Genomic DNA, 57,671 nt, shown 5'->3' with positions numbered 1-57,671 from the left:
CAAGTCTGATAAAATAACGCAGATAGCAGTAACCAATGTAACGCAGGCCATGCAGGGCCGCGTAGCGGGGGTAATGGTGCAAACAGATTCCTGGAAACCGGGTGCCGTAGCCCAGGTGCGGGTACGCGGTAACCGCTCCATTACCGCCTCGAACGAAGCCCTGTATGTAGTGGATGGGATTCCCCTCAGCGATGGAAGTATCAGTGATATAAATCCGAACGATATCGAAAGCATCAGTGTATTGAAGGATGCATCTGCTACGGCTATTTATGGAAACCGCGGCGCCAACGGGGTGATACTTATCACCACCAAAAGAGGCGAGAAAGGCAGAACGGTAGTAGAATACAGTGGTTATTATGGGGTGCAGGAAAACAAACCATTGCCCAGTCTGATGAATGCAGCGGAGTTTGTGGAGTACTCGAGAGAAGCGCAACGCAATTCACTGGGCGGTGCCTATGATCCCAAACCCAGCAAGGATCTGGATTTTAAAAACGACCAGTTGGTAGCTACCCCATATATGGCAAAGAACATGGAAGCAGCCTGGGAAGGTGGTTCGTATGACCCCTCCAAATTGAAGTCAACAGACTGGATCAGCTATGGTTTACGCAATGGAAACATCCAGGACCACCAGGTAAGTGTGCGCGGCGGCAATGACCTTACCAAAGTATTGTTCTCAGCCGATTACTTTAACAACGTGGGCGTGGTGCGCGACCAGGATTACAAACGGTATTCCATACGGGTAAATGTAGATCACTCCATTACAAAAAGAGTGAAAGTAGGAACGCAGATGTTGTATGCCAATTCACAACAGGATGCCGGCTGGGATGATGTATTTGACGGGTATGGACTGAAAAGTTTTAACCCGCTGGCTTCTCCTTATGAAGAAGATGGCGTAACCCTGGCCCTGTTCCCAACCAACAACACCCGTACGCCGAACCCCATCACCAACTTTGGTAAAACAAAACGGTTAAATAAACAGGACCGTTACCTGGGTAACTATTATGCCGAGGTAGCACTGCCAGCCAACTTCAGTTTCAAAACCAGCCTGGGTATCGATTATCGTGCCGCACAAGCCCTGAATTTCAATTCCGCCAATACGGCGGCGGCAGGCGGCATAGCGCCTTCGGCCACCTCCAACAGCGGATCGAAAAAATTCATGTATACCTGGGAGAACGTGTTGAACTATAATAAGTCCATCAACAACGAACACAATTTCGGTGTAACCCTGTTGCAGTCGATCCAGTCCCAAACAACAGAAAACTATGGCATCGTGGTATCTGACCTGCCATACGACCAACAGCTGTATTACAATGTGGGTACCGCCCTTACCATCAACAGCATTTCCAGCAGATACCAGAAATGGGGCCTGGCTTCTTTCATGGGTAGAATGAATTACAGTTATAAAGACAAATATCTTGCTACGGTTTCTGCGAGGTACGACGGCGCCTCAGTATTGGCTGAAGGCCATAAGTGGGCGTTGTTCCCCTCGCTGGCCCTGGCCTGGCGGCTCAAAAGCGAAGACTTCCTGAAAGCGGTCCCTTTTATTTCTGACCTGAAATTACGCGTGGGTTATGGCAGAACCGGTAACTCCACATTGGAACAGCCTTACAGAACCTGGGGAAGTTTAACAACTGTGCGTTATGATTTTGGTGGTACCAGCACGCTGGGTTTTACCCCCAAAGACATGATTAATCCTTCGCTTAGCTGGGAAACAACCGGCCAGTACAACGCCGGTATAGATTTCGGAATATTTAAAGGACGGGTTACCGGTAGCATAGAAGTATATAAACAAAATACGTACGACCTGTTATTGAACCAGAACCTGCCTACCGCTTCGGGCTTTAATCAAATACTGGTGAATATTGGTAAAACCAGCAACAAGGGCCTGGAAGTTACGCTGAATACAGCCATTGTGGCAAGTCGTACCTTCAAATGGAATGCCGACATCATGTTTGCTACCAATAAACAACAGATCCTGGAATTGTACAATGGTACGCAGGATGACCTGTCCTCTGGCTGGTTCATTGGTCGGCCAAAGGATGTATACTACGACGTTAGTCCCAATGGGATCTGGCAAAACACCGATGCCGATAAAGCAGAGATGGCCAAATTCGCCGTTAATGGCGCTACGTTTAAACCCGGTGATATTCGTCCGCTCGACTATAATAACGATTACCGGATCGACGCGGCCGACCGGCATATCCTGGGACAAAAAGATCCCAAATGGACCGCGAGCCTGGGCAATACGTTCCAGTACAACAATTTCGATGCGTCCATCTTTATGTATGCCAACGTAGGCCACATTGTTTACCACGACCTCGATATGCGTTTTGATGGCCGTTACAACCAACCCAAACTCGATTACTGGACACCTGAAAATCCCAGCAACAAATACCCCCGTCCTTTATTGGGTACAGCGGGTCTGAATTACCTGGGCATCCTGAATTATTACAGTGGTTCCTTCATGCGCGTAAAGAATATATCGCTGGGCTATAACATGCCGTTATCTATTCTGAAGCCGGCATCCATCGAGCGGTTCAGAATATATGCCAGCGTACAGAACCCCTTTATCGTTACCAATTTTCCGGGTACAGATCCTGAAGGCGCTACCGGTTTCAATGAACCCAGCGTAAGGACCTATATGATTGGTGTTAATGTAAGCTTTTAAGAACACAACTAATTCAGCAACATGAAAAGGATACATATTTGCCTGTCGGCGCTCGTTCTGCTTTTTTCCTTCAGCGCCTGTAAAAAATACCTGGCCGAAAAAGTAGTGTCAGATGTTGGGTACCCGTTTTATGAAACAGCCGATGGGGTAGAAGGTGCGCTGGTGTCAGCCTATAATACCCTGCGCCTGGGTGTAAATGGCGAACGGTCGCTGACCTTCAGTGATGCTGGTACCGATCTGTTTACTGTCGGTTCTGATGGTAATAAAACATTCAACCAATACCTGTCTACCCTCACTTCGCTGGAACCTAAGATCTCAGATTACTGGGATTATCATTATACCGGTATTTCAGAGTGTAATGTAACCATGCAGTATTTGCCCAAGGCGCCTGTAGCTGCGGATAGGAAAATCGTTATTGAAGGCGAAGCCAGGTTTTTACGCGCCCTGTATTATTTTGACCTGGTACAGCATTTCGGCAACATCCCACTAGTAATAGAAGCGATAGATAAAGTAAAGACCGATTTTAAGCGATCTCCCGTAAACGAGGTATACAATACCATTATTTCCGACCTGCGTACCGCGTTCGATCAGTTACCAATAACCGCCGCCCAGCAAGGCCGTGCCACTAAAGCCGCCTGTGCTCATTTGCTTGCGAAAGTGTACCTGGCCCGCGGCAGTGCGGTATCAGCCACCCAGCAACAGGTGCGTGGCACCAAAGCTACCGATATGGACAGCGTGATCTATTATGCCAGCAAACTCGTGAACAAAGAGCTGGGCACGTTTGCCCTGGTAGCCGATTTTGGACAATTGTTCGATATCAACAACCAGGTGAACAGCGAAGTGCTATTTTCTGTGCAGTTTTCTACCAACTTGATCAGCAATGGCGGTGGTAATAACCAGCATTTGTATCACGTACCACAATACGATGCCGTTAACACGAAAATATTGCAACGCTCAATAGAGTACGGCCGGCCTTATCGTCGCGTACGTCCTACCCCGTATGTATACAATGGTTTATTTGGCGCTACCCGCAAATACGATTCCCGCTTTACGAAATCTTTTGTGTGGGCGTACATCGCTAATTTAGCAGCCACTGGTATTGCCACCCAGGCCGGTAACAAGATCGATGTGAAGGTAGGCGACACCGCTATCTACTTTTCACCTGTATTGTATCCCACCCAGGCCGCCTGGGATGCCGCCAAAGTGGAGAACAACCGGATTGCCTATTTCTTACCACTCAACGTATACCTGCCCTTTGCCTACAACTTTATCTACCCGGGGTTAAAAAAATGGCTCGATGCCTCGCGCCTCACTACCAATGAGACCAATGGCTCAAAAGACTGGATGATCTTCCGTTATGGTGAAACCCTGCTGTTGCTGGCCGAAGCCTATGGCCGCAAAAGCGATTGGGTAAATGCAGCCAAATACATCAACCAGGTAAGAACACGGGCCGCTTATAAAGAAGGCGAAATGAAAACCACTCAGTACTGGACATTCGAAGGCGGTGATTATGCCGACCGTACCAAAAGCACGGTACCCGATATGCAGATCACCACTGCCGATATCAGCAACAACTTCGTTGATTTCATGCTCGATGAAAGAGGCCGTGAAATGCTGGGTGAATTGAATCGTTGGGAAGACCTTGACCGTTGTGAAAAGCTGGTAGAGCGCGTAAAGAAATATAACCCCGATGCACAGAATATCCGTGACTTCCATACCCTGCGCCCCATACCGCAAACGCATATCGATCGGTTGAATCCGAAAGGACCGATCGAGGAGGAGCAGAATGTGGGGTATTATTAGGAGTTGACAGGGTTGACAAGTTAACAAGTTAACAAGTTAACAAGTTGACAGGTTGACAAGTTAACAGGGAAGAAGGAAGTAAGAGGTAGGAAGTAAGAAGTAGGAAGTAAGAAATAAGAAGGTTGATAGTGTTGATGGCGGTCCGCGTCGTAGTTTTGCTTTGCTCTCAGCCAAAGCCTTCACGAAGGAGGCCTACTGCCTACTGCCTTTCTTCTCTGCCTTCTGCCCTCTGCCTTCTGCCGCCCAAGAGTAAACCCAAGCATTACTAAAAATAAAATATACATTAACAACAAATAATACACGCTATGAACAAACGTGCCTATGTTTGCGCATCATTCATTTTATTGAGCACGCTGATGAGCAATGCCCAGGAAACGGCCCGGTTTAAAGAGATCAACAAGGCTTTTTTAACACCTACTTCGAAAATAGTACTGATTGCCTCGCACCGGGGTACCCACAACGATTTTCCTGAGAACTCGATGAGTGCGTTTAAAAAAGGTATTGAACTGGGGATCGATGTAATTGAAGCCGATGTGCGGCATACCAAAGATGACTCATTGGTGATCATGCACGATGCCACTGTTGACAGGATGACCAATGGAAAGGGCCGGGTAGATGAATATACTTTTGAAGAGATCAGGAAACTGCGCCTCAAATTCAACGGCCAGTTAACCGATGAAAAAATACCCACACTCGAAGAAGTGCTGACACTGGCAAAAGGTAAGATCCTGGTTGACCTGGATATCAAAACCAACCGCGTACCGCATATCATGCAGGTGGTGCAAAAAACACAAACCGAGAATACCTGCTTTTTCTTTTTGGGTCAGGGCATTTATGCCAAAATGCTGAAAGAGAAAAATCCGGTGTTGAGAACACTGGTAAGAACACACAGCGAAGCCAATGTTGACTCTGTATTTAAGGTAACAAAAACCGAAGCGGTACACATCGACGAAAAGCACAACACTGTAGCCGTTACCACTAAAATAAGAAACAATGGTGCACGCGTATGGATCAACGCTTTAGGCGAAGTAGATAAAAAAGCAGCTGCCGGTGATCTGGAAGCCTATGGCGAATTGATGAAGAACGGCGCCAATATGATTCAGACTGATTACCCCGCTTTGCTTATGAAATACCTGAAGAGTAAGAATCTTTATTATAACTAAAGATATCGGGTGGTTTTTAATTCATGGCTGTCCGCCGCGGCGGACAGCCTTTTTTTATTAATAGCTATTTTCGTATGTATTAGGAGTTTAGATATATTTTTCTAATTTTGCGGGCGATTTAACCCAATGAAGATCGGTATCAAACCGAATCGTTTGGTTATCAATATATAATAAACCCGTACTATGAAACAAAAGCTTTTTGTGCTTATTGCCCTTTTTTCTTTGACTCTTGTCTTTTCCTGTAGTAAATCTGATGGTCCCAACTTTGAGGACCAATTGCCCGGCATTACTTCCATTAGCCCTGAAAAAATTTATACTGGTACGCAGGTTACCATTAACGGAAAAAATTTCAGTAATGACACGGCTGCTATTACGCTTTGGATAGATAACCAGATAATACCTGTTTCTGCTGCCACAACTTCAAGTGTTACTTTTACTATTCCGTTACACTTTTTAACAACAGGTCAAAAAGCTTGTTCAGTACAACTGGATGTAAAACAACAAAATGTTATTTATAGTGCTCATGATTCAATCACCATCAGTTACCAGGAACCTCATGGCTGGTTTTATACCACCACTTTACCCGTGCCAGGTGATTACCCGGTTTATAAGCAGCTCATTTTCCCTACAGATTCCATAGGTTATGTACGATCAGACATAACGCTTTATATGACAACCGATGGTGGTATAACCTGGAAAGGCGATATCAACAATGGTGGTTTTTCCCACGGCAGTGCTGTTGCTTCTTCAGATGGTAAAAATGTTTGGCTGGAATCTATTGCCGACGTACTTGTAGGTACCAATGGCATAAACACCTGGACCATACCAGCGGGCACCCATTACAACTCTCTTATTGCCGGTTTGTATACAACCGATCCTGCCAATGGTTTGGTAGCCTTAGCATGCGGAAAATTATATGACATCAATGGTAGTTTTTCCGGAGCTACAATAAAGTACCAAAGCCCCTTTTATGTTAATGACAATACGGGCGTATGGCAAAAGATGTCTGCAATAGATAAGGACAATTTGATATTAACCGGGCGTTACAACAAATTTGTTATAGAAAAAGCAGGTGTATTTAGCGAAGGCGATCTCTCATCTCTTTCCGGTACTAACGTTATAACAACAGGTCTGCAGATGGTTGATGCCAATACCATTTTTCTGGTGAACAGTAATGATGAGCTGATAAAATATTCAGGCAATACCTGGACCAAGTTAAGCCAGAAGGCCAATGCCGTATATTTTATAAATACTACCACAGGGTACATCGCTTATAATGACAAGATCCTTAAAACCACCGATGGGGGCGCCAGCTGGGCAGAATTGTTCACCCTGAAGGCATCGGAGAAAGCGGGTGTTATTTGTGCAAGGAATGGAAAAATTTGGGTGATTGGAAACGGTGACAAACAAAGTTTTGTATTGAAATATAACCCATAAGTATATAGTATAAACAATAATAAAAACAGGCTATCCCAATTTTATCGGGATAGCCTGTTTTTATTATATTATTGGCTATTGCCTGTTGCCGATTGCCTTTCCCCATTGCCCACTACCTACTGCCTTTGCAAAATGATCCCCTCCTTCGGTTCAGGCAGCAGGATACTATTCTCATCCAGCAGTTTTTTCAGGGTTTCATTGGGAACACTATCCAGCAGGCCATTGCGCAGGTAAAAGCTTTTTACTTTGGCAGTCCCTTTGTACCAGTTAATGACCTTGCAACGACAACTGGCATTTTCCAGTGTATTGATCACTTCTTCTACTTTACCGCCGCTGCCCTGTTTTTCATACACTTCCCTGATGCCGATGATCTGGTTACGCGGCCCGATGTCAAAATTCCACGACGCGGAAATAACGGGAAGAAAAGGGCCCGGTGTATTCAACCGCATCAACGAATGGCGGGGCGATTCAATACTATCCTTATTATTTTTTACTGAAGAACGGATGCTTACCAGCCAGGGCGCTTCAAACTGCATATACCCCACGTGGTCGAAGCTGGCACCATACCGGCTAAACGTAAAGTAGCCGTCCTTATATTTTACATCCAGCACATTCGATACCACCATATGGTACCGGTTGTTATCGGAAATGCGCGCCTGGGGCGAACCGGTATAACACAACCAGATCCCTTCCAGGCTGTCGATCTCGGCCTGGGTGGGTACATAGGGCAACAGCTGCATGTCTTTTTTAATGGTAATGAGTTGCTGGCTGGCCTGGTTCCATTGGTAGTACATAAACGCCATGGCCAGTAACAGCAGCAATAATACCGGCCAGAAGATTTTTGTTGGAATGACTTTGGCCGGCGCAGGCGAAACGAGGGTTACAACGGCTGGTCGGGTCTCTGGTTCGGAGGCTTCCTCTTTTACCAGCAGGTCGGCATCAACCGGGTTGGCCTCGAACCCTTTTCGGCCCACCCCATATAAATAAATATAACAGGCATCTACCAAAAAGGAGCGGGGGTTGGCCACTATACGATTGAAGTAAGCATCCTTGATCTGGTTACCGGTTATGTCATATTTGCGAAAGGGGTACTCCAGGTTCTTGGGATTGTAGTCGGGCGGGTACACTTCGTGCTGCAACGTGCCGGCCGTATGGGGCAGGTTGTTGCTGATCTCACTGAGCATTTTAGCTACTTCCTCATAATTCTTTCGGTTTGAATTACGCGAAATAGCGTGGCCGGTTTGCAATTCGTAATGCTCAAGCACCTTAGTCAACAGGCATACGATTTCCTCTTTTCCTGTTTTTAGTTGCATTTAAAGATTTGATATATAGTAAGTTGAAAAATTCCAGAAATCTAAAACCAATTCCAGAAACGGGGTTGTTATTCTTGGAAGTGGTTAAGTTGCCGCTTCCTGATTGAAACCCCTTACTGCTTGGCTATATTAGACTATGCGATGCCTCACCGGTCAAAAATCTGATTTTTTTCCGGATTTCAAAAAACGGTTGTAGGCAGAACATATTTACCAATTAACTAATCGATTGCTGCTATGCGAAACAAGATCCTCCTACAATGCTTCCTTATTTGTAGCATGTGCTGCTGGCTGGTATTGCCAGCCCTCGCACAAACAAAAACAATTACCGGTACCGTAGTAGATGATAAAAATGAACCCGTGCAGGGGGCTTCTGTGAGTGTGAAAGGTGGTTCCGTTTCTACCGTTACCGATGGCAAAGGTATTTTCTCCCTCACCATGCCCGTAGTAAGTACTACACTGGAAATAACTCATGTGGGTTTTGAAATGAAAGAAGTGTTCCTGGGTAACCAGGTTACATTAACGATTTCCATTACTCCGGCTGCGGCCAATATGCAGGCGGTAGTAATCACCGCCCTGGGTTTTGAAGCCAAAAAAGACCGGATAGGGTATGCTTCGTCCAGCATTTCGGCCAACCAGTTGGGCAATTCAGGTGAAGTGGGTTTGGTAGATGCATTGGGCGGAAAGGCTTCGGGGGTGCGGGTGTCCCGTACTTCCGGCGATCCCGGCGCGGCTTCGCAAATTCTTATTCGCGGACAAAGCACCATTACCCGAGGAACCGATCCTTTGATTGTAGTAGATGGCGTGCCGGTGAACGGCGGCGCGCGCAATGAAAGCAGCGGTGGTACTACCCAGCAAAGCCGCCTGAATGATATCAACCCCGATGATATTGCCAACATCCAGGTGTTGAAAGGTGCTTCTGCAGCCGCTCTGTGGGGAACCAAAGCCGCCAATGGCGTGATCATGATCACCACCAAAAAAGGAACAGGCCCAAACAGCATCTCCTTTAAATCTACTTATTCCATCGACCGGGTAAGTGCCTTCTACGATCTGCAGGATACCTACGGCCAGGGCAGCAACGGTGCCTGGGCTGCTAACAATACCCGCAGCTGGGGCGATCGCATCAGCGACCGGTCTGGTGCAGAAGATGCCGTAAACCTAAATGGTCCCAGCTTTAACGCCAACAACGGACAAACCTATTATAACATCACCGCCAAAAACGCCAAAAATACCTACCTGAAAAGTAATTACGATGGCGTGTTGGGCACCGGTCATTACCTGGATAATTCTTTAAGCCTGAGCGGTGGCGATAGCAAGTCGAGCTACTTTTTCAGTCTGAACGACCTGAACCAGAAAGGCATTTTTAAAAAGGGGAGTGGTTACCACAGAACCGGCGCGCGCATCAACGTGACCAGGGAAATTTATAAATGGTTGTCTGTTTCCAATAAAGCCAGTTATACCCTCATCAATTCAGACCGGCAGCAAACCGGGGTGAACAATGCCGGTTTTATGATCGGGTTGTTGCGTACGCCACCCGATTTTGATAACTCGGGTTATATTGGAAGTTATTCCGCAGCACCAGGCGGTGCCTTGATTGAAAATCGTCAGCGTAGTTACCGAAATTATACAGGGTCTAATGTAAACCCGGGTTTCAACAACCCGCTGTGGGATATATATCAACTGAAAAATACCAGTAATGTAAACCGGTTTATCAATTCGGCAGAGATCAATATCAAACCAATTGACTGGTTTACCCTCACCACCAGGGCCGGTGTTGATTATTTTACCGACCGGCAATTGAATTACTTCCCTTATTTCAGTACCAATGAAACCGTGGGTGTTTACAACCGGCAGGAGTATTCAGAAATGCAGTTCAACCTGGATGTGATTGCCCGGGCTGAGAAAAACTTTAGCGGGAATTTCACTGTGAACGGATTGGTTGGGTTCAATTATAATGCGTTGAACACCGCCACCCTGGGCGCCGGTTCGCGCAACTTTATTATTCCTAACGGACCTGAAGACCTGGGAAATGCCACGCCTACTAATATTTCAGTAGATGATTCGTATTTAAAAAGAAGAAGCAATGCCGGTTATGCCAGTGCCGGGGTGGGTTTGTTCGATCAGCTGTATATCAATGGAACGGGCAGAATAGAAGCTGCTTCCACCTTCGGTACCCAGTCGAATAACACCTTCTTCTATCCTTCAGCCGACATTGCCTGGCAGTTCTCGCAACTGGATGCCCTGCGCGAATTATCGTTTTTGTCGTTTGGTAAAATCAGGGCTTCTTATGGCGTAGTGGGTATTCAGCCCCAGGCTTACCAGACTGCCACCAATTTTGTTACCCGTACCTGGAATGATGGCTGGGGCGGTGCGCTGGATCCCAGTTTGTATGGTACCGGAACTTATATTCAAAGTGTGAACCGGGGTAATGCTTACCTGAAACCGGAACGTAAAGAAGAGTTTGAACTGGGAACTGACCTCCGTTTCTTCAACAACCGGCTTTCTACCAGTATCACTTATTATAAAAACAAAACGGTAGATGCCCTTATCAATATCTCACAGGCCGCCTCTACCGGTTATGATAACCTGTATGCCAATGCAGGCAGCATTCAAAACAAAGGAGTGGAAGTAGATCTGTCCTATGCACTCGTCCGTAAAAAAGACTGGGATGCGGGCATTAGTATAAACTTTACTAAGAATGAGAACCGGGTGTTGAACCTGAGCGATGCGGGTTCTATTAATTTGGGTGGAACCGCCGGTATTTCCAGCAGGGCGGTAGAAGGGTATGCGCTCGGGGAGTTGTATTCCATTCCCTGGATGCGCGATGCCAAAGGTGATCTGCAGCTGGATGCCAATGGATTCCCAACCCCCGATGTAACATCCGTAGCGATCGGCGATCCCAATCCCGATTGGCGCGGGGGTGTAAGCTTCAACCTGCGTTATAAAAATTTCACCCTGAATGCGCTGGTGGAACACTCACAAGGTGGGGTAGTTGCGAATGGAACAGAAGCCGTTTTGCTTGACTATGGCACCAGTGCTACCACTGCAAACGTATCAGTTGCACCCACTGATTTAAAAAGATACAATGGCACGGTGATTCCCGCCGGGAGCAGCTTCCGCGGAAACATAAAAGATTTTGGCGCCGGTAATGTAGCCCTTGACCAAACCTGGTATACCGGGGCAGGTGGTTTCTTTGGTAATGTGGGGGAGCAATTTTTGGAAGACGCTACCTGGACGCGCTTTCGCGAACTGAACCTGGGGTATACATTACAGTCGGGCCGGTTGCGCAAAAAAATGGGATTGAAATCATTGGGGATAGAATTAAGCGGAAGAAACCTGCTGTTGTTCAGCAAGGTGAACGGCTACGATCCTGATAGCAACGTAGCCGGTTCTACCTCCGCCCGCGGGGTGGTGTATTTCGTGAATCCGCCCACCCGGTCTTATTTAGCCACCCTGAAATTGAATTTCTAATCATCAACCGAATTTTCATGACCAAACATATCATCACTGCATTTATCATCATAGCAGCTATCTCCGCTTCTTCTTGTAAGAAATCGGTAGATGGGTTCAATACCGATCCCAATAACCCGCTTGATGCCGATGCCATTACCATGCTTACCGGTGTGGAAGTGGGAAACATGGGTAACCAGGAAGGGGAACTGGCCCGCCTCGCTGGTATGTGGTGCGGCTACTTCACCGGCGAACAACAACAATACCAGGCATTTTATCAGTACCTTATTATTGCCCGTAACTATGACGACTCCTGGCAGCGCGTATTTTCAGGCGTGTTAAAGAACGACCGCCTGATGAAACAAAAAGCGTATGCCGTAAATAATATGCGACTGGTAGGCGTGGCCCAGGTAATTGAAGCCAATGCTATGGGCACGGCTACCGCCCTGTGGGGTGATATCCCTTTTAAACAGGCCGCCAACGATGAGTATCCCAATCCGGAATATGATGCCCAGGCCGATGTATATGGGTATATTCAGTCGTTACTCGACAGTGCGATCCAGAACCTGGCCTCCACTTCCTTTATTGATTTTTCAGCACAGGACATTCATTTTGCCGGCAGCAATACCAAATGGGCTCAAACCGCCTGGACGTTGAAAGCAAGGTATTATCTGCAAACAAAACAGTACCCACAGGCGCTTGCAGCGGCGGCCAAGGGAATCAGCACCGCAGCCAACAACTGGATAGCGCCCCATACGGCCGCAGGCAAAGGTTCCAACAATTTATATTACCAGTTCTTTGCGCTCGACAGAACCACCTGGTTAACGGCCACCAATGCATTTGCAGTTTCCCTGCTGAATGCCACCAATACCAGTTACCGGGGTAATTCAAAAACGGTTGAAAAAAGCCGGTACAATTACCTGTATAGTTCAGCCACCAACCCCAATTACACCACCAATGGGTTTTACTGGCAAACCGCGTCGTTTCCGCTGGCTACCTACGCCGAAAACCTGTTGATTTTGGCTGAAGCCGATGCCCGCGTGAACGGGTTCACCGCCGGACTCACTCGTCTGAATGCATTCAGAACGTACATGAACACTGGTGGTTATATTGGCGCTTCCTACCTCACCGCCGGGAATTTTAAATACGACCAGTACGCAGCAGCCGATTTTGCAGCGGGTGGCATCGAGAACGGCGGCGCTTCACCGATTCTGCAAGACAGGGCATTATTACGGGAAATACTGGAAGAACGTTATATTACATTCATTGGGCAAATTGAAGGGTACAACGACGTGCGCAGAACATTCGCTGAAACCGATATCAGGGTGCCCGTACAACCCAATACCGGAGCACAAATTCCCAAGCGGTTTTTGTATCCACAAGTGGAAGTAGACCTGAACACTTCTACCCCAAATCCCATACCTTCACTGTTTACCGTAACACCGGTAAATCAGTAGCAAAAAACGATTGGATGAAAGCAGTATTCGCAGCCATAACATTCTTTATTGTAAGTTGTGCCCAGGCGCAACAAGTGATCCCCCTATACAGCGGAAAGATCCCCGGAAATGTATCAGACCTCGATAATGAAAAATCAGTAACACCGGAAAAAGGAAGGCCCTCGGTGATCAATGTGAGTCATCCTGCATTGATCGCTTACCTGCCTAAAACACCCAATGCTTTAAAACCGGCAGTTATTATTTGTCCGGGTGGCGGCTATGTTCGACTAACCATTGAAGATGGCGGGTACGATGTAGCTAAATCGCTGGCCGATTCGGGCGTGGCTGCTTTTGTACTGAAATACCGTACCTGGCAGGACAGCGCCTTTACCAATTATCGCAACCTGCCGTTCATCGATCTGCAAGAGGCATTGGCCCTGGTGTACAGCCGTGCCAGTGAATGGAACATCGATACCACAAAGATCGGCCTGCTGGGTTTTTCAGCCGGTGGTCACCTGGCCGCAATGGGCGCCACTTCCAAAACAGGAAAGAAAACGGCGTTTACCATTCTGGCTTACCCGGTGATCAGTTTTACCGATTCACTGGTGTCACCCACTTTGAAATCACGTTCTTCTTTATTGGGAAAGCAATTTACCGAAGCAGACAAGGTGTTGTACTCACCTGAATTACAGGTAAGCGTCACTACGCCCCCTGCATTTTTGGTACATGCGCAGGACGACAGTACCTCGTGGGTAGGCAACAGCATTGCCTATTATAAAGCCCTGACGGCAAAAAAGATCACAGGTGAGTTAACCATCTATCCCAAAGGCGGACATGGGTTTGCGATCTACAACAAAGCAATGGGCGAATCGTGGCTGCCACAGGCCCTGAAATGGTTACAGCTGAATGGTTTTTATAAACCGGTAACCCCTCAACCCAAAACAGCGCAACAGACGCCGCCGTTTTACAACGATATCCTGGCCTTTAAAAAACTGGATACAGAGCAACCTCCGGCGCCTAATGACATATTGTTAGTAGGCAGCTCATCCTTTACCCGATGGAAAGACGTGAACGACTATTTTCCCGGTTACCCTATTATCAATCGCGGTTTTGGCGGTTCTGTTTTAACAGATGTGATTAGGTACGCATACGATGTAATTCTGCCCTATAAACCCAAACAAGTGCTGGTATACTGTGGTGAGAACGATCTGGCTTCAGGTGACAGTATTACAGCAGCAGAAGTAGTGCAGCGCTTTAAAACTTTGTTTGGCATCATAAGACAGAACCTGCCAAATACCGTGATCAGTTTTGTTTCTATAAAACCGAGTCCGTCAAGGGCGCGGATACAGTCAAAAGTAATAGCAGCCAACAAGCAGATCCAGGGCTGGATAAAAACCCAGCCCCGGGCGCAGTTTATAAATATTTACGATGCCATGCTGGATGCCAACAGGCAAATGCGTGAGGAGTTGTATGTGCAGGACCGACTGCATATGAAACCCGAAGGTTATGCTATCTGGAAAAAAATAATTACCCCATACCTGATTAAATAGAGAAAATGGAATACCTGCGGCTTTTAAAGCTCTTAAAGCTCCTGAAGATCTCGAAGATATTGTATGTGCAAGTGATCCTGGGCATCATTGCCGGTATATTGGTTGGCTGGCGGTATCCTGGTTTTTGGCCAACAGCCAAACTGATCAGCGAAACCTTCATCAACATGATCAGGATGGTGATCACCCCCGTGATCTTTCTTACCATCGTATTGGGCATTTCCGGCGCCGGTGATATGAAGAAAGTAGGCCGCGTAGGATTGAAATCACTGATCTATTTTGAAATAGTGACCACACTTGCTTTAGTGATCGGTTTAATAACTGCAAACCTCGTAAAACCTGGTAAAGGCATAAAAGGAAGTCATACCGCTACCCAGCAGGTAACGGAGATCTCGGAGCAGGCCAAACACATGAACTGGGGCGAATTCTTCTCGCACATTGTTCCCTCCAACATCATAGACGCATTTGCCAAGGGCGATATCCTGCAGGTATTGTTTTTCAGTGTGCTGTTTGCCATTGGTTTGAAAATGCTGGGCAATTCCGGCAAAGGGTTGCTTACCACATTCGAGAACATCAACAAGGTACTGTTCAATGTGCTGAAGATGGTTATGCGGCTGAGCCCTATAGGCGCTTTTGGCGGTATGGCCTACACCATTGGCAAATTCGGTTTTACCACACTGGTGGTATTGGGAAAGCTGATGTTGACTTTCTACCTCACGGGGATCGTATTCATTTTTGTAGTGCTCAACCTCATTTGCCGGTATTTCGGCTTCAGTTTGTGGAAACTGCTGGGGTATATAAAAGAAGAAATTTTAATTGTGCTGGGCGCCAGCAGCAGCGAGGCGGTATTGCCTTCGGTGATGCAAAAGTTAACTGCCGCCGGTTGTGAAAAAGAAGTGGTAGGGTTAGTAATACCCACTGGCTATAGTTTCAACCTGGATGGTACAACCATTTACCTGAGCATGGGGATTATTTTTCTGGCGCAGGCCTTTAACATCGATCTCTCGCTGGGCCAGCAACTAACAGTAATAGGCATTCTTTTATTGACCAGTAAAGGCGCAGCCGGGGTTACCGGCAGTGGTTTTATTGTACTGGCTTCCACCCTTACTGCATTAAAGGTGATTCCGCTGGAAGGGCTGGCATTATTGATAGGCGTAGACCGTTTTATGAGTGAAGGCCGGGCCATCATCAATTTCATTGGCAACACCATTGCAACCGTGCTTATTGCCAAAAGCGAAAATGCACTGGATATAAAAACCTACCAAACGATTGTTGAAAAGAAAAGTGCGCCGGTGACCCCCGGAACGCCCATGGCCGAAGCGGTGTAACAGCAGATGTTTGTCAGGAATCCCCTCCCGGGAGGGGTGGGTATCATCAATGTTTATGTGCTGCACGCTGCGGCCCCTGTCCACTTGTAAACTTGTCAACTAATCACTAGTTTAGTGCCTCAAATAAACAGGACATGAAACAATTACTTGTTTTGCTGAGTGCACTGGGTTTTATTACAGCATGTAATTCCGGTTCCGAAACAGCTGATGCAAAAAAGCAGGGTGCCATCGCCTGCCCGCCGGGTAGTAAAGTAGATGTGGCTACCATTGAAAGCATCACCGGAATGAAAGGCGTGGAAAAGAACGGGGAATACAAGATCACGGTGCCGCAGAACGACCTGCATATGATGGTGGATGGGTTTAAGATCATTCCGCCTATGGGATTGAGCAGCTGGGTGGCCTTTACGCCCTGTGGCGACAGCGCTATGGTGATGGGCGACCTGATATTAACAGAAATTGATTTAAAATGGATCCAGCAGGAAGTGATTGCCCAGGGATTTGCTATCACGGCCATCCATAACCATTTTGTGCGCAACCGTCCAACAGTGATGTATATGCACATTGACCGCAAAGCCGATATCACCACCCTGGCCAATGGCGTAAAAGCGATCCTGAATAGAATAAAAGAGATCCGGGGCGTAGACCCGGCTGCTGAAAAAGCCGATAGCGTAGAAAATACGCTGAACGTGGCCCAGCTCGATGCACTGTTGGGACAAAAGGGCGAGATGAATAAAGGCGTATACAAATATACCATCGGCCGGCCCGATGTGCAATTGATGGAACATGGCATTCCCGTAAGCAGTTTCATGGGCTTCAATACCTGGGCTGCCTGGCAGGGAACGCCAGACAGGGCGGCCGTATGCGGCGATTTTGTGATGCTTGAAAACGAAGTAGCGCCGGTAATAAAAGAGCTGGTGATCCATGGCCTGGAAGTAGTGGCCGTTCATAACCATATGGTACATGAAGAACCCAAAACCTTCTTTTTACACTATTGGGGCGTAGGTAATATGGTACAAATGGCGCAGGGAATAAAGTCGGCCCTGGATGAAACCGGGAAGGGCGGCGCTGTGGCCCATTAAAGTATACAAAGTCTTAATTTACAGTTCTATATTTGCCCCAGAAAAGACATGGTGAACAAAATCATGTCTTTTCAACTTATTATGGAAATCCTGATTATCCTGCTGTTGATTTTGCTTAATGGAGTTTTTTCCATGAGTGAGATTGCCCTCGTTTCCTCCCGGAAATTCAAGCTGGAAAATGCTGCCCGTAAGGGTAATACAAATGCCCGCAAAGCACTGGAACTGGCAAACAACCCCAACACATTTTTATCGACCGTTCAAATAGGTATTACCCTCATCGGTATTTTAACCGGTATATATAGTGGTGAGAAAATACAGGACAACCTGCGCGTGGCTATTGAAAAAATAGACTGGCTGAAAGAGTACTCCCAAAGTGTTTCCGTGGCCGTTATCGTTGTGGTGATCACTTTTTTCTCCATCGTTTTTGGCGAACTGATCCCCAAACGCATCGGGCTGATGTTTCCTGAAACCATTGCCTCTGTAGTAGCCACTCCTATGACCCTTATTTCTAAAATTACCAAACCCTTCATTTGGTTACTCACAAAAACAAACGATATCTTCCTGGGCATCTTTGGCCTGAAGGAACAAAAAGATGTCATTGTAAGTGAAGAAGAAATAAAGGCCATTGTGCAGGAAAGCGCAGAAAGCGGCGAAATTCAACAAATTGAACAATCCATTGTAGAACGTGTTTTTGCCCTGGGCGATAGAAAAGTAAACGAATTGATGACTCACCGCAGCGACCTGCTGTGTTTTAATATTACCGACGACCTGACCGCAATTAAAGAAAAGGCGCATATCGAAGCCCATTCCGTATATCCGGTATACCGGAAATCAATGGATAACATGGTGGGCGTTGTATCGGTAAAAGACATCTTCCCGAAGGATTTTACCACTACCAAATTTAACCTGGCCGACTTTTTACGACTGCCGGTTATGGTACCGGAAAGCGCACCTGCGTATAAAGTGCTGGAAAAATTCAAGGAAAGCAAGATGCACTATGCCTTTGTGCTCGATGAATATGGTTCCGTAGTGGGCATGGTGAGCATGGACGACATCCTCGATGCCCTCATAGGTGATGTAACCGAATACAACCAGCAGGAGTTCCAGATCATAAAAAGAGAAGACAATACCTGGCTGGCAGATGGCGGTTACCCCTACTTCGAGTTTTTGAATTATTTCCATTTACAAAACCGCGAACTGGAAGAAGGCGAGTACAATACCCTGGCCGGTTTGGTGTTGCACGTAACAGGCTACATCCCCAAAACCGGTGACATCATAAAATGGAACGAATTTGAGTTCGAAGTGCTTGATCTGGATGGGCCAAAGATTGATAAGGTCCTGATTAGAAAGACATAAAATGTTTCCCTGACATTATTTTTTACAGATAGCAAAAAAATATTTTGATTATTCATTAAACGCCGTAGATTAGCCCCGGTGTTCCTGAAATCAAATAACCAATAGTCCTGTTAATATAAACGCTGAAAACCCTTGGCATTTCAACCTGAATACAACGAGATTGATTTACTGAAGCTGGTGGCTGATGGTGATAGAAATGCATTTACACAGATCTATAATAATTACCGCAATAAAATATACTCCATCGCTTACGAGCTCACCGAATCAACCGGTGTGTCGGAAGAAATAGTACAGGATGTTTTTTTAAAGATCTGGGTAAAACGGGAAACGCTGAAGGAAGTGGCACATTTCAGGGCCTACCTGTTTACCATCACCCGCAACTATGTATTTACCGCTTTAAAAAGAATTGCCCGGCGGGAAAGCCTGGAAGTAAGCGCCATGGAAGGCACGCCCCTGTTTCACCACGATACCGAAGACCAGGTACTGAACAACGAATACACCCGCATTTTACAAGCTGCCATCGATCGACTGCCCGAACAACAACGGCTGGTGTACAACCTCATTAAAAAAGAAGGGTTGAAAAGGGAAGAGGCTGCTGTAGCGCTGCAGTTATCGCCCGAAACTGTAAAAACACATTTAGCCCAGGCCATGCGCAGCATCAGAACCTATTGCCTTACCCGGCTCGACGTTACTATTACGTTGATTATTTTGATGCGTCATTATTAATCTGCTGATTATCACTGTAGTTTTTCCTCTTTAAAAATATTTTTAAAACTTTTTCACCCGCACTCACCCAAACAGGTTTGTGCTGCACTCTCTTTTTGTATAACACGCAAGTGTAAGAACGTTCAAAATACCCAACTGTAGTTTATGGCTTCATTGCTGGAATATTTATTAAACAGGTACGCTGATAAAACAGCTACCCCCGAGGAGAAGGAAGAGCTGATGCGATTGCTGCAGGATAGCGGTAATGAGGAAACCGTACATCAGGTGATTGACAGAATGATCGCTGAACGGCCTGTGGCGCATGAAATGCCTGAAAAAACAGCCCAGGCGGTATTACAGGCAATCTTTGAAGCGGAGGAAACACCGGTGGTCAATATGAACACAACACCGGTACGCCAGATGCCTTACTGGCGCATTGCAGCTGCAGCTGTAGTGTTGCTGATGGTAACTGCTGGGGGCCTGGTGTGGATGAATTATAATTCAAAAACGCAAGTAGCAGTTAATTTAAAGAATGATGTGGCACCCGGTGGTAATAAAGCAGTGCTTACGCTGGCCGATGGCAGTACCATTGTGCTGGATAATGAAAAGAACGGTGTGTTAGCGCAGGAAGGCAATGCAAAAGTGGTGAAGCTGAAGAACGGACAACTGGTATATGCAAAAGCTGATGACGGATCAGCCGATGCCAATGCGCCGGTACCATATAACACATTGTCGACACCAAAGGGCGGTCAGTATAATATTGAATTACCCGATGGCAGTAAAGTGTGGTTAAATGCAGCCTCATCGATCACGTACCCCACAGCATTCAATGCAAAAGAAAGAAAAGTGCAGGTTACCGGTGAAGCTTACTTTGAAGTAGCCAAATTGGTAACTGCGAATGATGGAAAACGTATACCATTTATTGTTGACATACTCGCTTCCAGAAACAATCTCCCCTCAACCGGGGGGGCCAGGGGGGGCCTGGGACAGGTACAAGTGTTAGGCACACATTTTAACATCAACGCCTACGACGATGAAGTGGCTGTAAAAACCACGCTGCTCGAAGGAAAAGTGAAGTTTGTTGGCAAAGCTGATTCCTTATTGTTAGCACCCGGACAACAGGCTGTAGCCGCAAAACAACTGAGCATTAACGAGTCGCCTGATGTGAACCAGGTAATGGCATGGAAGAACGGGGTGTTTCATTTTGAAAATGCCGATATAAAAACAGTGATGCGGCAGGTGTCGCGCTGGTACGATGTAGAAGTAGTATATAAAAGAAGCCTTGATAATGATGATCCTTTATTCTTTGAAGTAACGCGCAATACCAATTTGTCTGACGTGTTACGCGTGTTGAACCTGGCCGGAGGCGCCAGGTACAGCATCCTGGATAAAAAGGTCATAGTCCAATAATAGCTCTGATGTGTTTTGCTCCAATCAACCAAACAGTGATCTTAAAAAAAAATTGATTACATGAAAATTCAGTAACCTGGAAAACCCCTAACCCCTAATCCCGGCTGTAATACATTATTGAGATAAACTTATAGCGGGTACCCATTCGCAGTTCGATTCCCTAATTAAAACATTGGAATATCCCATGAAAATCTTTACACAGATAAAGAGCAGGATCCTCATGCCCAAAATACTGGTAACAGTATTGTTTTTGATGGTCCTGTTCAACCAAACAGTATCTGCTCAACGCGTGTTCGCGCACCCTGGCATCAGTCACAAACGTTCTGACCTCGACCGTATGAAATATATGGTGCAGGCAGGTAAAGAACCCTGGAAAACGTCTTTTGCCAACTTCACCAAGAATCCCTACGCCAGTTATACATATGCAGTACAGGGCAACTCAGGCATTACCAGCCTGGTTGTAAACGGAACCGATGCTGGTTTCAATTACGAGAAATTCAAGTACGACGCATTGGCTGCTTATTACAATGCCATCATGTGGTACATTACCGGTGATGAAAGAAACGCGAAGAAAGCTGTAGAGATCTTCAATGCATGGGTAAACCTCAGAAATATTAATTCAGGTGGAACACAGGCGTTGGATGCAGGCCGGGTAATTTGGAAAATGCTGGAGGGAGCTGAGATCATCAAAAGCACCTACACTGGCTGGTCTGCCACTGATTTGGCTAAATTCAAAGCGATGCTGGTATACCCCGGTTATTCAACCATGTTGGAACCAACCGCGGCCATCGCATCTGAAGATGTTACTTTTTACTGGTTCATGTACAATGGCGACCCCGGTCGTCATGGCAACCAGGGTCTTTTTGCCATGCGCGGTATTATGGCGATGGGTATCTTCCTGGATAATGAAACAATGTATGATCGTGCCCTGCGCTATTTAACCGGTCAACCCCACCGGTCAGATGATTTACCTTATCCGCCCGGACCCCGTTCAACAGGATCAACCCCTTCTTATACCAGCGATTATTTTGATGAGTATACCCCTACTGCTTCAGTAGGAACAACGCCCGACTATGGTTACAATGAAACTATAGGCAACTATATCTGGGAAAATGGTCAGCCGCAGGAAGCTTCCCGCGACCAGTCGCATACCGTAACCGGTGTAGCTATCATCAACACACTTTGTGAAATGGCCTGGAACCAGGGTAATGATATGTATAGTTTTCTCGACTACCGCCCATTGCTGGGTATAGAGTTCGGCATGCATTACAACGCATCACTCAACTATCCTTTCCCCGATCAGCCAACACCGTGGGAACCAACTGTACAAAGCGGTGAATTTATTCAACGCAGAGACCGCAGCGGTCGCTGGTTCAGCAAAAAAATGAACCCTTATTCCGAGAAAGACCTGACCCGTTTATTAAGAGGCACCAACTTCAAATTCAGCGAATATCCGTTCCATGAAATGGCATTGGCACACTACCGCGACCGCGTTGGCTTAAACCCCGACAAATACAAATGGTTACAACGGGTATTCGATATTTCAACAAGAGAGTCTGGTGTAGAAGGGCAGGGTTTCCAGGTTGACTTCCCGGGCTGGGGTGGATTGACCTTCCGCAGAGCGGCTAACTGTCCTGGTGATCCCGTAGAATTCGTAAATGGCCAACCTGTGTACAGAATGAACCTGGCACCCGGTAAAATTGAAGCGGAAAACTTTGACCACTTCACTACCGATGGACAGGGCAAAGTATACAACGATAAAACAACCGCCAACACCGGTGGTCAATATAGAACTGGTGAAGCTGTAGATATCGCTACCTGTTCAGAAGGCGGTTATGCCTTAACAGGTTTGGAAAGTGGCGAGTGGGTTAATTATACCATCGCTGTTCCCCAGGCCGGTACGTACAAATTGAAAATGCGTTATTCAGCAGTAGCTGCCAATGGCGCCCTGAAAGTGGAGTTTGATGGTACCGACAGAACCGGTGCGTTTGGTGTGCCTTTTGGCAGTGTGTTCTCTAATGGCGCCGATGACTGGCGCGAGATCACTGTAGGTTCAGCCTTCACCTTGCAGGCCGGTGTACAAAGTATGCGCGTGTCGATTGGCGGTACCAGCAATGCATTCAATATAAATAATTTCACGCTGGTTTATGTAGGAAGCCTGCAGGCACAAACGATCAACTTCAATAATATCCCTGTAAAGAAAATGGGTGATATCGAGTTCGATCCGGGTGCAACGGCTACATCAGGTTTACCTGTTACCTATATCAGTTCAAACCCCAGCGTGGCTACTATAGTAGATAACAAAATTCATATCATTGGCTCAGGTGTGGTAACCATCACCGCTGAACAGCCTGGTGATGACAATTACGCAGCTGCAGTCAACGTGGCCCAGACATTAACGATCACCGGTATTGCGGCCGGTGACTATCTGTCGACGGGGAACATGGCCTGGAACGGTGGTACCTGGAACATCTCGGATGGAAATGGCGGGATAAGCGGTACCACCACTACCGCGCCCACGAGTAGTATCAATGTTCATATAATGCCAGGACATACGGTCACCCTGGCAACCACGGCCGGGGTCAGTAAAAATCTTACAGTATACACCGGAGCTACCTTGTTACAACAGGTAGCTCTTACTGTTTCCGGCTTAACGGTGATCAGTGGTACAGAAACTATGTCAAACACCCTTACCGTAAATGATTTCTCCATTACAGATGGTGGAGTGGTAGCCTCTTTGACTGCTCCTGCAGGCAGTGTACAAAGCCTCATCACCAACAAGGCCACCACTATTGCCATCAATGGCCGTTTGGGTGCGCCTGCCGGTTCTACCATCACCACTGTTGGTTCAGGGATCCGCGTATTTGTGAACGCTACAGGAACCACCACTTTCACGGGAGACGGGGTAATGAACATTGCCCGTTTTTCGCCCAATGGTAACCAGGCCGGTAACCAGGACATTGTGATAGACATGGATATGGAGGCGCGTAACTATGCCGGTTCCAGCGTAAGCAGTTTTACGTTGCAAAACGGAAACAATGGAACAGGTATAAAGACACTTACTATCAATGCCGGTAAAACGGTAACTATAAATGGCCAGAATGGCCAGGGTGCTTTTCATGGCCAGTATGGTACAGGTTATGGCTGGACCGGTGTTGCCAACACAGGCGGCAGCATGACCTATAATATCAATGGTACGCTCGATTGTTCTACGGCCCAGTTTAACCTGGTAGCCAATCAGAACACAGCTACCAACTCAGTAATTGTAAATGTGAACGGTGTTTTGAAACTCGGTTCAACCGTACGGTTATTCCGTTTTCAGGGAGCACAAAAAATTGGCGTGAACATCGGTGATGATGGTATAGTAGATGGATCTACTGCGGCACTGAACCTGAACCCCGCCAGCAGCGGCCAGAGTATAAACGGTAGTAATTTTACCGGTACAGCCGCTGTTGCAACTGGTTTGGGTGGAGTGACCTTTAACGCCAACAATCCGGTAGTGGGCACTTATTCATTTGCAGGCAATGGTGGTTCTGGGTATGTAACTGCACCGGCAGTGTTCTTCACCGGCGGTACCCTGGCAACCAGCACAGCGCCTACTTATGCAGTAGCCAATATTACCGATGGAAAAGTTACAAGCATTACGGTTATTTCAACCGGTAACTATAATGTAAAACCTACCGGTCTTCAATTTGTGGGCGGGGGCGCACCAACACAATGGTTCGCAATGAAGGGTGATAATCAGTCGGGAACCTTCACCCGCCTTACAAATGCCGGCGTTGCTACGCCTTTATGGATCGGAGCTGGCGACAGCTACAACCCCGTAACCGTAAACCCTGCCGTAGGAACGGTTTTTACCGCGAATGTTAAACAGGGAGGTTTGATAGTAGGACTGCCTTATGAAGGCAGTGCCATCAACAGAAGCTGGGATATTCAACCGGCTACTATTTCTGCTACCGACCTCACTTTTGGATACAATACTACCGATGCCAATTCGCAATGTGATGTAGCCGCTGTTATGCGGTTGGTATCCGGTAACGCAGCCACTCTATCGAACGTTCAGGCCGCACCCGTTAAACCCGTAACAGCTCAGGCAACAAGCTATCAGGTGAGCTTTACAGGTGTTAACAGTTTCCCTGTATTTAATTTATTGAATACCGGAAAACAAACCATTTCCTTCGGTCCCTTGCAACCCGTATTGGTGAATGATGCCGATTTTGACGGAGGCGCCACAAGTACCTCTGCTTTACCTATTCAATATACCAGCGCTGATAATTCAGTGGCTACTATTGAAAATGGTAAAATTCATATCGTATCAGCAGGTAAAGTAACCATCACTGCCTCGCAAATTGGTGATGTGTACTACCTGGATGCCAACCCTGTTTCAACGGAACTGACTGTTAACAAAAAGTTTTTTGTTGATGGCGATAATGATGGTATAGGTGCAGGCGCAGCTGTATTATTTGCACAGAATGATGCTCCGGCCGGGTACTCGACCGACAGCACCGACTGTAATGATAATGATGTTGCCGTTCAGAAACCGCTGTTGTATTATATAGATGCTGACCACGACGGGTTTGGTTCTGCTACAACAGAAATGCTGTGTAATTCAAGCGCCCCTTATGGTTATGCCGCCAATAAGAACGATTGTGACGACAACGATGCCGCTGTGCAAGGCCCGGTTACCTATTATGTAGATGCCGACCACGACGGCTTTGGTTCTAAAACGGTTTCCGCTGTATTCTGTACATCTATCCCGCCTGCTGGTTATGTAGCCAACAACCTGGATTGTGATGATACCAGAATATTGTATGCCGACAATGACGGCGATGGAAGAGGGGCTGATGTTCCTGCTGCCTGTGGGGTTACCAACAACTCAGATTGCGACGACACCAACCCTGTTCAGTTAACAGCTACTATTCCGGATGTATATGTAGTAGACAATATTGCTACTGTCAAAAACACCATCTATGTTGGGTATGCTTCTTCATCTCTGCTGCTGGTAGCTAAACCTGCAGGTGGTACAGCGCCGTATACCTACAAATGGAGTAACAGTAAAAATACTTCGTCTATCACTGTGGCCGCTGCCGGTACATACAGCGTAACCATCACGGATGCCAAAGGCTGTTCTTCCTCCGCTGATATCCGCATTGAATCAACAAGTGTATCGTGTGGTCTTCGGGAGAGTAAAGTGGTGCTTTGTCACAATGGCCAAAGTTTGTGCGTAGATGAAGATGCTGTTGCAGCTCACCTCAACCATGGTGATAAACTGGGGTATTGCAGTGATAGAGATGCTATTAATGATATTACCGCGTATCCCAATCCGGTAATTGGTAATCATTTTGTAGTAAAAACTCCAGATTACCTGATCAACCGGCAGATCTGGATCACGCTCACCGACCTGCTGGGTAAAATAATGTATCAAAAACAAGTATTGAATACGACCGGTACTATCAATGTTCAGCTCGGCGTAAGTATCAGGCCGGGGATCTATGTACTGAAAATAAACAACGTTACAAAAAACAAGATGCTCGTGCTTTAATAATAATAAGTAAGACATAAGATAACAAAAGCCCTCCCGATGCATCGGGAGGGCTTTTGTTTTTTTTATATATTAATCTTGCACAGGTAATAAATTGATATACCTGTACGTTGCCGCATCTGAAATTATAATTATATAATACACAAAATCTTTATCGATATACCACTAATTGGTTTTTGTATTACTTTTACCGCTAAGTATAAGTCCTTATTTGGAAGCAGTTGTAATCCATACCGATGAAACATTACTCTCTCTGGTAGCCGATGGTGACAAGGAAGCATTTACCATGCTTTATCGTCGTTACTGGGAGTCGTTATTTGCAACAGCTGCAAGAGCGCTTCGCTCAAAAACCGATGCGGCTGATCTGGTACAGGATATATTTTTATCCATCTGGAATCGGCGCCATGATCTCCGGATCACCGGTTCACTGGCCGCTTACCTGCAAACGAGTGTACGGTACAAAGTCATAAAGTATATTGAAAAGAATATTACCCGCCGCGATTATCTTGTCCTGTTAACGGAAGTGCTTGTTAATTATCAGCCACCCGATGCTGAATCGCAACTACAAATAAAAGAGTTACAACACACCATTCAATCGGCCGTTGAGCAAATGCCGAACAAGATGCGTGAAGTATACCAGCTTAGCCGCAAGCATCATTTAACTCATAAGGAAATTGCCGAACGCCTCGCCATTTCAGATGAAACAGTAAAGAAGCATATACAGCATGCTTTACAAATTATTAAAACTGCCATCAGCCTGAACGCAACCACGTTTGCCGTTTTGTTAATGCAGTGGATGAAGTAAGGAAGTATCCCGACATTTCATATATCACATTTTGTGCATGTGAACGATTAACACGATTGTTTTTAACCGATCTGGATAAGGTATGTCTGCGTTTGGGTGAGTCCCGAAAAAAATATTTTTATTTTTTTTACCCCCTCGGGTCTTTTTACCGGACAGTATATACGTTGCCAGAAATTTTATAAGCCTTATTATGAGCGAAACACAGGCCACTGATCTTTTAAACAGATACAGTAGTGGAAATTGTACGGTTGCAGAGCAGCAGCTTGTTGAAGCATGGTACCAGGAATTGGTAAACACCGGTGAGCTGGAATATGGAGAAGGAGAGAAAGAATCAATTCAGGACGCCATTGAAGCTGGGTTACTGCAAAGCATTGCAACCGAGGAAATGCCTTATACGGAGTATGCCCCGGTTCGTCGAATGCATAGAACCTGGTGGGCTGCGGCCGCCATCCTGGTATGTTTATCAGGCGCCGTGCTTTATTTGCAGCATAAAAGGGAATTACTGGCAAAAGCCGAGTCAACATTAAAGAACGATGTAGAGCCGGGCAGCAATAAAGCGGTGCTTACCCTCTCGAATGGCAAAACCATTGTGCTCGATGATGCAGCCAATGGGGAAGTTGCCCGGGAGGGAAAAGCAAAAGTGCTGAAACCCGATGATGGAAAACTGGTGTATTCACCAGACAACAGCGGCGGCGATGGGCCATTGGCGTGGAATACCCTGGCCACTCCCCGCAGCGGACAATACCAGTTGCGTTTGCCCGATGGAACAAAAGTGTGGCTGAATTCGGAATCTTCCATCCATTACCCCACGGGTTTCAAAGGAAAGGAGAGAAGGGTGCAAATTACGGGCGAGGCTTATTTTGAAGTAACACACGATAACCAAATGCCCTTTATCGTAGATCTCCCCTCTAAAGGGGGGGCCGGGGGGGGCCAGGTGGAAGTGCTGGGCACCCATTTTAACGTAAATGCCTACGGCGACGAAAGCGCTATTAAAACTACTTTGCTGGAAGGGAAAGTGAAGGTGGTGGAAAAAACGGCCACGGTACAACAAACGGCTATTTTATCACCCGGGGAGCAGGCTGTAATTCCCAACAGCAACCGGATACAGGTTCGAAAAGCAGCTATTGACAATGTAGTAGCATGGAAAAACGGATTATTTCACTTTGAAAGTGCAGATATAAAAACGGTAATGCGACAGTTGGCAAGATGGTATGATGTAGAGGTGGTATATGAGGGCGCTGTCAAAAATGAGCCCCTGTTTGTTGAAATTTCACGGAACACCAGGTTATCAGATGTGTTGAAAGTATTGAAGGAGTCAGGAAGTGCAAAATTCAGCATCGAGGGGAAAAAGATCATTGTTAAATAACCCCTAGTTATATGTATATCCTATTTGAAGCCATCGCTGAGAAAATCAGGGAATTCATAACCAGTGAAAACAAGCGCCATCGCAGTATGTATGCAGGGGCTTTACTTTATTCATGCCGGGCTGCAACCCATTCTTGCCCATTGCAGCTGAACAACGATTCTTTTTTAAAATATTGACCAGTTCAATGACAACTGTTTAAGGCTGTCTGGTACGGTTTACCCCGTGGCCGGATGAGCAATGAAAATGGTATGTCAAAAACATAAAAGTTTCCGATTACCTGAAACAAAAAACCGCCCCGACTGCAATCGGTGCGGCTGATAAAACTTCAGGCTAATGCAATAGAAGACGCTATATCCTTATTGTTTAACCCAAACAGCCCTGATTGCAACGTCAGGGGTGCTAAATCCAAATTTATGTATTTAATTCATTGCCTCCACCGCTATTTGAGGAAAATAAAGGTGGGGCGTAAAGAACTGATCGTAATGAATTACCTAACCATTTTTCTATTAGCCACCTGTTTACACCTCACTGCCGGCGTGTATTCTCAAAAGGTTACATTGTCTGGGGAGAACATTTCCCTGAAAGTTGTTTTTAAGGAAATAAAAAAGCAAACAGGATATACGTTTGTTTACAGAGAAGTTTTATTGCAAAGAGCCGGAAAGGTTAATATAAATGTCAAAAATGCCTCTATTACGCAGGTACTTGACATCTGTTTCAGAAATCAACCGCTTTCCTACAGCATCATCAACAACAATATAGTTGTTGTAAAAGAAGCCGTAGTAGCCACACCGCCGCAAATAGTGGCTGTTGAAAAACCGGTGATACAAAAAGCCCCGCCGGTAAAAATTACCGGTGTTATCCTGGCTGAAAATGGCACCCCGCTGCAAAATGCCAACGTAAGTGAAAAAGGAAAGTTGAATTCAGTGATGTCAAAAGCTGATGGTTCATTTACCATGATGGTAGAAGGCCCACAGTCAGTACTGGTAATTTCCTACGTAGGTTTCGACGATAAACTGGTGCCGGTTGGCGATCAAACCGAGTTCACCATTAAATTAAGCACTACCCAGGCACCGATGGAAGAGCAGGTGGTAGTAGGTTATGGTACTTCTAAAAAAGCAACCGTTACCGGCGCCCTGGAACCAGTAGCCAATAAAACATTTGATAGCAGAGCGGTAACCAATCCTGCACTGGCATTACAAGGTACCACTCCGGGTTTGGTGGTTACCAGAACTTCTTCGCGTCCGGGCAATGAAGACCTGGCATTGCAGATCCGTGGTGCTACTTCAGTAAGTGGCGGAGCACCCCTGATCGTTGTAGATGGTATTCCTGTAGCCAGCCAGAATGCATTCTTTACCATGAACCCCGATGATATTGAATCGGTGAACGTGTTAAAAGACGGTATGGCCGCCATCTTCGGTAGCCGTGCTGCCAATGGTGTTATTCTTGTTACCACCAAACGTGGTAAAGGAAAAACCAGGATCGAATATGGTTTCAATGCGCGTGTAAATACCATCGGTATAAAATCACCCACTACCGACATGAAGCAATTTGCCCAGATGTGGTTAAATGCTTACAATGAGGATACTTATAAAACAACCAAAAACTGGGGCGATATTGCGAACCTGCAAAAAATAGCCCAGGGCCAGGAAGGTATTTATCATACTACTGCCTGGGGCGACGTATTTGTTGCAGACGCCAACCGTTTCGATGAAATGTTTCAACCCCGTGTTTCTCAACAACACAACCTCAGTATTGCCGGTTCATCAGAAAAATCGGGTTACCGTTTATCTGCCGGATATGCCGATAACCAGGGACCGCTGGCTGTTGCCTACGATGGTAACAAACAGTATAACCTGCGTTTGAATTACGATTACAAACTGGCAGAAAGAGTAAAACTGCAAACTGGTATCACGTATCAAAAAGATATCACCAGCAGTCCTTCACAGGGTTTGCGCGAAGACCTCGTTTCTTACGACCCGCCCTTTTTCCCTGCTAAAAACCCATTTGGTGAATGGTATGCCAACTTTAACAACCAGGGTACCAGAAACGCTACTGCAGCTGCTACCGATGGTGGAAGAAATACAGTAGGTAATGACCTGGTGAGAGTAGATGTAAAAGGTACTGCCGAACTGATAAAAGGACTGGAACTGGAAGGAACCGCTTCTATTCAAAGCAGCAATTACCGGTTGGATAATTATCAACTCACTGTTCCCCTGTACCAATGGGATGGAACACTGTCTCAGTTTAACATCAACCCTACTTCAAATATCCGTGCCGAATCTGACAACAGTTTATACCAGAACTACATCGCCTTGCTGCGTTACACCTTTACTTTTGGTGGCCACCGCATCATAGCCATGGGTGGTATCAATGCAGAGAAAACGGACTATAAAGATTTATACGGTTACCGTACCAATATTGGATCTGACGGCGTGTATGATTTGAACCTGGGTGGTAAAGACCTGGTTGAAGCAAACGGCGGCCGCGGTTCTTATGGCCTGTATTCTTATATCGGCCGTTTGAACTACTCTTTCAGAGGTAAATACCTGGTTGAAATGTTGGGACGTCGTGATGGATCATCCCGTTTTGCGCCCGGCCACAAATGGTCAAATTTCTACAACGCATCTGCCGGTTGGGTAGTTACCAATGAAAACTTCATCCGCGACCTGAACCTGTACCCGCTTAATTACCTGAAGATCCGCGGTGGTTACGGGATCATGGGTAACAACGTAAACATCGATATGTACGATTACATTTCTGATGTGGTTATTGGAAACAGCCTCTTTGGCAGCACGCCTGGTATTCAAAGCGCGGCCGGCCTGGCCCGTAATGGTCTTACTTCATTAGACCGTACCTGGGAAAAAGTAAAAATGGCGAACATCGGTGTTGACCTCGTTATGTTGAACAACCGTCTTACCGGCCGTTTCGATGTATATAAGAAAAAGAATGATGGGATGATGATCCAGGTGGTTTATCCTGGCGTGTTGGGTGGACAAGCACCGCAAACAAATAGTGGTGTACTGGAAGTGTGGGGATGGGAAGCTGCGATCGGCTGGCGCGATAAGATCGGTGAGAACTTCAGCTGGAATGCTTCATTCAACGTTTCTGACAGCCGTAACAAACTGACCCAATTCGACGGTGCGTTACTGCCCACTGCCGGATTGAATTCAACTATCATTGGCAAACCGTTGAACAGCTGGTACATGTACCAGACAAAAGGGTTCTTTACCGACCAGAAAACTGTTGACCTGTTTTATAATAAATATACAGCAGATGCACAGGGCAATGTGCCAACAAGAGATGGTAAAGTTGACCTGCGTCCCGGTGATACCAGAAAAGCAGATGTGAATAAGGATAATAAAATTGACCAGAGCGACGTAAGCTACAAAGGCGATGCCGCACCACACTATACTTTCGGTTTGAACCTGGGCGCTGCCTGGAAAGGCATCGATTTTTCAGCCTTCCTGCAAGGTGTAGGTCAACAATATATAGAAAGATCAGGTTACCTGGCTTATCCTTTCGCTGTTGATTATTCAAACCTGAACTCAAAATTCCTTGGCAATACCTGGACTGAAGACAATACCGGTGCAAAATTCCCAAGACTGACCATTCAGAAAGACCGCGCCGAATGGAACTACCTGCACAATGACTTCATGTTGCAGAACAACAAGTATGTTCGGTTGAAATCTTTGATTGTAGGTTATACATTACCACAAACATTGAGTGAACGCGCACATCTTGAAAGAGTACGGGTGTATTTCTCCGGAAACGACCTGTGGGAATGGTCATCTTTAAAAGATGGTTTCGATCCCGAACAAGGTGCCAACTCTGGTTTGAACGGTTACCCCTTTATGAGAACATGGTCATTTGGTGTTAACCTCGGTTTATAATCTAATATCTGATCAGCGAAAAACTATTATAAATGAAAAAGTTGATAATTCCGGCTGCCATCAGTGCCATGATCCTCGGCGCTATGGCCTGTCAGAAAAAATTTCTCGACCTGAAACCTGAAGACAGACTGACGGAAGTACAGTATTTTAATTCACCCGCACAGTTCAAGGCTGCCACCAACGAGTTCTATGAGAAAATGATCAGTTGGCAGAAAATTGACAACAGCAATATTTTTGAATTTATAGATATGGGGTCTGACCTGTGTGCAGACTTCACCCAGGGCCCGGCAGACTACGGCCGTGGTTTGGTTACCGTGCCCATGGATGATATTTACTGGAATAACGCCTATGCGTATATCCGTGGTAACAATATCGTTCTGCAAAAGGCCGAAGCTTATAGCGGTGATAAAAAAGAGATCGCTCAATATGTAGCGGCTGCTAAATTCTTCAGAGCATGGCATCATTTCTTTTTGTTGAAACGCTTTGGTGGTGTACCCATTGTAACAACGGTACCCGATATAACCGGGGCAGAACTGCAGGCGCCACGTAACAGCCGCTATGAAGTAGTTGACCAGATCTTGAAAGATTTAACGGAAGCCATCCCCGACCTGCCTATTGAACAAGCCATCCCCAGTGATGAAAAAGGACATTTGAGCAAATGGGCAGCTGAGGCTTTCAAAGCACGCGTGTTGTTGTACGAAGCTACCTGGCGTAAATACACCGGAAACTCCACCGATTTTAAAGGTTCAGGCGGACCGGCATACGACCAGATCAATGAGTTTTTAACAGAAGCGGCAACACTGGCAAAAGATGTAATCCAGAACGGCGGTTACAAATTATGGAACTATAATAGCAACACTGCCATGAAAAATCGCAGTAACTATTACCTGTTTTGTATAGATGGTACCGGTTCAAACCCATTGGGTCTCGATAAATCAAGCAACAATGAGTTTATCCTGAAAAGCATCTACGACGTTAACCTGCGTCCCGGTGGTAGAAATATTTCGGCTACTGTGCAGAGCTATATGGTACCCAGCCGCAAGTTCATGGATATGTTCCTGAGCATAAATGGAATGCCGATTGAGAAAACGGCGCAGTTCAAAGGATATGCAACTGTAGAAGATGAATACCAGAACAGGGATTTTCGTTTACAGAGTTATATTCTGGGCGATGCAGATGCACCAGCGGCCGGTAAAATAAAACTGACCGATGCAACAGAACAGGGTTACACTGCCAGAAAATTCTCGGCTAATAAGTATCCTACCTATCGGGCAGCTAATAAAGAATCACAGGATTACCCACAGATCAGGCTGGCCGAAGTTTATTTGATCTATGCAGAAGCCCTGATGGAAAAGAATAAGTCTATCAGTGATGCTGACCTGAATATGTCGATCAACCTTACCAGAGCCCGGGCTGGTGTGGCACCGCTCACCAACAAATTCGCTACCGACAGCAGTTTGAATATCCTGGATGAGATCAGACGCGAAAGAACAGTGGAGCTGTTTTCAGAGAACAGCCGTTTCGATGACCTGAAACGTTGGGGAATTGCCGAGCATGAACTCAATCAGAATGTTTGTGGAATGGTGGTAGGCGGAGTTGGGTATAAAACTGATTTCAGAACGGTTACCGGTGATTCAACAAGCTTATACAATCCGAATGTATATGTAAACAAAGAAACTACAGTAGCTACCGGTAAGGGTAATTTGAAAGCAATATTGATTGACAGAGCCGAGGACCGTAATTTTAAAAGAACCCATTACTTGTTACCGATACCATTGCGTCAAATTCAACTGAATGCAAACCTGGTTCAAAATAATGGTTATTAAAAAGCAGTAGGAAACGGGCAATTGACATCGAGAGGAGCAAACAGAACAATTTGTGCTCCTATCCAATCGGGAGATAGCAAATTGAATGTCGATTGCCTTTTTCCACCTGTTTATAAAACAAACTGTTAAATCCAATTATATGAAGATTTTTACAAAGAATATCTGGTTCCTGGTAGCACTGATCGCTGCCGCAGCTATATATGCAGGTTGTAACAAAGCAGCCGACATCAGAACGTTTGATTATCCCGCGCCTATACCCCAGGCCGTTTTCCCCGACAGTGGTTATGCTGGTTTTGCTGAGGTTACGATCACAGGTAGTTCTTTTGGTGATTATAAAAATGCAGTAAAAGTATTATTTAATGGAATTGAAGCAGATTCAATCTTAACCTGTGAAGACGGGAAGATCGTAGCCCGCGTGCCGAATACCGCGATCTCTGGTAAAGTGAGTTTACAGGTTTGGAACCACTCAGTTGATTCAATAGGTTCTTTCAAGGTTATACCAGTACCGCATGCTGATTCAATCAGCAGAATAGCAGGTTTGGTGGGAGATACCATTATCATTATGGGTAGAGGTTTTGGAGCTGATCTCACAAAAGTAAAAGTGAGCTTTAACGGACCTACAGGTGACATTGCCGATATAACAGATTCTACAATCGCAGCGATAGTGCCAGCAGGTTTTACAGCCGGGAAACTGGTTGTTTATGTAAATAATTATCCAGTGGTAGGACCTGCTTTCGGTGCCCTTGTTACCGTTGCTGATCCCATTTACTGGTTGGAATTTGAGCATAACCTGAACGACAAAATGGGTGGCGCGGCTGCAACATATACCTATAATGCGGCTGATGGTTTCGCCAAACCCATTAACTGGGCTGCGGGTAACAGAGGAGAAGCAGTACAGCTGGCTGGTACCGGTAATAGAAAAACGACCAATAACCAGTTCATTGCATGTCCTCCGGGAATAAGCAAATACAGCGAGTTGTCGGTTACTGCATGGGTAAACTGGGGTTCACGTGATTACCCGGATTCTAACTGGTACCAGGAGCCTGTTTTTGATTTCGGACAAGCCAGAGGTCTTCGTACCGCATTAATGACCAGAATGGGTGTTACTGCAGGTCCAAACATGTTAGGTCGTTTGATCTTTGAGAAAATTACCGAATTCCCTACCAATAAGACTTTTGATGCGAAGTGTACTGCTGCATTGGGCAGGTTTGCCTGGCACCATGTGGCCATGACCATCTCATCAGCTAATCATATTTTAACGGTTTATTTAGACGGTGTAAGTATAGGCACGGTGACACTGGATGCTGCGGCAAACCCAACGTTGTTCAATCATAATAAAGTGTATATCGGCGCACCAACGAATGGGGTTGTCAACGAACCGGCTTATGGCGGTTTGATAGATGATTTCAAGATCTTTAATTATACGTTGAGCAGCGAGCAGGTGTTTACAGATTACTATCATGCCTATCGCCCTAAATAGTAAACGATTTCCGGTTAAGATTAACAAATTACAATTAGCAAATTCCAGATAATACTTATGAAACAACTCGCTGTTTTTTCTGTTATCGCATTGATGCTGAGTTTGTCATTGGCAGACTGCTCGAAGAAAGGAGATGCGGAGCCCGATGATTTAGCTGATACTACGCTGTTAGGCTCGGTTAAATATATAGATACCCTGCCGCCAAGTACGGCCCTGAGACATGGTACACTTCATACGGAAGAAGATTTCGCCCGGATAAGAGCCGCCATAGCTGGTAATCAGGAACCCTGGTTAAGTGGTTTCAAGATGCTGGAAAAAAATCCGAATATAGCTAATAAGACATACTCGCCTAGTCCGGTTGCAAAACTGATCAGGGGTGGCAATAGCCGGGAAGAACCTTTGCCGGATAACTATACCTCTGCTTATAAAGATGTAGCGGCTGCCTATCAATCAGCTTTATACTGGCGCATCAAGGGTGATACCGTGTATGCTGAAACAGCAGTTAAAATACTGAATGCCTGGGCTTCCATCTGTAAACAATTGAGCGGTGGTCCGGATATAAACCTGGCCGCTGGTTTTTATGGATACGAGTTTGCAGTAGCCGGAGAATTGATGCGTGATTATATCCATTGGAAACCCGAAGATTTCAAAGCTTACCAACAATGGATGGTGGCGGTTTTTTATCCCGTCAACCATTCATTCTTAAAAGACCACAACGGTTCCTGTATTTATCACTACTGGGCTAACTGGGACCTGGGTAACATCTCTTCCATAATGGCTATCGGTATTCTTTGCGATAACCGGGGATTATACAATGAAGCGGTGAACTATTTCCAACACGGCGCCGGTAACGGAAACATCCGTAACGCGATCAATTATTTTCATAAGACCGATGAAGGTGAACTGGGTCAGTTACAGGAAAGCGGTCGCGACCAGGGCCACGCTACACTGGTAATGGCCTACCTGGGTACCCTCTGTGAAATGGCCTGGAACCAGGGTGATGATTTTTATGGCTTTAATGACAATGCGGTGTTGAAGGCATCAGAATACGTAGCCAAATACAATGTGGCCATGAAGCCAGTACCCTTCCACGAATATCCATATAAAGATTGCGACACTACCATTGTGCAAACTGAAATCGCGAGCGATAGCCGGGGTACTGTTCGTCCTATGTGGTCAGTAATTTATAATCACTATGTAAAACGTAAAGGTATGAATGCGCCTTACACCTTGCTGGGAATGAATACAACTGCACCAGAAGGCGGCGGCGGCGACTACGGACCAAACAGCGGCGGTTACGACCAGCTTGGTTACGGTACCCTGATGTTTTCACGATAAACTAATTCTGATATAATATCAGGAAAGGCGAAAATCCAATATCCAAAAAATCCAGTATCCGGAAATCCAATATCCACGTTCCAATCCGGTACATTTTCATGGCTTCCGTTGTAAGTCAGGAGACAACAGGAAACCTCTTAAAGCCCCCGGCCAACCAGCGGGGGCTTTTTTTATCCGCTGGCAGTGAACAGGGCGTAACCGTCTTTGCCTTTATTTTATTATTTCAAAATCGCCCGGTTTCCAACTGCCATCGAATACACTTGTTTCAGGTCCATACACCCGGAAATAAGTAAACCAGCCTTTACCGGGAATAGTCTGGATCCATTCCCCTTCTTTTCCATTGGGGGCAGTGGGGCCGAAGAAGAGATCGATCGTATTGCCGGTATCTTTTCCTTTTAATTCAAACAGCGAGCGCAAGGCAGCTTTGCCCTGATCGGTAATGATCTGGCTGCGGGTTTGTGTATCATAAATTGTAACCGACCAAAAGAGCTTGCCAGGCACCGGGGTTGGAACAGTCAGTTTATAGGTATTATCACCCATGAGCCATTGGCCGTTTTTGTCGTGTACACCCAGCCAGTAAACAGAACCGGAACCCGCACCGCGACGGAACATAGCGGGCGATGAGCCGATGGCCTGGTAGAACCATTTTTCACGGGCATCGAGGTCTACATAATTGGTGGTATTAAAGTCTCCATCTTCAAATCGCAATGCGGCCCATTCCCATTGACGATCGGGCCATACGATGCGGTCGGGCCTGCGATCGGCAAATGATTGTACGCGCATTTGTGCATTGGCAATTTTAGCCGCTTTTTCAAGAATGGCTTTTTTATGTGCGTCCGGTTCAAACGGTTTGCCCTTTTCAATACCCAGCGCTGCCAGATCTCCATAATAATTGCGGTAACCATCTACCGCCGGCTCTTTGTTGATCACCTCGTGCAATATGTTCCAGAATTCAAAATTATTTTCCCAGGCCAACGGCGTAGTGTCCTGTGGTTTGGGGGTGAGGTCTGCAAAGGTGGGCATCTCCCAGTTGGTGGTAGTGTGCAGCGGATACACTTTCACCGTTTTAATGCGTTCCAGGGCTGCTGCCACATCGCCATTAACAGGAAGTGAACGCACGCCTACTACTATTTGATTAGTGGTATTATGAATAACGTGATAGCCAGCCGGTATATCACCCGTATAATTGGGGGGCAGCAACAGGAATTTACCTCCCTTATCACCATCAGGTCCTGGAATGCCCATATCGGCTACCCATCGTTGATTAATGTCCAGGGCAACAACGATCAATGGCCCTGCAGGAATATCAACCACCATGGGGCCGGCTGACAGGTCTATGGCAATAGGCCCATAAGGCGTATCTGAATTTAAAGTAAATCCAACGTGCATGGGCTTAGTATCCAGCGTGCCAAAAGTTTTATTAGGTTCTATACCGATCTTCTTATTCCCAACAAAAATGGCAGCGCCGGATACGGTGGGGTAAAAGAATTTATATGCCTGCACGGCCCGGTACAGGTCAGCTTCATCATACGCACGTTGAATAGTTGCTTCAGTGGGATAGCCACCCTGAAACTGGTAATTGGCAAAATCTATGACAAGAGTTGAACTATTGTCTTCTTTGATAAGCTTTTTGCTGGAAGGGCGTATTGTTTGTCCCATAATTATACGATTGTATGTATAAGGACACTTCCGATAAAAAGGAACCGCCAGCAGCTGGCTATTTTCTCGGAAAAATTATAAGACCATCTGATTTTCAATGGAAACACAGCGGGGCTGGTAAAAAACGAACTAATTGTACCAATAATTGAACCCGCTTTATGCCACTTACAAATAGGTTTGACACATCTACAGTTATAAATAATGGCTTACATATGAAAGGTAAAATCTCTTTGTTCTTGCTGGCAATATTCAGTGCCCTGTTGCTGTTGTCCTTCGCTTACAAAAAGAAAATAGTGAAGGTGTACCTCATCGGTGACTCCACGGTAGCGGATTATAGCCTTGAAAAAGATTTCGAAACAAAACGCTATCCGGTCACCGGATGGGGACAGGTCTTTCAACCCTTTTTAAAAACAAGCAATCTTAAAAACCTTAATTTCATCATTAAGGCCGACAGTGCCCTGGTTGATGACCGGGCAAAAGGCGGCCGAAGCACCCGCACTTTTTTTGAAGAAGGACGTTGGGCAGAGGTATACAAATCGCTGCAGCAAAACGACATAGTAATGATGCAGTTCGGTCACAACGATGGGGCAGTTGACAAACCTGAGCGATACGTAAATATTGCCGGTTATAAAGAATACTTACGGTTGTTTGTTGACCAGACAAGAGAAAAAGGCGCCATCCCTGTTTTATTAACACCCGTGGCCCGCAATTATCCCTGGAAAGACGGCAAACTGAGCAATGTGCACGGAGAATATCCCGAGGCGGTTAAGGCAGTGGCCACTGAAAAGGAGGCCCTGTTCATAGACCTGAATCAGCTTTCCATGGACGCTTTTGCAATAAAGGGGCAGGATTATGTTTCGAGCCATTTCTTTATGAACCTGCCAGCCGGCAAGTATGTCGCCTATCCCGAAGGACAGAAGGACAATACTCATTTTCAGCCGGAAGGAGCCACCGAAGTTGCCCGGTTGATCTATGAAGCCATGACACGATTGAACAACTCAACGAATAAAAAATAAGAACGATGCATGCCAACAGAACGGCCCTTCTATTGCTACAACTCTTTTGTTGTTTTTCACTATTCGCGCAACAACCAGCCAACAACCCATTACGACTCTGGTACGATAAACCCGCCACCAACTGGAACGAGGCCCTGCCCATTGGCAATGGTCATCTCGCTGCCATGGTGTTTGGCTCGTTGAATGCCGAACAGGTTCAGCTAAACGAAGAAACCATTTGGTCTGGGGAACCTGGTAACAACATTATCCCCAATGTGTACGATTCCATTCAGCAAATAAGAAAACTGTTGTTTGAAGGAAAGTACAAAGAGGCGCAGGATCTTTCAAACAAAACATTACCGCGCAATGCCCCGGCCGATGTGAACTACGGAATGAAATACCAGACAGCAGGTAGTTTAATGATCCGCTTCAACGATCAACAACAGGCCACTAATTACCAACGCGACCTGGACATCAGCAAAGCGGTGGCCAATGTTACCTACCAGGCCAATGGTATTACTTATAAACGTGAATTTATAGCCGCCGTTACAGACAATGTAATACTGGTACGGCTTACCGCCAGCAAACCGGGCAGTATTAGCTGTAACCTGAGTATGCAAAGTCCTTTTAAAGACGTGACCACCCAAACGAAGGACGGAAAATTATTGTACTCTGGTGTAACCTCTACTGTAGATAACAAAACCGGCCGGCTGCGTTATCAGGTAGAGGTATTGCCAAAAGCAGAGGGCGGAAAAGTTTCGTTTACAGATACGGGTGTTGTGATAGACAAAGCCAATGCCCTTACGCTGTATGTTGCCATTGGTACCAATTTCATCAACTACAAAGATATAAGTGGAAACGAGGCGGCAAAAGCTACCCAGGCACTGAATGCGGCTGCTGGTAAAAGTTACGAGGCTATAAAGACGACCCATATTTCGTTATATAAAAAATATTTCGATCGTGTAAGCCTCGAACTGGGCACTACCGATGCAATCAAAAAGCCAACCAATGCTCGCATAGCAGAGTTTGGCAATGGGAACGACCCGGCCCTGGTGTCCATGTATTTTCAATTTGGCAGGTACCTGTTGATCACCAGCTCATGGCCCGGCAGTCAGCCCGCCAACTTACAAGGCAAATGGAATGATAAGCTGAGTCCGCCCTGGGACAGCAAGTACACCATCAACATCAATACCGAAATGAATTACTGGCCGGCGGAACCAACGGCCCTGCCGGAAATGCACCATGCGCTGTTTAACATGTTGAAGGAATTGTCGGTAACAGGGCAGGAGAGTGCTACCAAAATGTACCATGCGCGTGGCTGGAACGTACACCACAATACTGATCTGTGGCGGATAACCGGTCCCGTTGATGGCGGCTTTTATGGCATGTGGCCAATGGGCGGCGCCTGGTTAAGCCAGCATTTGTGGCAGCATTACCTGTTCACCGGTGATAAAGCCTTTTTAAAAGAAATGTACCCGGTATTAAAAGGAGCGGCTTTGTTTTATGTAGATGTGCTGCAAACCGAGCCTACGCATAACTGGCTGGTAGTGGCGCCTTCTATGTCGCCGGAAAATACTTATATGAGTAATGTGGGCATCAGCGCCGGTACCACCATGGATAACCAGCTGGTGTATGATGTATTGTCGAACGCTTTCCGTTCGGCTACCATCCTGGGGTTGGATAAAACATTCACCGATACGCTGCAAACGATGATCAAACGGTTACCACCCATGCAGGTAGGGCAATACAGCCAGTTGCAGGAGTGGTTGCAGGATATGGACAAACCCAATGACCGCCACCGCCATGTATCCCATTTGTATGGGTTGTTCCCCAGTAACCAGATCTCGCCCTTCAATACGCCGGAAATATTTGAAGCCGCCCGCAATTCCCTCGTGTACCGCGGTGATAAATCAACCGGGTGGTCAATGGGCTGGAAAGTGAATTTATGGGCGCGACTGCTCGATGGCAACCGGGCTTATAAATTAATTGCCGATCAGCTAACGCCGGCGCCTGTAGAAACCAGTGGACAAAACGGTGGTACCTATCCCAACCTGTTCGATGCGCACCCGCCGTTTCAGATAGATGGTAATTTCGGTTGCACATCGGGTATTGCCGAAATGCTGGTGCAGTCGCACGATGGCAGTATTTATTTATTACCCGCCATACCCGATCAATGGCAGCAGGGGACCGTAAAAGGACTGATTGCCCGTGGAGGTTTTGTAATTGACATGAGCTGGAAGAATGGCAGGATCACCTCGTTGAAAATACAATCAAAACTGGGCGGCAACTGCCGGTTAAGAATGGCTGGTCCTTTAAAACCTAAAGGCAGCGTTGCTTTAAAACCTGCAACCGGCAATAATCCGAACCCATTGTTTGCCATTGCTGACACTAAAAAGCCGGTTATTTCAGATAAAGCGAGCTTAAAAGGCGTCACAGTAAATGCCGGCCAATTGTATGATTTCAATACAACCGCCGGCATGAGCTATGAGTTTGTGCAATAAAATCATCTCAATTGGACTTCGTCCGCCGAAGCTTTAGCGTAGGCGGACATACTTTTCAATATTCAGGCGGTTAATGTTGGAGCCTTCAATTTTTTCGACACCCTGTTGAATCAGGGTGTCGTTTTTTATAGAAACGGTAAATGTAAAGTCATTGTTCTCCCATTCCCGGGCATTGCAATATTCCAGGTGCTCCGTGTAAATACTATCTTTTATCGAGTATTTACCGCCTCCGGCGGTGAATAAAGCGTTTGCAGAGTCCTTGCCTTTATTCAGGTCGTGGCTCAAAAATGCGAAGTGGGTGTCGTTGATGATTTTGATAAATTGTTTGTTGGAGGTGTAATCGGTAACGGTGGTATCGCCCTTTTCAATTAATGTTCCGATCAGTAACCGCCAGGTGCCGGTAATAGCAGCTGGGGCTTTTTTTGTTGTACAGGAGGCATAAAAAAGCCATGTGATAAGTGTAATTGGTACAGCAATCGATTTCATGAAGGATGGTTTTTTATTAAAAATAGTATCTGTTATTAAAATAACATTAGAAATATATTAAAAAACAAGAAACATTTTTCTTATCTTAGAAATCTACGATCCTCTTGTCATTAATGAAATGTTATTGCGCTCCATAAGTGATTAAAACTTGCCATGAATTGTTTGCTGGTTATCATTTAACCGTTAATTTTACGAGCCTTGCCATCAAACTGACCATCAACAATTATTATTTGTAGCCAAGATCATGAAAGGGTTGCTCAAATTTGTTCTACTATTATGTATTCTCTTGCTGGCAGGAAATGCACATACGACTCACCCTCGTATAGGTTTTTTTCCTGGGAATACTATTGAGCGCGCCCAGTTCGGGAATTACTCCACGGAACACAATGACCGGTTACTAAGCAGCAATGCGCCCATCAACAGAAAAGGTTCCCGCGAAAGAATAAAGGCTACAGAAGTTGAAGACGACGATGATGACCTGCGGACTTCCAAAAAGAATTTAGGTACAGTTTCCATATCTTTTTTATATAACGAGGCATCCGACTATACATACATGTTCCGTAAAAGTAGTCTGCCTTTTTGCGAACATTTTTCCCTTACCTCTTCCTTCAAATTTATCATCCACCGGGTGATCAGGATTTGATTTTACTTCCCTTGCAGTCATAGGACTGCCCAATCGTTCACTAAAAAATTTATTGTATTGCTTGCCTGTATAGTATCCGGCTATAGAGATCAGGTGTGTTATGCGCCGTTCTAAAAACGAATTTCAGGCAATTCTGAATAAGACCCCCCATATAAATTATGAAAAGAACGCTCACGCTGCTGGGCTTGTGTGCCATTGTGTGCTATACAAGCTGCAAACAAAAGGAAGAAACCAAAGAAGAACCCACCAAATTATTGGTGACGAGTCCAATTAAAATGGACACAACAGTAACTAAAGAGTACGTATGCCAGATCAAATCCATACGTAACATTGAACTCAAAGCTCAGGAAAAAGGTTACCTCGAACGCATTTTTGTGGACGAGGGCCAGCATGTAAAAGCAGGCCAGCTGTTGTTCAAGATCATGCCTAACATTTACCAGGCTGAACTGGAGAAAGCCGATGCGGAAGCACAGGCGGCAGATATTGAAGTAGCGAACACCCAGTCGCTGGCCGACAGAAAGATCGTATCACCAAACGAACTGGCTTTGGCGAATGCTAAAGCTAAAAAAGCAAAAGCTGAACTGGCGCTGGCCAAAGTGCACCTGCAATTTACCGAGATCAGGGCGCCCTTCGATGGCATCATCGACCAGTTGCATTTAAAACAGGGAAGCCTGGTAGAAGAAGGCGAATTGCTGACCAGCCTTTCAGACAACAACCAGATGTGGGTTTATTTCAACGTATCGGAACCCGAGTACCTGAACTATAAAACATCAGTTAAGGGAAATGACAAAATGCGGGTGAGCCTGCAAATGGCCAACAAAGAGGTGTTCAAACACCCCGGTGTGGTGGAAACCATTGAAGCCGAGTTCAACAATGAAACCGGTAACATCGCATTCCGTGCTACTTTCCCTAACCAGGAAGGATTGCTGCGTCATGGTGAAACCGGCAGCATTCTCATGAAAGAGCAGATGAAAAATGCCATCATTATTCCACAGAAAGCTACGCTGGAGATCATGGATAAGAAATATGTGTACGTGGTGAACAAAGACAATGTGGTGAAATTAACCCCCATCACCATTGCTGCTGAAATACCCGACTTATATATTCTCCAGGACGGGGTAGCTGAAGGCGACAAGATCCTGTTGGAAGGCATCCGTAAAGTTCAGGACGGTAATAAAATTACCTATGATTTTGAGGAGCCAGCCAAGGTAATGTCTCAGTTAAAGTTGGAATCGGAATAATGTAAGTACCCAAAATAGAAAGAACATGTTTAATATATTTTTGAAGCGGCCGGTCTTTGCGATCGTGCTATCCCTGGTTATCGTCTTTATGGGGATACTGGCCATCAATACCCTTCCAACCTCGCAGTTCCCCTCCATTGCGCCACCACGGGTAATCGTTAGTGTGGCGTACCCGGGTGCCAGTGCCGATGTGTTGGTAAAATCAGTGCTCATCCCCATGGAAAAAGCCATCAACGGGGTGCCTGGTATGAAGTACATGACATCAGATGCTACCAGTGCCGGTGAGGCCAACGTACAGGTGGTATTTGACCTGGGAACCGACCCCAATGCGGCGGTAGTAAACGTAAAAAACCGTATCGAGCAGGTAACAAACCGGTTGCCTGTACTGGTACAACGGGAAGGTATTATCGTTAACATCCTTCAACCGAACATGTTGATGTATGTGAACGTATTCAGTACCGACAAACACGCCGATGAAAACTTCCTTTACAACTTCACCAACGTAAATATCCTGCGCGAACTGAGCCGTGTAAAAGGTATCGGTAGTGCGCAGATCCTCGGTAGCCGTCAGTACGCCATGCGTATCTGGTTGAAACCCGATCGTATGCGTGCGTATAACGTGTCAACCGACGAAGTGATGGAAGCGCTGGGTGAACAAAGTATCATCGGATCGCCCGGTAGGTTGGGCCGAAGCGATGGTAAACGTTCCGAAGCACTGGAGTATGTATTGACCTATCAGGGCCGGTATAACCAGCCCGATCAGTATAAGAATGTGATCATTCGGGCAAACCCCGATGGGGAGATCCTTTACCTGAAGGATATTGCCGATGTGGAATTGGGTAGTGAGTTCTATGATATCTATTCAAACCTCAATGGCCACCCTTCTGCGGCCGTGGTATTGAAACAAACCTATGGTAGTAATGCCCAGGATGTAATCAAAGCCATCAAAGAGAAACTTACTGAACTGAAAAAAGAATCTTTCCCTCCGGGAATGGATTATGAGATCGATTACGACGTATCGAACTTCCTCGACGCCTCTATTGAAAAGGTATTGCACACCCTCGGCGAAGCCTTCGTGCTGGTGGCCATTGTGGTGTTCATATTCCTGGGTGACTGGCGTTCTACGTTGATCCCCACACTGGCGGTACCTGTATCGCTGGTTGGTTCGTTCTTCTTTATGCAGTTGTTCGGGTTGAACATCAACCTGATCACCCTGTTCGCGCTGGTATTGGCGATTGGTATTGTGGTGGATAACGCCATTGTGGTAATTGAAGCGGTGCACGCCAAAATGGAAGAGACGCATATGTCGCCCTACAATGCCACCAAACAGGTGTTGCATGAGATCAGCGGGGCCATCATCGCCATCACGTTTGTAATGGCGGCGGTGTTTATTCCGGTGGCGTTTATGTCGGGTCCTGTGGGGATCTTCTACCGGCAGTTTGCCATTACCATGGCAACGGCCATCGTGCTTTCGGGTGTGGTAGCCTTAACGTTAACACCCGTATTGTGTGCCATGTTGTTAAAGAACACGCATGGTAAACCGAAAAGAAAAACACCGATCAATTGGTTCATAAATGGTTTCAACCGTGGGTTTGAAAAACTGACCGGCCGGTACAGCAATTTTATGGAAAAGATCGTGAGCCGCCGGTTGGTAACCTTTGTGTTGCTGGGTGCGCTCTGTTTTGGCATTTTCGGGATAGGTAAAACGTTGCCTACCGGTTTCATTCCCAGTGAAGACCAGGGTATGATCTATGCCATCATTCAAACACCGCCCGGTTCAACCCTCGAAAGAACGAACGACCTGGCGAAACGCGTACAGGGACTTGCCGAACATGTGGAAGGCGTTCAATCAGTGTCGGCGCTGGCGGGTTATGAGGTATTGACCGAAGGTCGTGGTTCCAATGCCGGTACCTGTATCATCAGTTTGAAAGACTGGGCCGAACGTAAACACAATGTAACGGAGATCATTAAAGAGCTGGAAGAAAAATGTCACGAAATACCTGGTGCAACCATCGAGTTCTTCGGGCCACCAGCCGTACCTGGTTACGGTGCAGCGGGCGGTTTTGCCTTGCGTTTGCTCGATAAAACCAATAGCGATGAGTACACCGGTATGGAAAAGGTGAACGATGATTTTATGGACGCGCTTAGAAAACGCAAAGAGCTCACCGGTTTATTCACCTTCTTTAGTGCCAACTATCCACAATATGAGTTGCAGATCGATAACAAGGCAGCTATGCAAAAAGGCGTATCCATCGGAAAAGCCATGGATAACCTGTCTATCCTGATTGGTAGTACCTATGAGCTGGGTTTCATCCGGTTCGGGAACTTCCTGAAAGTATATGTACAGGCATCACCTGAGTATCGCGCATTGCCCGACGATCTGTTGAAACTATATGTAAAGAACAACCGTGACGAAATGGTGCCTTATTCAGCATTCATGTCCATCAAAAAATCGCATGGTCTGAATGAGATCACCCGCTACAACATGTACAACTCCTCAGCCATTCGCGGGGAACCTGCAGCAGGTATCAGTAGTGGTGAGGCTATTAAGATCATTCAGGAAGTGGCTGACAAAACATTGCCCCGTGGTTATGGTATCGACTGGGAAGGTTTGTCGAAAGATGAATCTGCCCGTGGTAATGAAGCGGTGATCATTTTCGGAATCGTATTGTTGTTCGTATACCTGATCCTGGCAGCGCAGTATGAAAGCTTCCTGCTGCCACTGTCGGTGATCCTGTCACTGCCTGCGGGGGTGTTTGGTTCGTTCCTGCTGATCAAGTTTGCAGGACTGGCAAACGACATTTACGCACAGGTAGGTTTGATCATGCTGGTAGGTTTGCTGGGTAAGAATGCGGTGTTGATCGTAGAGTTTGCTGCGCAGAAACACCGGGCAGGCATGACCATATTCCGTGCAGCGATGGAAGGGGCCAAAACGCGTTTCCGTCCAATTGTAATGACCTCGCTCGCCTTTATTGCCGGTTTGATACCACTGGTAGTTGCTACCGGTCCGGGTGCCATCGGTAACCGTACCATCGGTTCATCTGCATTGGGTGGTATGTTGATCGGTACGATCGGGGGTGTAATAGTGATACCCGGCTTGTATTACCTGTTCGCTAAATTGGCTGCAGGTCGCAAGCTCATTAAAGGAGAAGACGATAATCCATTAACAGAAGAAATCGATCATCATGTTGAAAAGTAACCTATTAAAGCTACTGGGTATCGGGTGTGTATGCCTGGCGTATGCCGCGTGTAAAATGCCCGCAGTAACACAGAAAACAGAAAATAAATCGGTGCCCGGCAGTTTTAATAACTCAACCGACACTACTAATTTGGGAACAGTGAAATGGAAAAGCTATTTCACCGATCCCAACCTGGCTGCGCTCATCGACACTGCGTTGAAGAACAACCAGGAATTAAATATCACTTTACAGGAGATAGCAATTTCCCAAAACGAAATAACCGCCAGAAAAGGGGAGTACCTCCCCTTCGTTGGCGTGAGAGCCGGAGCGGGTGTTGAAAAAGTAGGCCGCTATACCAGCCAGGGTGCTGGTGACGCTACTACCGAAATAAAACCCGGTAAAGAAATGCCTAATCCATTGCCCGACTTCCTGATTGGCGCCTACGCTACCTGGGAAGCCGACATCTGGCACAAACTGCACAATGCAAAAAAAGCAGCGGTTGAAAGATACCTGGCATCGATAGAAGGCCGGAACTTTGTGATCACTTCGTTGATCGCCGAGATCGCCAATTCTTATTACGAATTACTGGCGCTGGATAATCAGTTGAAGATCGTTGATAGCAATATCACCATTCAATCGAACGCGCTGGAAGTAGTAAAACAACAAAAAGAAGCGGCCCGGGTTACGGAGCTGGCTGTACGTAAATTCGAGGCGGAAGTGCTCAACACCAAAAGCCTGCAATACGGTATTCAACAGCAGATCACCGAAACTGAAAACAGGATCAACTTCCTGTTAGGTCGTTTCCCGCAACCCATTGCCAGAGACGACAATTCGTTGAATGCAGCCTTACCGGCTACCATCCAGGCTGGTATACCCTCACAACTGTTGAGTAACCGCCCCGATATCAAACAGGCTGAGCTGGAAATGTCAGCTGCCAAACTGGATATTCAGGTGGCCAAAGCGAAGTTCTACCCTTCAGTAGGTATAAGCGCTGGTGTAGGTTGGAATGCGTTTAGCCCCACTTACCTGTTCAGAACGCCTGAGTCATTATTGTATTCACTGGCCGGAGAACTGGTAGCACCACTGGTAAACAGAAATGCCATAAAAGCAGAGTATATAAATGCCAATGCGCGGCAAATACAAGCCGTTTACAATTATGAGCGTACGATTGTAAACGCGTATGCAGAAGTGGCCAACCAGGTGTCAAAGATTGGCAACCTGGCAAAAAGCTACGACCTGAAATCGCAACAGGTAAATGCACTCACCGAGTCGATCAGTATTTCAAACGACCTGTTCAAAAATGCACGGGCCGATTATATGGAAGTGTTGTTGACCCAACGTGATGCACTGGAATCGAAGTTTGAACTGGTTGAAACCAAAATGCAGCAAATGAAGGCCATGGTGAATATTTACCAGGCGCTTGGTGGTGGCTGGAATTAATGGAAGAATAGTTACAGAAATAGAGGTTCGAAACAAAACCCTTCTCTTGGCCAGGCCGAGGGGAGGGTTTTACCTTTCCAACCTCTATGGCATGGAATTTTGGGTGTTTGACCAAAATAAAAATATGCCTTGGTGGGAACAAATTATCTGGGGAAATACATTACTGAACTGGTTTATTGCCATTGGCATAATAGTGGTTTCGTGGGCGGTGATCCGTATAGCCCGGGTTGTATTATTAAAGCGGTTTAAAGATTATTCCTCCCGCACCCGTTCTACATTAGATGATTTTATTGTGCATTTGAGCGAAGGCGCTCTGGTGCCAGCGTTATACCTGGGCAGCCTGTATGCTGGTATTACTTATCTTACATTGAGTGCGAAGGTTAACAAGATCTTACATATTGTAGTACTGGTAGTGATAACGTTTATTGTTATTAAAACCATTACCTCCGCCCTGAATTATTTGATCAACAATGCGCTGGGCAATGATGCAGAAGATATTGAGAAAAAGAAACAGGCCCGGGGCATTCTCCTGATAGTGAATATAGTATTATGGATAATAGGACTTGTTTTCCTGATAAACAACCTCGGTTATAATATTACTTCCGTAGTAACCGGGCTGGGCATTGGTGGTGTAGCCATTGCACTGGCCTCACAAGCCATTCTCGGCGATCTGTTCAACTATTTTGTGATCTTCTTCGACAAACCGTTTGAAGTAGGCGATTTTATAATTGTAGACGACAAGATGGGCTCCATAGAATACATCGGGGTAAAGAGCACCCGCATCAGAACATTAAGCGGCGAACAATTGATCTGCTCCAATACCAACCTGGTAAATGCCCGCATACACAACTACAAACGGATGGAAACCCGGCGGGTGGTGTTCACCTTCAATATCGTATACAATACGTCGCCCGAGAAAGTAGCCAAAGTACCCGGCATGGTAAAAGAGATCATTCAATCGCAGGAAACAACGCGGTTCGACCGCGCGCATTTCTCCGCATTCGGTCAATTCAGTCTAACCTTTGAAGTGGTGTATTATGTTTTAAGCGCTGAGTACAATTTGTATATGGACAGGCAGCAGTCCATTTACCTGGCAATTTTAAATGCGTTTAAAAGAGAGAATATTCATTTTGCGCTGCCCACGCAAACCTTGTTGTTCAATAGTGGTCCGTTTACCACCAATGCCGAAGTAAAAACCAGTTAATGGGCAGGTGTAGAAACAATTCCCCTAATGCGTAAAAACCTTAAATAAATTCATTAGTAAAATAAGATTGATCGCCAGGCAAACCGCTGCAAGGATCATAATGAAGCGGCCATGCATGCGGCTCCATTGATCGTACATTTTTACGGTTTTACCGTTCTTCAATGTTTTCTTGGCCTGGTTAACAACTAAACCGCAAAGGAAACCGGCAATGGCGAGATAAAAGAAATAAGATGCTCCCAACAGGCTTATGATGTAACCCAGGAGGATCCAGATCAGCTCCAGCCGAACCGGTTTAAAATTGTCAGCATGAATGGATGGAAGTGTTACCTCCGCCTGTAATTTTTCAGATAAGATAGAAGTGGCCACCTGTAGGTCATAGGCATTCCAGCCGGTGGGGTGATGAATGATCTCCTGCAATTCACTCACAGAATAGGTTTGCATCAGGTGCTCAAACCCGGGTTCTGCCATGTCTTTTATCGCTTGTTCAGCCAGCAGGTGATTGACGTGATTGAATTTTTCATTGGGGATTTGCAGCGCAAACATAGCTTCTACCGCCTCGCCAAGATACACCTTATCGAGTTGGTTCACCTCGTGCTCAAGCGCGTAAGGAATATGGTATTTTTGCAAGAGGGAAATCAGGAATTGAGCATCATCAGGCGAATAAAACCTTGTATAAGTGGCATATTGTAACATAGGAACCAGGGTATGGGCACAAGTTACTGCAAATTTGAAACATGAAAAAGAAAGCGCATCTGTTTGATCCTGACAATACCATGTTACTTGAACAGGCTGGTGGCGTTGTTGTAGAAAATTATTATTTTGGCGTCTTATTATTAGTACCATGCAATTACCCTCATACTATCAACGGTTAAGTAAGAAGTATCCCCTGGTAACAGCCGAGGAATGGGAGATGCTGGATATCATAGCTACAGTGCGGTATATCCGTAAAGGTGAAGACTTTTTACGTTATGGTAAGATCGCCCGATATTCGGCGTTCGTATTGATCGGACAGTTTAAATTCAGTCTGGTGAATGATGAAGGGGCTGAGAAGATCGTGAAGTTTGCTTTTACCGATGATTTTCTGGCTAATTGTGAAAGCTTTCATAAAAAAGCGCCCTCGAATGTTTGCATAACAGCGTTGGAAGATTCCGTGATCTTACGCATCAACACCAAAAAGCTGCAGCCATTGTACGATCACCACCGGAACCTGCTGCATGTGAATTTGCAATTATACCAGGAGTTGATGGAACAGCAGGCCGAACACCAGTATATTCTCTCTTTAAAAAGTCCCATTCAACGCTACCGGTTTTTGCTGGAACACCGGCCGGCGATCATCGAAAAGATTTCCCTTACCAATATAGCCCGGTACCTGTACATCAGTCGCGAAGCATTGAGCCGGGCCAGGATCTTACTCTCGGGTCGCAAATTTTGTGATTGAGATCACGGCCCCCTTTTTTCGATGCGGATAGTTTTGCTTCAAAAAAAATTATGAAGCAAAGCATGGTTTTGTTGCACGGATTGTTTGGCGGGTTGAGTAACTGGCATGGCGTGATAGCACATTTTCAGTCAGATTATGAATTACACATCCCTGAACTGCCCATATTCGACCGGCACAATAATGATCCATTGGCCTACCTCACCGATTACCTGGAGTTCTATATAAATAAGAACAGTTTGACCAACGTAGTACTCGTTGGCAATTCCCTCGGCGGGCATGTAGCTATTTTATACACCCATCGCCATCCGGAAAATGTAAGTCGACTGATACTAACCGGCAGTTCAGGCTTGTATGAAAACACCAGTATGGGTGGATATCCGCGCCGGAGCAGTTATGAATACATTCGTGAAAGAGTTGCCTATACGTTTTATGATCCTGCCGTAGCCACCAAAGCGCTGGTAGATGAAGTGTTCAGCATTACGACCGATACCCGCAAATGCATGAGTATAGTACGCACCGCCAAATCTGCCCAACGCCATTATGTAGCCGACCTGCTTCCTGCCATTCACACCCCTGCCTTACTTATTTGGGGCGACGAAGATAAAATTACACCGCCGCATGTGGCGCGCGAGTTCGAACAATTTTTACCCAATGCTACTTTAGTGATGTTGCAACAGTGCGGACATGCGCCGATGATGGAAAAGCCGTTAGAGTTTAATGCGGTGTTGGAAGGGTGGTTAGGGGAGTGAAGATTTGTACGCCGGTAAAAAAGGTCTCATGCGATTTGGTACGTAATACATTTCTAACTGTTTCTATATGGGAGGAATAAGGCAAATATAAGTGAGCATATCAAAGCTATTTACAAGTCCCGCCCGAATTTCCTGCCATTGTTTCAGTTGTGCATAAAATGCAACAACTGAAAGTGTCGAAAGGGCATTATGCAGGATAGGGCATATTGCAAATGGCAACTTGCAAGGATTTCTTGCAAGTTCAAAAAGCAAATTGAACTGTTGCATTTCTTGCAACAGTTCAACAAAATAGGTGTACTAAAAAGCAATGTGCAAATTTTGCATATTGCTTTTTGAACTGTCAGGAATTCCTTGATAGTTCAAAAAGAATATAAGTAATTGAACTTGTGCAATATTTGCACAAGTTGCCAATGGAAGCGGTGAACTTGATAAATGTAAAAAACTAGGTACAAGTTATTATCCGACAACAAAATATAAAGTGATTCGGCCTGAGTACACGTTTGTACTGTTTAAATATTCCAAAAAAAAATTATTGGTAACTGTATTATGTAATCGAATAATACATATATTTGGTTATACGATTTTACTACATTAAGTATCTCTAATAGGCATAGCCTATATACATACCCCACATAAACCGTTGGTTCCAATCATTTCAGTATTATAGTTACATACGTATCTCGTTAGGTATGGTTTTGTTGGCATTGTTGTAATTGTCTAAGAACAGTTGCGATGTCATTTATTGCCCAAATACAATACGCTTGCGTCTTTATTAATCAAATTATATAACATTAAATCATTTCCCAATGAAAGAAAAAATGGACGTTGAATTGTCAATAGAAGTAACAGAAGATCATGCAAGTGCGAGGATAAGATTTGTGAACACCAATAAAGAGAACATTTATTTTGATCAGCATGGTATCAGTTATGAAGACATTGATTATGGCCACTGTTTTAAAATTATAGATCAGGATGATCTTAAAATAGATTATTGTAAGATTGGTACACCGGGAACACTGAAGCCTGAGTATTTTATAACACTGGAAACTTATGACTCGCTTATAGTAAATTTTTCGCTTACCGACATCTATCAATTTAAAAAGGGAAATAAACATCTTGTTCAATACTCAACTTATAACCGGTCTCATTTGGGAGACGAGGAATTTAAAAAGATTGAATCTAATATTACTGAGATGGTTATAAAATAAGTTTTGAAAAGAAAGTAGAAATTGATCTTCCTATGTTAACCTCCGGAATGTTGCCGTTGTCCGCTTAGTGAAGGAGCCCCGTCTGCATATTGCAGCGGGGCATTTTTTTGCCTACCTTCGCGCATTTTATTCTATAATGGCATACCTTAATTTATTCGATTTCAAACAAAAAGTAAACTACAAAACGGAAGTACTGGCCGGGCTTACAGTAGCTATGACGATGATCCCGGAATCATTGTCATTTGCAATATTGGCGGGTTTGTCGCCATTGACCGGTTTATATGCAGCATTTATGATGGGGTTGATCACTGCTGTTTTGGGTGGCCGTCCGGGTATGGTATCTGGTGGTGCCGGCGCTACCGTAGTGGTATTGATCGCATTGATGAAATCGCACGGGGTAGAATATGTATTTGCAGCGGTTGCATTGGCCGGCGTATTACAATTGCTGGTGGGCTTATTCAGACTGGCCAAATTCATCCGGCTGGTGCCCCAATCAGTAATGTATGGCTTTGTAAACGGACTGGCAGTGATCATCTTCATGGCGCAGATAAAACAGTTCACCATCACCAATGCAACCGGTACTACCTGGCTTTCCGGTACGCCATTGTGGATCATGTTGGCATTGGTATTTATGACCATTGCCATCGTTATTGTATTTCCCAAGTTGACAAAAGCAGTCCCCGCTTCCTTGGTGGCCATCATTGTGGTATTTCTGATCGTACTGGGATTTGGTATTCATACAAAAACAGTAAAAGACATTGCATCCATTAGTGGAAGCCTGCCACCATTTCATATTCCCCTGGTGCCTTTTAAGTTTGATACATTAACAATCATCTTTCCCTATTCATTGGTAATGGCTGGCGTGGGTTTGATTGAAAGCTTGTTAACACTTAACATCGTTGATGAGATCAGCGGCAACCGGGGTCGTGGTAATAAAGAATGTGTGGCACAGGGAACGGCGAATGTTGTCAATGGTTTCTTTACCGGTATGGGCGGCTGTGCCATGATTGCACAATCATTTGTGAATTTATCTGCCGGCTCCCGGGCAAGGCTGTCAGGTATTGTAGCCTCCATCACCATTTTATTGGTTATTCTTTTCGGTGCACCCATTATTGAACGGGTGCCGATGGCCGCGCTTGTTGGTGTTATGATCATGGTGGCTGTTGGAACATTTGAGTGGACCAGCCTGCGTATCATCAATAAAATGCCCCGGCCTGATGTGATTGTAGGAATACTGGTTGCACTTATTACCGTGTGGTTGCACAACCTGGCATTGGCAGTGTTGATTGGTGTCATCATCTCCGCATTGGTGTTTGCCTGGGAAAGTGCGAAAAGAATTCGTGCCAGAAAATACACAGATGAGAATGGCATAAAGCATTACGAAATATTCGGCCCACTATTCTTTGGTTCTGTAACTACCTTCCTCGAAAAATTTGATGTGTCCAATGATCCTGCTGAAGTGATCATTGATTTTAAAGAAAGCCGCATAACCGACATGAGTGCCATTGAAGCATTGAATAAACTTACAGAACGTTATCACAAAGCCGGAAAGAAATTACACTTGCGGCATTTAAGTGCTGATTGTCGCACCCTCATGAAGAATGCTGAATCGGTAATAGATGTAAACGTAATAGAAGACCCGGAATATAAGGTGGCGATGGATTAAACCTACATACGAATTATTTAAATAGATAGGCGGCTGCACCTCAAAGTGCGGCCGTTTTTATTGATTACATTCATATGTGTGCTTTTGTTGATGTGAAGTATATGCTTTACAATTTTTGCTATTTTCTTTATTGAAATTATCCTGTCGTTTTTTTTATAACCTGTTAGTACCTGCGCTAAAATAAGTTAACAGCTCCTCATGAAAATGTTGCAAACAAAGCAATAAAAAGCTATGCTTATCTTGATGATTTTCGGTAAATTCAGTTAGGTTCAAATAGATATTCAACCATAAACTAAAAGTCACATGAGAAAAAAACTGTACGTTTTTTTATTGGCCATCCTATGCACTGTGGTCAGTAAATCACAAACCCTGTCCCTCTCCGGCAGGGTTGTGGACGAAAACGGAGCCCCTATTCCTTTCGCTTCCGTTGTCATCAAAGGAAAATCAAAAACAGGTACTACTTCAGATCCCGATGGTAAATTCAGTATTGCCGTTGCAAGAGGCAATGTACTGGTAGTCTCTGCTGTAAACTATGCACCTACTGAAATAGCAGTAGGCACGGGGTCTACATTGGAGATCAGGTTGTCTGCTGCAAAAGCGGATCTCTCTGAAGTAGTGGTAACTGCCATGGGTATCAAACGTAACGAACGGGCCTTAGGGTATTCCGTATCGAAAGTTGATCCCGGTAACATGCTTCAGAAATCAGAACCCAATATCCTGAACACCTTAGCAGGAAAAGTACCGGGCGTGGATATTCGCGCGGGGCAGGGGCAGCCTGGAGCTGCCTCTCGTATTCAGATCCGGGGGGTATCTACTTTTAGCGGAGCAGACCCGTTGATTGTGGTGGATGGTGTTCCTTATAGCAATCCCCTGATAAAAACTTCTAACTCACTCACGGCCGGCGGTGCTTACGGTTCCGGTTTAAATAATATCGACCCCAATGATATTGAGTCAATCAGTGTGTTGAAAGGGGCTGCCGCGGCCTCGTTATATGGTTCAAGAGCGGCCAATGGCGTATTGCTGATTACCACTAAATCAGGCGCGCCGAAGAGAGGCTCCAAATCTTTGAACGTTACATACAGGGCAGGATACAGCATCGAAAAGGTGGCTGATATTCCTGAGTTCCAGAATCTTTATGGGGCGGGGGCTAACTTCAGGACCCAATCGTCAAATGGTTCATGGGGTGGAAAATTCGGCAGAGGCGTGATCTATGATGCGGCTGGAAATGTCGTTCGTCCCTCTTCCTCGGGCATCGACTCTATTCCTGCTACCACCTGGGCTACTATGTATAATTCTTACCCCGAGCTTTTCCCCAATGGCCTGATTGCTTATAAGGCGGTTCCCGATAACGTGTCGTCGCTCTTTAAAACCGGTAACCTCATGGAACATTCTATAGGATTGAATGGTGGCGAAGGGAGATCCCTGTTCAACGTTACGCTGTCGCAGGTGAACCAAAAGGGTTACATCATGAACTCAAGTTATAAGAAAAGTAATGTCAGCGTGGGCGGACAAACGGCCGTTGGTAAACTCACCATTGGCGCCAACGCTTCCTATGCCCGGTCTAAACAGGTAGGTGGTTTTATTGGTGCGGCCCAGAACTTTTTATCACAGTGGGGTCGAACCTATACCATGGCCCGTAACTGGGATATCACTGGTTGGCCATCTGTAAATAAGGTAGGTGCCCAGATCGGTTTTAATGACGGCCAATATACCAATCCGATATGGGGAGCATACCACAACGTGATCACAACCTTCGATGACCGCATAGTGGGAAACGTTCGGGCTTCTTATAAATTCAACAATTGGATCCGGGTTGACTTCAATGCCGGTGTGAACAACTATGCACTTTTCAGAGATCAGGTCATTGATAAATCATCATACGGCAGTGGTACTACCGCTCCTGAAAATCCATTAGGCACCATAACAGAAGTGATAGACAAGCAACAGGAGATCCAGGGTAAGATCATTGCGGTGATCAGTCCGAAGATTGCCAAAGACTGGAGCCTGGATATTAACCTGGGTAGCGATGTAAATGAAAGGAACAGCCGTCATCAACAGGTGTATGGTATTGATTTTGTGATCCCTGGTTTGTATAACCTGAATAATACGCGCCGCCAGACCTATAGTAATGATGGTGATCTGAGAACAAAGAGGAGGTTAGTCGGTTTCTTTGGTGATGCCTCTATTGGTTACAAGAACTATGCATTCCTTAATGTTACGGGAAGAGGTGACCTTACGTCTACACTTCCTTATAAGAATGCAAAATATTTCTACCCCGGTATTTCCGGATCGCTTGTTTGGTCGGAGGCGCTTAATTTGAAAT

General features: G+C 45.8%; 36 protein-coding genes (2 of these 36 cut by a window edge). 32 read left to right on the top strand and 4 right to left on the bottom strand.

The annotated features are described in order from the left end of the window. The 4 genes from BMX95_RS23265 to BMX95_RS23250 all read left to right on the top strand — a co-directional run. Nucleotides 1–2,668 carry the 3' portion of a SusC/RagA family TonB-linked outer membrane protein gene (locus BMX95_RS23265; protein ID WP_081197885.1) on the top strand. 416 nt of this gene lie to the left of the window's left edge, so the window shows 2,668 of its 3,084 coding nt (coding positions 417–3,084); its start codon lies beyond the left edge, outside the window; it ends in the stop codon at nt 2,666–2,668. Between the two features lie 21 nt (nt 2,669–2,689). Next, nucleotides 2,690–4,471: a RagB/SusD family nutrient uptake outer membrane protein gene (locus BMX95_RS23260; protein ID WP_081197884.1), complete on the top strand. Its 1,782-nt coding sequence runs from the start codon at nt 2,690–2,692 to the stop codon at nt 4,469–4,471. A 305-nt stretch (nt 4,472–4,776) separates the two neighbouring features. Continuing rightward, the gene (locus tag BMX95_RS23255; RefSeq protein ID WP_081197883.1) at nt 4,777–5,634 is read left to right on the top strand and encodes a glycerophosphodiester phosphodiesterase family protein; all 858 of its coding nucleotides are present in this window, start codon (nt 4,777–4,779) and stop codon (nt 5,632–5,634) included. Between the two features lie 183 nt (nt 5,635–5,817). Further along, a complete protein-coding gene (locus BMX95_RS23250) occupies nt 5,818–7,071 on the top strand; it encodes an IPT/TIG domain-containing protein (RefSeq protein WP_081197882.1) in 1,254 nt (417 codons plus the stop codon). A 116-nt stretch (nt 7,072–7,187) separates the two neighbouring features. Here BMX95_RS23250 and BMX95_RS23245 read toward each other — a convergent pair whose 3' ends face one another. Then, nucleotides 7,188–8,384 (bottom strand): hypothetical protein, encoded by a 1,197-nt coding sequence (locus BMX95_RS23245; RefSeq protein WP_081197881.1) that lies wholly within the window; start codon nt 8,382–8,384, stop codon nt 7,188–7,190. Nucleotides 8,385–8,618: 234 nt separating this feature from the next. On the opposite strand from BMX95_RS23245, the gene BMX95_RS23240 reads away from it, so the two are divergent. From BMX95_RS23240 to BMX95_RS23170, 15 genes are all read left to right on the top strand, one after another. After that, the gene (locus BMX95_RS23240) at nt 8,619–11,852 is read left to right on the top strand and encodes a SusC/RagA family TonB-linked outer membrane protein (protein WP_081197880.1); all 3,234 of its coding nucleotides are present in this window, start codon (nt 8,619–8,621) and stop codon (nt 11,850–11,852) included. A gap of 17 nt (nt 11,853–11,869) precedes the next feature. Continuing rightward, a complete protein-coding gene (locus tag BMX95_RS23235) occupies nt 11,870–13,288 on the top strand; it encodes a SusD/RagB family nutrient-binding outer membrane lipoprotein (RefSeq protein WP_081197879.1) in 1,419 nt (472 codons plus the stop codon). Nucleotides 13,289–13,302: 14 nt separating this feature from the next. Further along, nucleotides 13,303–14,817 carry a GDSL-type esterase/lipase family protein gene (locus BMX95_RS35050; protein WP_165758826.1) on the top strand — a complete coding sequence of 505 codons (1,515 nt, stop codon included), beginning with the start codon at nt 13,303–13,305 and terminating at the stop codon, nt 14,815–14,817. A gap of 5 nt (nt 14,818–14,822) precedes the next feature. Further along, a complete protein-coding gene (gene dctA / locus BMX95_RS23225) occupies nt 14,823–16,142 on the top strand; it encodes a C4-dicarboxylate transporter DctA (protein ID WP_280517383.1) in 1,320 nt (439 codons plus the stop codon). A 134-nt stretch (nt 16,143–16,276) separates the two neighbouring features. Continuing rightward, complete coding sequence (locus tag BMX95_RS23220; RefSeq protein ID WP_081197878.1) at nt 16,277–17,221, top strand: DUF1259 domain-containing protein; 945 nt, start codon at nt 16,277–16,279, stop codon at nt 17,219–17,221. 81 nt (nt 17,222–17,302) lie between these two features. Further along, nucleotides 17,303–18,577 (top strand): hemolysin family protein, encoded by a 1,275-nt coding sequence (locus tag BMX95_RS23215; RefSeq protein WP_081197985.1) that lies wholly within the window; start codon nt 17,303–17,305, stop codon nt 18,575–18,577. A 132-nt stretch (nt 18,578–18,709) separates the two neighbouring features. Next, nucleotides 18,710–19,303, top strand: a complete 594-nt coding sequence (locus tag BMX95_RS23210) for an RNA polymerase sigma factor (protein WP_081197877.1) — start codon at nt 18,710–18,712, stop codon at nt 19,301–19,303. A 144-nt stretch (nt 19,304–19,447) separates the two neighbouring features. Next, the gene (locus BMX95_RS23205; protein ID WP_081197876.1) at nt 19,448–20,692 is read left to right on the top strand and encodes a FecR family protein; all 1,245 of its coding nucleotides are present in this window, start codon (nt 19,448–19,450) and stop codon (nt 20,690–20,692) included. A 184-nt stretch (nt 20,693–20,876) separates the two neighbouring features. Continuing rightward, entirely contained in the window at nt 20,877–26,234 is a 5,358-nt protein-coding gene (locus BMX95_RS23200) for a T9SS type A sorting domain-containing protein (RefSeq protein WP_081197875.1), read from the top strand. 211 nt (nt 26,235–26,445) lie between these two features. Next, nucleotides 26,446–27,039: an RNA polymerase sigma factor gene (locus tag BMX95_RS23195; protein WP_081197874.1), complete on the top strand. Its 594-nt coding sequence runs from the start codon at nt 26,446–26,448 to the stop codon at nt 27,037–27,039. A 190-nt stretch (nt 27,040–27,229) separates the two neighbouring features. Beyond that, nucleotides 27,230–28,405, top strand: coding sequence for a FecR family protein (locus BMX95_RS23190; RefSeq protein WP_081197873.1), 1,176 nt, complete (start codon nt 27,230–27,232; stop codon nt 28,403–28,405). A gap of 413 nt (nt 28,406–28,818) precedes the next feature. After that, nucleotides 28,819–32,295 (top strand): TonB-dependent receptor, encoded by a 3,477-nt coding sequence (locus BMX95_RS23185; RefSeq protein WP_081197872.1) that lies wholly within the window; start codon nt 28,819–28,821, stop codon nt 32,293–32,295. Nucleotides 32,296–32,327: 32 nt separating this feature from the next. Beyond that, on the top strand, nt 32,328–34,121 hold the full coding sequence (locus BMX95_RS23180) for a RagB/SusD family nutrient uptake outer membrane protein (RefSeq protein WP_081197871.1): 1,794 nt from the start codon (nt 32,328–32,330) through the stop codon (nt 34,119–34,121). A gap of 139 nt (nt 34,122–34,260) precedes the next feature. Continuing rightward, nucleotides 34,261–35,601 (top strand): LamG-like jellyroll fold domain-containing protein, encoded by a 1,341-nt coding sequence (locus tag BMX95_RS23175; RefSeq protein ID WP_165758825.1) that lies wholly within the window; start codon nt 34,261–34,263, stop codon nt 35,599–35,601. A gap of 57 nt (nt 35,602–35,658) precedes the next feature. After that, nucleotides 35,659–36,939 (top strand): alginate lyase family protein, encoded by a 1,281-nt coding sequence (locus BMX95_RS23170; protein ID WP_081197869.1) that lies wholly within the window; start codon nt 35,659–35,661, stop codon nt 36,937–36,939. Nucleotides 36,940–37,149: 210 nt separating this feature from the next. Here BMX95_RS23170 and BMX95_RS23165 read toward each other — a convergent pair whose 3' ends face one another. Beyond that, nucleotides 37,150–38,598, bottom strand: a complete 1,449-nt coding sequence (locus BMX95_RS23165; RefSeq protein WP_081197868.1) for a DUF1254 domain-containing protein — start codon at nt 38,596–38,598, stop codon at nt 37,150–37,152. A 212-nt stretch (nt 38,599–38,810) separates the two neighbouring features. Between BMX95_RS23165 and BMX95_RS23160 the strand changes: the two genes are divergently transcribed. After that, complete coding sequence (locus BMX95_RS23160; protein ID WP_081197867.1) at nt 38,811–39,614, top strand: rhamnogalacturonan acetylesterase; 804 nt, start codon at nt 38,811–38,813, stop codon at nt 39,612–39,614. 5 nt (nt 39,615–39,619) lie between these two features. After that, complete coding sequence (locus tag BMX95_RS23155) at nt 39,620–42,094, top strand: glycoside hydrolase family 95 protein (RefSeq protein ID WP_081197866.1); 2,475 nt, start codon at nt 39,620–39,622, stop codon at nt 42,092–42,094. 33 nt (nt 42,095–42,127) lie between these two features. Here BMX95_RS23155 and BMX95_RS23150 read toward each other — a convergent pair whose 3' ends face one another. Then, nucleotides 42,128–42,580: a hypothetical protein gene (locus BMX95_RS23150; protein WP_081197865.1), complete on the bottom strand. Its 453-nt coding sequence runs from the start codon at nt 42,578–42,580 to the stop codon at nt 42,128–42,130. Nucleotides 42,581–42,824: 244 nt separating this feature from the next. Here BMX95_RS23150 and BMX95_RS23145 point away from each other — a divergent pair, with 244 nt between their 5' ends. The 5 genes from BMX95_RS23145 to BMX95_RS23125 all read left to right on the top strand — a co-directional run bounded on the left by BMX95_RS23145 (nt 42,825) and on the right by BMX95_RS23125 (nt 50,287). Further along, nucleotides 42,825–43,223 carry a hypothetical protein gene (locus BMX95_RS23145; RefSeq protein ID WP_081197864.1) on the top strand — a complete coding sequence of 133 codons (399 nt, stop codon included), beginning with the start codon at nt 42,825–42,827 and terminating at the stop codon, nt 43,221–43,223. A 158-nt stretch (nt 43,224–43,381) separates the two neighbouring features. Beyond that, complete coding sequence (locus BMX95_RS23140) at nt 43,382–44,464, top strand: efflux RND transporter periplasmic adaptor subunit (RefSeq protein WP_081197863.1); 1,083 nt, start codon at nt 43,382–43,384, stop codon at nt 44,462–44,464. Nucleotides 44,465–44,489: 25 nt separating this feature from the next. Continuing rightward, nucleotides 44,490–47,663 (top strand): efflux RND transporter permease subunit, encoded by a 3,174-nt coding sequence (locus tag BMX95_RS23135; protein WP_081197862.1) that lies wholly within the window; start codon nt 44,490–44,492, stop codon nt 47,661–47,663. Further along, nucleotides 47,650–49,083, top strand: coding sequence for a TolC family protein (locus BMX95_RS23130; RefSeq protein WP_081197861.1), 1,434 nt, complete (start codon nt 47,650–47,652; stop codon nt 49,081–49,083). Before BMX95_RS23135 ends, BMX95_RS23130 begins: the two co-directional genes overlap by 14 nt. A gap of 124 nt (nt 49,084–49,207) precedes the next feature. Next, nucleotides 49,208–50,287, top strand: coding sequence for a mechanosensitive ion channel family protein (locus tag BMX95_RS23125; RefSeq protein ID WP_081197984.1), 1,080 nt, complete (start codon nt 49,208–49,210; stop codon nt 50,285–50,287). 24 nt (nt 50,288–50,311) lie between these two features. Here the strand turns inward: BMX95_RS23125 and BMX95_RS23120 are convergent, their stop codons facing one another. Continuing rightward, a complete protein-coding gene (locus tag BMX95_RS23120; RefSeq protein ID WP_133053856.1) occupies nt 50,312–50,980 on the bottom strand; it encodes a hypothetical protein in 669 nt (222 codons plus the stop codon). Between the two features lie 41 nt (nt 50,981–51,021). Between BMX95_RS23120 and BMX95_RS35045 the strand changes: the two genes are divergently transcribed. The 6 genes from BMX95_RS35045 to BMX95_RS23095 all read left to right on the top strand — a co-directional run. Further along, entirely contained in the window at nt 51,022–51,159 is a 138-nt protein-coding gene (locus BMX95_RS35045; RefSeq protein WP_165758824.1) for a hypothetical protein, read from the top strand. Beyond that, the gene (locus BMX95_RS23115; RefSeq protein ID WP_081197859.1) at nt 51,129–51,725 is read left to right on the top strand and encodes a Crp/Fnr family transcriptional regulator; all 597 of its coding nucleotides are present in this window, start codon (nt 51,129–51,131) and stop codon (nt 51,723–51,725) included. Before BMX95_RS35045 ends, BMX95_RS23115 begins: the two co-directional genes overlap by 31 nt. A gap of 50 nt (nt 51,726–51,775) precedes the next feature. Further along, entirely contained in the window at nt 51,776–52,474 is a 699-nt protein-coding gene (locus BMX95_RS23110; RefSeq protein ID WP_081197858.1) for an alpha/beta fold hydrolase, read from the top strand. Between the two features lie 806 nt (nt 52,475–53,280). Further along, nucleotides 53,281–53,682 carry a hypothetical protein gene (locus tag BMX95_RS23105; RefSeq protein WP_081197857.1) on the top strand — a complete coding sequence of 134 codons (402 nt, stop codon included), beginning with the start codon at nt 53,281–53,283 and terminating at the stop codon, nt 53,680–53,682. Between the two features lie 136 nt (nt 53,683–53,818). Next, entirely contained in the window at nt 53,819–55,348 is a 1,530-nt protein-coding gene (locus BMX95_RS23100) for a SulP family inorganic anion transporter (protein WP_081197856.1), read from the top strand. Nucleotides 55,349–55,651: 303 nt separating this feature from the next. Continuing rightward, on the top strand, nt 55,652–57,671 hold the 5' portion of the coding sequence (locus tag BMX95_RS23095) for a SusC/RagA family TonB-linked outer membrane protein (protein ID WP_081197855.1). Its footprint extends 1,232 nt past the window's final position; 2,020 of the gene's 3,252 nt are visible here — the first part of the coding sequence; it begins with the start codon at nt 55,652–55,654; its stop codon lies off the right edge, out of view.

The organism is Niastella yeongjuensis (genome assembly GCF_900110245.1).
In the GTDB taxonomy this organism is placed as follows: Bacteria; Bacteroidota; Bacteroidia; order Chitinophagales; family Chitinophagaceae; genus Niastella; species Niastella yeongjuensis.
The sequence above is the reverse complement of the archived record's forward strand: the minus strand, read 5'-3'. Positions and strand labels throughout refer to the sequence as shown.

Excerpts from the sequence above, each read along its gene's own strand:
- BMX95_RS23260 (WP_081197884.1), top strand. The coding sequence starts at position 2,690 with ATGAAAAGGATACATATTTGCCTGTCGGCGCTCGTTCTGCTTTTTTCC.
- BMX95_RS23255 (WP_081197883.1), top strand. The coding sequence starts at position 4,777 with ATGAACAAACGTGCCTATGTTTGCGCATCATTCATTTTATTGAGCACG.
- BMX95_RS23250 (WP_081197882.1), top strand. The coding sequence starts at position 5,818 with ATGAAACAAAAGCTTTTTGTGCTTATTGCCCTTTTTTCTTTGACTCTT.
- BMX95_RS23245 (WP_081197881.1), bottom strand. The coding sequence starts at position 8,384 with ATGCAACTAAAAACAGGAAAAGAGGAAATCGTATGCCTGTTGACTAAG.
- BMX95_RS23240 (WP_081197880.1), top strand. The coding sequence starts at position 8,619 with ATGCGAAACAAGATCCTCCTACAATGCTTCCTTATTTGTAGCATGTGC.
- BMX95_RS23235 (WP_081197879.1), top strand. The coding sequence starts at position 11,870 with ATGACCAAACATATCATCACTGCATTTATCATCATAGCAGCTATCTCC.
- BMX95_RS35050 (WP_165758826.1), top strand. The coding sequence starts at position 13,303 with ATGAAAGCAGTATTCGCAGCCATAACATTCTTTATTGTAAGTTGTGCC.
- dctA (WP_280517383.1), top strand. The coding sequence starts at position 14,823 with ATGGAATACCTGCGGCTTTTAAAGCTCTTAAAGCTCCTGAAGATCTCG.
- BMX95_RS23220 (WP_081197878.1), top strand. The coding sequence starts at position 16,277 with ATGAAACAATTACTTGTTTTGCTGAGTGCACTGGGTTTTATTACAGCA.
- BMX95_RS23215 (WP_081197985.1), top strand. The coding sequence starts at position 17,303 with ATGGAAATCCTGATTATCCTGCTGTTGATTTTGCTTAATGGAGTTTTT.
- BMX95_RS23205 (WP_081197876.1), top strand. The coding sequence starts at position 19,448 with ATGGCTTCATTGCTGGAATATTTATTAAACAGGTACGCTGATAAAACA.
- BMX95_RS23200 (WP_081197875.1), top strand. The coding sequence starts at position 20,877 with ATGAAAATCTTTACACAGATAAAGAGCAGGATCCTCATGCCCAAAATA.
- BMX95_RS23190 (WP_081197873.1), top strand. The coding sequence starts at position 27,230 with ATGAGCGAAACACAGGCCACTGATCTTTTAAACAGATACAGTAGTGGA.
- BMX95_RS23185 (WP_081197872.1), top strand. The coding sequence starts at position 28,819 with ATGTATTTAATTCATTGCCTCCACCGCTATTTGAGGAAAATAAAGGTG.
- BMX95_RS23180 (WP_081197871.1), top strand. The coding sequence starts at position 32,328 with ATGAAAAAGTTGATAATTCCGGCTGCCATCAGTGCCATGATCCTCGGC.
- BMX95_RS23175 (WP_165758825.1), top strand. The coding sequence starts at position 34,261 with ATGAAGATTTTTACAAAGAATATCTGGTTCCTGGTAGCACTGATCGCT.
- BMX95_RS23170 (WP_081197869.1), top strand. The coding sequence starts at position 35,659 with ATGAAACAACTCGCTGTTTTTTCTGTTATCGCATTGATGCTGAGTTTG.
- BMX95_RS23165 (WP_081197868.1), bottom strand. The coding sequence starts at position 38,598 with ATGGGACAAACAATACGCCCTTCCAGCAAAAAGCTTATCAAAGAAGAC.
- BMX95_RS23160 (WP_081197867.1), top strand. The coding sequence starts at position 38,811 with ATGAAAGGTAAAATCTCTTTGTTCTTGCTGGCAATATTCAGTGCCCTG.
- BMX95_RS23155 (WP_081197866.1), top strand. The coding sequence starts at position 39,620 with ATGCATGCCAACAGAACGGCCCTTCTATTGCTACAACTCTTTTGTTGT.
- BMX95_RS23150 (WP_081197865.1), bottom strand. The coding sequence starts at position 42,580 with ATGAAATCGATTGCTGTACCAATTACACTTATCACATGGCTTTTTTAT.
- BMX95_RS23145 (WP_081197864.1), top strand. The coding sequence starts at position 42,825 with ATGAAAGGGTTGCTCAAATTTGTTCTACTATTATGTATTCTCTTGCTG.
- BMX95_RS23140 (WP_081197863.1), top strand. The coding sequence starts at position 43,382 with ATGAAAAGAACGCTCACGCTGCTGGGCTTGTGTGCCATTGTGTGCTAT.
- BMX95_RS23135 (WP_081197862.1), top strand. The coding sequence starts at position 44,490 with ATGTTTAATATATTTTTGAAGCGGCCGGTCTTTGCGATCGTGCTATCC.
- BMX95_RS23130 (WP_081197861.1), top strand. The coding sequence starts at position 47,650 with ATGTTGAAAAGTAACCTATTAAAGCTACTGGGTATCGGGTGTGTATGC.
- BMX95_RS23125 (WP_081197984.1), top strand. The coding sequence starts at position 49,208 with ATGCCTTGGTGGGAACAAATTATCTGGGGAAATACATTACTGAACTGG.
- BMX95_RS23120 (WP_133053856.1), bottom strand. The coding sequence starts at position 50,980 with ATGTTACAATATGCCACTTATACAAGGTTTTATTCGCCTGATGATGCT.
- BMX95_RS35045 (WP_165758824.1), top strand. The coding sequence starts at position 51,022 with ATGAAAAAGAAAGCGCATCTGTTTGATCCTGACAATACCATGTTACTT.
- BMX95_RS23115 (WP_081197859.1), top strand. The coding sequence starts at position 51,129 with ATGCAATTACCCTCATACTATCAACGGTTAAGTAAGAAGTATCCCCTG.
- BMX95_RS23110 (WP_081197858.1), top strand. The coding sequence starts at position 51,776 with ATGAAGCAAAGCATGGTTTTGTTGCACGGATTGTTTGGCGGGTTGAGT.
- BMX95_RS23105 (WP_081197857.1), top strand. The coding sequence starts at position 53,281 with ATGAAAGAAAAAATGGACGTTGAATTGTCAATAGAAGTAACAGAAGAT.
- BMX95_RS23100 (WP_081197856.1), top strand. The coding sequence starts at position 53,819 with ATGGCATACCTTAATTTATTCGATTTCAAACAAAAAGTAAACTACAAA.